This is a genomic window from Natronoarchaeum mannanilyticum (assembly GCF_039522665.1).
Taxonomy (GTDB): domain Archaea; phylum Halobacteriota; class Halobacteria; order Halobacteriales; family Natronoarchaeaceae; genus Natronoarchaeum; species Natronoarchaeum mannanilyticum.
Genome location: NZ_BAAADV010000008.1, coordinates 53,339 through 111,009, shown reverse-complemented (window position 1 = coordinate 111,009; position 57,671 = coordinate 53,339). Strand labels below are relative to the sequence as shown.

The following is a 57,671-nucleotide window of genomic DNA, read 5'->3' as shown; positions in this document are numbered from 1 at the left end:
ACAGCGGGCCAGCGAAATCCGCTCACAGGACGACTAACGGAACATTCGGGGATGTCTGTCGGAGCATTAGTAGATGAAAGATCGAATGATTGACCCACCGTATTAGGGATCAGAATATTATAGTTCAGACTATTATAGTCTAGTTTCTAACTTCGGAGCACATATGTATCTCCCGCCACGACCTAGAGGTATGGACCAGTTCGTCAATCGTATCGATGAACTCGATCGGTTGCAGACCCTCTATGAGAGTGGCACTGCAGAACTCGCAATCATCTATGGGCGCCGCCAGATCGGCAAGAGCGAACTCGTCCGCCAATCGATTGCCGACCGCGACGATGCCGTGTACTATCAGGCAGTCCAGGGGACAGCGACGACACAGCTCAGGCGATTCGTCGAGGCAGCAGCGTCGACCTATCCCGACATCACGGCCGTCAAAGAGGAGTGGGAACCGCTCTTAACGTACCTCACCGACAGAGACGCCGTCATCGTCATCGACGAATTTCCGTATCTCATCGAATCGAACGAGGGACTTCCCTCGGTCATTCAACATCTGTGGGATACAGCTATCGACGAGAGTCAGGCGACGCTCGTACTCACAGGCTCTGCAATCGGCATGATCCATACCCACGTCCTCGATGGCGGTGCGCCACTCTACGGACGGGTGTCCCAGACACCGAATGGCCGCCTCGAACTCACCCAGCTGCCGTTTCGCTCCATCCAAGAGTTCGTGCCAACGTATGATCCCGAAGAACGGGTGTTCGTCTATGGCGTCTTCGGCGGCACACCCCGCTATCTCAGCCCGCTCGATCCATCCCAGAGTCTCGGAGAGAACATCACGCGGCTGCTGTGCGACCCGGATGGCCCACTCCACGACGAGCCCGAGACCGTCCTCCAGATGGAGCTCAACGAGGTGAACACGTATTTTTCGGTTCTGGAGTCGATGGCCAGCGGGAATCGCAGTCGAAACGAGATCGCTCAGGGAGCCGGCATCGAGAGCACCAACACGTCGTACTACTTCGACCGGCTGGAAACCCTCCAGATCATCGAGAAACATCATCCGGCACTCGCCGATCCGGCGCGCAGCAAGCGGACTCGATACAAGATTCGAGATCCCGTATTCCGGTTTTACTTCCGCTATCTCTACGGCCGCGGGGGACAGTACGAACTCTACGGCGAGAACGCCTACGCGGATCTCATCGAACCGGAATTGCCCGACTTCGTCAGCGAAACGTTCGAATCGCTCTGTCACCAGGCGGTGCCGGCGCTCTATGCAGACTACCAGCTCACACAGGTGCCAAGCCAGTGGTGGTACAAGGGTCAGGAAGTAGATGTCGTCGCACCAACTGACGAGTCGACGCTGATCGCTGGCGAAGCGAAATTTACCAACACCCCCCTCGGTTATGATGTGCTCGCGGACCTCGAAGACGACGTGGAGCAAATCGATTGGACACCCACCGGAGGTGGTGAGCAGACGTATGAATTCGCCTTGTTCAGCCGCTCCGGGTTCAAACGCTCCGTCGAGGAAGCCGCAGACGAGCGTGATGATCTCCGGCTATTCGATCTCTCCGATATCGTTGCCATTCTCGAGGGTGGAACCATTAACGTCGGAGGGTAACAGCTGGGGACAGGAAGTCACAGTCCAAGAACTAGCTGATGAACTAGACATGAGCGAGGAGTCTCTCTCATCAACGTTCGGGGCCGTCGGATATCGGCAACATTGCAGGTGATGAGTGCTCGTGGTTACTGGACAGCAGTGACCCTTCCAACTGTTCTACGAGACAGACTCCTCCGCCAGCGCTAACTGCCTGTCCGTCCTTTGACCGCCATGGGCCTGATTGCGGAGTTCCGGATGACCTCCAAGGAGTTGCCGCTGGTCGACGTGGCGGAGGGCGTCCCCGACGCGACCGTCGAGTTCGAGTCGGTCCAGGGACGCCCGTCGGGGGCGCCAACGTTCATCGTGCGGATCGTGGACGCCGACGCCGACGCGATCGAGGCGGCGTTCGCCGACGCCGACTCGGTGACCGACCACTCGCTGATCGTCGCCGACGGGGCGACGCGGCGGTACCGCTGTCGCCCGACCGGCGGCCCGCCGACGGAGCTGGAACTGCTCGCGGACAACGGGTCGATCCCCGACCGGGTGCTCGCCACGCCGAGCGGCTGGGAGGAGCGGCGCTGGTTCGCCGACCGCGAGGAGTTCGACCAGTTCCGGACGTTCTGCCGGGCCAACGACTACGGATTCCGGCTGGACCGGCTCGTGGAGACCGACGAAGGATCGGACGGACGGGCGACCGGTCCGTTCGGGACCAGCGACCGCTCCTGGCCGCGCGAGATGACCGACGCCCAGCGGGAGGCGCTCGTCACCGCCCACGAGATGGGCTACTTCGACACGCCGCGAGCCGCTACGATGGCGGACGTCGCCGACGAACTCGGCGTCGCGTCCGCGTCGCTCTCCGAGCGCCTGCGCCGCGCGCAGAATCACCTCGTGACGGAGTTTCGACGGACATCTGGTATAAAACCCCGAACAAATTAGGGCACTGACTACTGGTCTGAGGTTACAAAGACCCCTGTGACCGACGACACGCTACGGACGGACGGGCGCGGTGCCGCCATCGACGCCGAGGGCGTGGAACTCACCTACGCCGACGGGACGGAGGCGGTGAAAGGGATCGATCTGACGATCCCGGAGGGCGAGTTCTTCGGCTTTCTCGGCGCGAACGGCGCGGGGAAAACGACGACGATCAAGACGTTCTCGACGCTGCTGTCGCCGACCGCGGGGTCGATCACCGTCAACGGCTTCGACGTACGGGACGAGCCCCGCAGGATCCGCGAGACGATCGGCTACATGGCCCAGGAGACCAGCGTCGACGAGGAGCTCACCGCCCGCGAGAACATCCGCTTCGCCGCGCGGGCCTACGGCGTCCCCAAGAGCGAACGGGTCGAGCGCATCGACGAACTGCTCGACCTGGTTGACCTGGCGGACGTGGGCGACAAGCAGGCCAGCGAGTTCTCAGGCGGGATGAAGAAGCGACTGGACGCCGCGACCGCGCTCGTCCACAACCCGCCGCTCGTCTTCCTCGACGAACCGACGACCGGGCTGGATCCGAAGGCGCGCAACCGCCTCTGGGAGTACTTCGAGCGCATCAACGAGCGCGGGACGACGCTGTTTCTCACCACGCAGTATCTCGAGGAGGCCGACCAGCTCTGCGACCGCATCGCCGTCATCATGGACGGCGAGATCGTCGCCACGGGCTCGCCCGCGGAGCTGAAACGGCGGGTCGGCGGGGAGATCCTCGACGTGGACGTCCCCGCCGGGGAGGACGCCCGCGAGCGCGCCGCCGAGATCGCCCGTGGAGGCGACGTCTTCGACGCCGACGCGGACGTGACCGTCACCGACGACGGGATCAGCGTCACCGCCGAGCGGGCGCGCGAGCACGGGACGGACCTGCTCGTCGCCCTGCGCGACGCCGGGATCACCGTCACCGGGTTCAACATCCGCGCGCCGACGCTCGACGACGTCTTCCTCGCGATCACCGGCGAGGAACTCGACTCCGAGGACCGGTCGGCCGACGCCGCCGACGTGACGGAATCGGAGGTGAGCGCCGAATGAGCGAGGCCGCGGGAGACACGGCCGCCGACGAAGCCCGCGCCGACGGCGGGCACGCCCGCACGACGCCGTCGCGCAACTCCTTTATCAGCGATTTCTGGGTGAACTTCGTCCGCTGGAACCTGAAGGCGATACGCAACCCGTTCGTCGTCGTCGGGTCGCTCATCCAGCCGATCATCTTCCTCGTCCTGTTCACGCAGGTGTTCGGCCAGATCGCGACGAGCGCGCTCGGCGGCGGTGGCGGGGCGGGGGGCATCACCTACGAGACGTTCCTGCTGCCCGCCATCGCGATGCAGGTGTCGCTGGCGGCCGCCGCGGGGTCGGGGATCGGTCTCGTCAACGACATGGAGGAAGGGATGTTCGAGAAGACGCTCGTGATGCCGATGAGCCGCTCGGCGATGTTCCTCGGCAAGACCGCCGCCGAGATCCTCCGGATCGTCGTCCAGATCGCCATCATCCTCGTGCTGGGCGCGGTGCTCGGCGCGAACGTCGCCACCGGGTTCCTCGGCGCCGTGGGGATCCTCGGCATTGGAATCCTCTTTTCGCTGTGGTTCATCGCGCTCTCGAACATCATGGCCATCGTAACCCGCGACCAGGAATCGACGATCATCGGCGCGAACCTCCTGCAGTTTCCCCTGCTGTTCGTTTCGACCGCCTTCCTCCCGCTGAACGCGATGCCCGACTGGATCCAGGTCGTCGCGACGTACAACCCGATCACCTACGGCGTGGACGCCGCACGCGCGCTCATGCTCGACCAGGACGTCATGACCGTCGTCGAGGTCACCCGCTTCGGCGGCATCTGGGACACGCTCGTCCCGGCGATCGCCGTGCTCCTCGCGCTCGACGTCGTGCTCGGCGGCGTCATGGTCTACCTGCTCAACCGCGCGTCGAGTTCCGCCGTGCAGTGAGCGCCGAGGCGGCGGCGTCTATCCCGCTGACGTAATACCACCAGTCAATTTGTAGCCCAAAGCACCAAGACTGATACTACCGCCGTCACAACGGCGAAGAAATGCCCTCCACCACACGCCGTACGGCCCTCGGTGCGGTAGCCGGATTCGTCGGCGGCATCGCCGGTTGTACTGGTCTCCGCGACGAGGAATCGTTCCCCATCCAGCAGTCGTGGCAGGCGGGGATTCGTGATCCGTCGTCCGTCGCCACGACAGCAGCCGGACAGCTGTTGGCCGGCTCGCACAGTCCATTCCGCGAGCGGCCAATCGTCGCTGGCCTGGACCCCCGGACCGGTGAGACCACCTGGTCCGTGACGGTCGCGAAGGGAGAGAAATCGCCGCTCGGCGTCGGTGAGGGGCGAGCCTACGCGATCTCGAAGGCCGAAACGATGGTCGCCGTCGACGCGGCCACGGGCGAGCCGGTCTGGCGGCGTCGGCTCGCACCGATCGATGCGGCCGACCCTGGGGTCGTCGAGTTCGCCCCCATCCCGCTCGGTGATCGCATCATGGTCCCGATCTCCGGCACCGAAGATGACGTGCCCGACCGACTGGTCGGCGTCGCCCGGTCGGACGGTGAGACGCTGTTCACCCACGACCTGCCCGCATCGCTGTCGGGCGCTCCCGGCGCGACATCCGACGGCGTGGTCGCGCCCCTGGTCGACGGCCGCGTGCTGTTCCTCGACCGGACCGGCGCAGTCGGATGGACGCGGGATATCGGCGCTCCGCTGTCGGCCGTCGGAACTGCTGACGGGACCGCATACCTCGGCGCCGCCACCGAGGAGCTACTGGCGCTGGAGACCGCGACCGGCAGCGTCGCCTGGGATAGCTCGCTGGCCAACACCGTGTTCGCACGGCCGCTGGTGACCGACGACCGGGTGTACGTCGGCGGCGCAGACTACACCCTCCGGGCGTTCGACCCCGACTCGGGCCGGCAGTTGTGGCGCGACGACCTCGGGAACGCCGTGACCCACGGGCCGATGCAGGTCGGCGACCGCCTGGTGACGCTGGTCGGCGGGACGCACCACATCCGCGGCTCGAGCGGTACCATCCCGTTCAGCCCGACGGCGCTCTACGTCCACGAACAGGACGGCACGCGCGTCCGGAAGATCCGGTTCGACGGGAAGCGGTTCGATGGCGGCAGCATCGAATGGGCACAGGCGACCGGTGAGACGGTGTATCTGGGGCAGACGTACGGTCTGACGCGGGTCGCTCCGGAGGCGATCACCGATGCGTGACGACGACGCCGCTGCCGACGATCCCGGTTTGCCACGGCGCACGACCGAGCGACGGGACAGCCGGGACTGGTCGCGCCGTGGGGCGCTCGCCTCGTTCGCGGCGGCGGGAACGGTCGCGCTGGCAGGATGTAGCCTGCGAGCATCGACGTCCGGCGTCGAACCCCTCTGGGAGCGCGAGTTTGCGACCGCGACGGCGGCGGGCCCACCGGCCGCGACCGACGAGCACGTCGTCGTCGGGGGCCAGGACAAACGCCTCCACGGGTTCACGGCCGATGGGGAGCGGATCCTCTCCGTCGAAACCGGAGGTCCCATCGAGGCGCGACCGGCCGTCCCGACGTCGGGCGGCCCGGTCCACGTCCACAGCACCGACGGTGACCTCTACACGGCCGGGCTGTCGGGGGAGCGACTGTGGCACGTGGAGGGCCAGGCCCGGAACGGATGGCTCGGTCGCCACGGATCGCTGCTGGTCAGCATCGATCCGTCCGACGAGGCGATCACCGGCTACGATGCGCGCGACGGGACCCGTCGTTTCCAGCGCTCCGGAAGCGAGTATCCGGCCCCCGTACTCAGTGACTCTACCAGTGTCTTCCACGTCACGAACTCGGATGGCGACAGGAAGCTGGTGACGCTCGCTCCGGCGACCGGCGAGGTGCTGTGGGAGTCGCAACCTCGCGCGGTCTTCCCCTACGTCGTGGCTGCCGGCGACCGGATCGTGACGGTCCGCCGTTCTACCGTCCGGATGCGCCGGGCCCGCGATGGACACGTCCTGTGGCGGACCGCGGTGGACGGCGAGGTGACGAGCTACTTCGAGCCGCCGGTCTGGCTCGGCGAGCACGTCTACGTACGTATCCACCGCGATGATCGCTCGGACGAGCTGGTTGCCATCGAGCGCGACGGGGGAGCCGTACGGTGGCGCCGAGCCGTCGGGGACGAACTCGAGACGGTGATAGCGACCTCAGAAGGTGTGTTCGTTGCGAGCTCGGTCGACGACCCCGACGGTGGCATCCTCATCCGGCTGGACGCCTTCGACCTCGATGGGACGCGGCGATGGCAGACGACGACCGACGTCGCGATCGGCGGGACGGTCGAGGCTCTGGGTCGGGCCGGCGAGCTTCTCTTTGCGGCCAGCGATACCGAACTCGCCGCCTACGACCCTGCGACCGGGAACCGCCGGTGGCGGTACGATCCGGCGTCCAGACGACTCGGTGTGACGACGGCTGATGGCGCACTGTACGTTTCTCAGCGCGATCGCGGCGGCATAGCACGGCTTCCGACGAGCTGATCCCGGACAGCGATGCCGTGCCGCGGCGTGGGAGACTCTTTCTCGCGGGCTCGAAGGCGTGAGTGTGGTTCACCACGAGTCCCCCGTGATCGAGGAGGGGTAGTCGAGGAACAACACACCGCTATCGATTTGTTGCCAACAGTAATCGTGGAGCCGGCCGTTACCGGTGGCGGTGGGCCGGTTCGCGTGCGAAGTCGTGGAATCAATCGAAGTCGACGTTGAAGTCGTAGCAATCGTCGTCCGTGCCGACGTGGTCACGGTCGCGTTGCCGCTTGAGGACGCGGTTGACCGTTTGCGGCAGTTGTTATTCTATGTAACTGATGACTCGTCACTACCATAATATATTTTATATTCTGGCCGTCGTTGAACTGCAGTTCGTCCACATTATATAAATAGGTTGATATCAGTGGCCCTTTCGAGTTTCTCAGAGAGAGAGATCCGCTTCAAACCCGCGGGGATTTGAGAACGGGCTAGTCGTCGCCTTAGTGCTTAGAAGGCGCGTTTAGCGCGATCCGATTCCCACGACGTTCGTATGGGGATCCGAGACCATGGCGATGAAGTACCGCTTGCAGCCACGGCACAGAATCGACGATAAAGAGCGAATCATCGACAGTATGTATCCCGCCGAGGTCTGAGAGCCAGTTCGGTCATTGCTCGGGTTCTCGTCGGAAAAAGCTCGATATGCAGAATCGGGTCGTTATAGGATGGAACGCGGGGTACAGCCGGGACCACTCGTTAGTGAGCCGGATGGCGGTTTCGTCAACCGTGACGTGACCCGGATCGGCGGCTTCGAGCGGCTGTAACGCCGCCGTCCGTACCCAGCTATGAACGGTCGTCAACAGCGTTTGACACCCAAACTATAGGTAATATGTGTTGTATTTTAAATTGATAGTATTACCTGGTGAAGCCGATGCCGAGCTTCGTCGCAAGTACGGGTGTCGCGTCTCGCCACACAGATCTAACTCGAAGCAGTCGGTGACTCAGTTGAGGTAACGATTTCGACCGGGATACATAGAAACCACGCCACTTCGGCCTGCAGACCGGCTCTGAACACCGCCGTTGTCCGAAAGAGCAGCAGTCAAGTAGTTACAGTGTACAGTTGCAAACGGATCTAGGTGAGCAATGGATGGAGTATCCGGTGAGGCGATCGTTGAGTCCGTCACGATGGTCTTCGTCCTCTCGACGATGGTCTCGATGGGGATGGACGTGTCAGTCAGTCAACTTTGTGCTGCACTCCGGAGACGGCAACTTCTGGCAAAATCCCTGGTGCTAAACCTCGTTGTTATCCCATTACTTTCTTATTCTTTAGTCCGTAATATTCCGATAGAGACGGGGTATGCGGCCGGGATTCTGCTACTCGCTGTCGCTCCAGGAGCGCCGTTCGGCCCGAAGTTTGCGGAAATATCGGACAGCGATACAGCATTCGCAAGCGGCCTCATGGCAATCCTCTGTATGCTTTCGGTTGTGACGATACCACTCTCACTGGTGGTTCTCGTCCCCGGCAATGTCGTCGTAGACCCGCTCGCGATCGGGCAGATGGTTCTGGGTATCCAACTCGTTCCATTATTGGCCGGTCTCGGACTGACAGTCTACCACTCGCCGTTTGCAGACCGCCTGTATCGCCCGATTCAGCGGCTCTCGGATTATTCGTTCGTCGGGTTGATCGTGCTACTACTGATCGTCTACAGCGACGATATGGTTTCACTGATCGGGACCGGGACACTGGGAATCTCAGTAGCCGTTGTGGGAGTATCGTTATCGCTCGGCTATCTCCTTGGCGGTCCCGCACGGACTACACGAGAGGTGCTGGCGACGACGACAGCCGCTCGAAATGCTGCGATCGCCCTGTTTATCGCTACGACCGGCTTTTCGGATCCGAAGGTCCTCACGGTGGTCCTCGTCTTTTCGTTCATCTGCGTCGTCGGATCCGGATTGATCGCAGGTCTGTGGCGGTAACGACTGATCTCACTCCGTATCTTGTCTGAACAGAGCCTGCACAGTCGGAACCCTCCAGTCGTACGAGACTGCGGCCAGTCGAGACAGCAACGTTACGCCCGCACACGCTGCAACCGCGGTGCTTCCGGCGACACCGACACCGGATGTGAGGCAGTAAGCAATCCCGCCAAGTACTGTGCAACTCGCGTAGAAGTCATCGAAAAGAACGAACGGAGAACGATTCAGGAGAATATCCGCGACCGCACCGCCGCCCACGGCGTTGATGGTCGCGATCGCGAGGACGCCAAATGTCGAAACGCTCGCCTCAGTTGCGACGATCGCACCGGTCGTAGTGAAGGCGGCAAGTCCGAGAGCATCCGAGACCAGAGTGACCGGATGAGTGTCCGGGGTCGAGAAGATCACGCTAAAAACGACCGCTAACCCGACTCCGAGAAGGCCTAAGTAGATCTCGATCGGTGACTGAAGAGCCAATGGAACGCGCGTTACGAGAAGATCCCGTGTCGCTCCACCTGCAAACGCCATCATCAGCCCGACGATAGTAATGCCAAATAAGTCGAACTCCTCGCGGATTGCTTTCGACGCCCCGACGAAGGCAAACGCAACTAGCCCGATTGCATTCATAACGGCAAACGGGTCCCCGAACAGTACTTCGATGACGCCCTCAACCATTAGCTACGTCTATAGCGCCTGGGATCTTGAGTACTACGACTCAAGTCAGTGACGAGCGCCTCGCGGACTTGGGAACCGAACGCGCGATCGGAGCCCGGGCGAGCGAGCGGGGCGACATTCCTCACTGCCCGACCCCGGTCTATCACTGGAACGCGATAACTGCCCGAGGTATCCGTTAGCCGACTTCTTCGGGATCGAGGTCCTCGAGCATGCGTCCGAGCCCGCTGGAAACGATATGAGTATCCGAACACATCTTACAGATCGATCGGTCTTCCGGTAGCTCGTACCTGTCGATTTCCTCCACGTACGCCGCGCTGTTCAACGTCGAGCAATCGATCGAGGTGTGATACGTGTCCCCGCCCCTCGTGATGAATACCACGTCGTCGATGGCCTCGTTTGACATCTCAGTTTTCATCCGGTAGTGACCCTCGGCGCTCGTCGCTACGGTCACGACGATCCGGCTCGGTTTCTATTCCGGCAACCATCGCATACAGACCGGTTCTCGTATCGACAGCGATTCACCGTTCGGCGATAGGTCGCCGGTCGCCGTATCCACGTCGAACGCGACGATGTTGTCCGTGTCGCGATTCTCGACGAACAGGAGCTCACCGTCGGGGGAGAGCGCGAAGTGGCGGGGCCACTCGCCGCCGGTAGCCGTCCGGTCGATTCTAGTGATCGTCCCGTCTCCGACGGAGAACGTGACGATCGTATCTTGTCCACGGTTCGAACCGTACACGTACTCACCAGCGGGATGCACGGCGACTTCGGCGGTCTTGTTATCAGCGTCGAAATCCTCCGGGAGCGTCGACACTGTAGCGCACTCGGACAACAGTCCGTCCGATTCCCGATCGAAGACGGTCACAGTCGAGTCGAGTTCGTTGATCAGGAACACCCGCTCGCCGTCCGCGGAGAAGTCGAGATGCCGCGGTCCCGAGCCCGGAGTACAGTCGACGGCGTCGACGCGGGCGAGCGAGCCGTCGTCGTACTGCACCTCGTAGACGACCACCTGATCGGTCCCGAGATCCGGGACGTACGCGAAGCGATTTTCGGGACCGAGCGTGATCGAGTGGGGGTGGGGTGCAGTCTGGCGGTCCGGGTCGACACTCGAGCCCCGATGTTCGATTACTTCGCTCGGCGTTTCGAGTCCGCCCTCGGAATCGATCGGGAGCATCGAGACGGCTCCGCCGGTGTAATGAGCGACGAACAGGAACTGCCCCGTTTCGTCGACCGAACAGTAACAGGGAGCCGTCGCGCCGCTCGGAGCGGCGTCCCGTTCCGTCAGTTCGCCGGTGCTACGGTCGACCTCGTAGGATCGGATGGCGCCTTCGCCGTCCTCGCGAACGGCCGCGTAGAGATAGCGTCCGGACGGGTGAAACGCAACGAACGTCGGGTCCGGCCCGGCCGCTACCGCGTCGAGGCGACGCATCGCGCCAGTCTCGGGATCGATCGCCACGGTGTAAACGCCCTCCTCGGTCGCCGCGCTGTACGTTCCGACAGCCGCTATGTGCTCTTCAGTTGCCATGGTGTTGTCTCGCGTGTAGCTTTCTTTCGGTCATCGGGGTTGCTCGCTCGAATTCGACGGCGGTTCGGTCCACGTCTCACCGTTGTCGACCGGATCGTAGCCGAGCCGCTCCCGAGCGTTTTGGATCGAGAACCAGCGACGATCGTTGTCGCTGACGCCGTTGAAGATATCGAACGTCACTTGCTCGTCCTCGAGGCAACGCTCGACCAACTGGGCGAAATCTCGCCGGGAATGCCACATCGCTTTTATTCGAGCCACCGAACGGCCGTATTCGGAGCTATCGCGCTCGTAGTCGCCGTTCGCGACGTGGCGCTCGGCTCGTCCGTACGGGTGATCGCACCCGTACGGAAGGACAGAGCAGATCCGCAGCGCGTAGAACTGCTTCGGGTATTCGTATCGTTCGACGTAGTACCGGCCGAGATCCTCCCCGAACGATTTCGTCGCGCCGTAGCACGAGTCCGGCCGGACCGGGTCGGTCGGCTCGAGCCGGAGATCGTACTCCGGCTCGTAGAGCTCCGGCGCGTGCTCTTCCTCGTACATCCCCATCACGTGGTTCGTCGACGCGAACACGAACGTCTCGACTTCGGCGGTGCGAGCCGCTTCGAGCGCGTTGTACATCCCGATGACGTTCGGTTCCAGAACGTCCTGCCACTCGCCGTCCGTGTAGGGGTACGCCGCCAGATGTACGACGGCGTCCTGCTCGTCGAACGCGGGACGGATCGCGTCGTACTCGGAGATGTTCGCGACGTGGGTGTCGAAGCCGCCGTATCGGTGATCGGACGGACGATCGGATCGATTCAGATAGGTGAACTCGTAGCTCGGCTCGCCGTCGAGGTGATCGATGATCGCGGTCCCGCACCTGCCGTAGGACCCGGTTACGAGGACGTTCATACCAACGTAGTCAGTGGACAACGGAAATAAACTTGCGATGTGATTCGTTATCGGGATGCGTCGTCCGTCCTCGCCAGGAGTCCGTTCAGATAGGCGACCGCGTGGGCTCGCGACCGGTGGCCCCACTCCGTGTCGCCGACCACGTCGGGGACGTGATCCGGGACGACGACGCCGTCGAACCCGACCTCTCGGAGTTTGTCGATCGCCACTTTCGGGTCGAAATTGCTTTGATCGTCGTCGAGGAACGTCTCGGTGAACCGCGGCCAGGTGCCCACCACGTCGCGGAAGTGGACGAACACGATGTCGTCGTTGCCGCCGAAGTGGACGATCACGTCCTTGACGTCGGCGTCCGGCATCTCCGAGAAGCACCCCAGGCAGAGCTTGAGCCCGTGGTTGTCGCTCGGGACGATCTCCATCGCTCGCTCGAAGGCCTCGCGATTCCGGAATAAGCGGGGGATCCCGCCCAGTTGCTCGACCGACGGCGGATCGGCGGGGTGGAGCGCCATCCGCACGCCGGCGTCCTCCGCGACGGGAAGTACCTCCTCGAGGAACTGCTCGTAGTTCTCCCAGAGCTCTTCCTCGGTGTACTCTCGTTCTAGCTCGTCGACGGGGTCGTACGGCGCGTCGAGGTCGTCGATGTCGAACTCGCGCCCGCGAGCCCCGCCGCGCAGCCGAACTGTCTGCGAGGTACGCATCGGGACGACGCCCCGGGGGTTCCACTGGTAGCCGAGGATCGGGATGTCCGCCTGTCCGAGGTTCCGGATCAGCTGTTTGATCGTCTCGAGTTGGCTCTCCTTGCCCTCCTTGTCGAGCATAATCTTCCCGTAGACGTTGTAGCTCAACGACTGGATCCCCATCAGTCGGAGCCCGGCGTCCTCCGCGCGCCGACGAGCCTGGACGAGGTCGGAGACGCTCGGCACGACGCCGTCGTCGATCGTGATCGTCTCGTCGTCGTTGCTTCCTTCGTCTTCGAACACGTCGCCGCGCGGGGAGCGGTGATCGAGGAAGATGTCCTCGACGCCGATCTGGCGGCAGAACGCGAGACGCTCGTCGGACAGCGTCCGGGTCCGAAGACCGGTGCGGAGCGGCAGTTCGTCTATGTCAGTCTCTGGTCGTTCTCGTTGCATGGTATTGTCTCTCTCTGAGCGGGGCTTAGGTGTTTTGGAATTCCCTTCGGATGGTCCGGCGGGGCGCTCGACACGGCTGGCCCTGTGCTGGGACAGACTACGCAGTATCAGGAGACGAGCCGATCAATGTCGTCGTCGAGCTTGTTGTAGATCTCCTCGGCGCGGGCAGCTTCGTCCTCGGTGAGCGGGCGAATCGGCTCTCTCACGTTCCCGCCGTGGAGGCCGGCGAGTTCGAGGCCCTTCTTGACGGCCGGCACGCTGATCGCTCCGCCGAGCGTGTTGTTCTGGCCGGTTTCGTCCCGAAAGCGCTGATACGGAAGGCAGACGTCCCTGATCGTACGTGCGCGCTCCCAGTTCTCCTCAGACAGTGCCTGAAACAGCTCCTGGCCGACTTCGGGACGGAAGTTGCTGACACCCGCGGTGAACCCTTCGACACCTTCCGCCCAGTAGGCGACCGCGTACGGTTCCGCAAGTCCGTTGACCCAGACGACGTCGTCGTCGCCAGCCTGAATCGCTTCCCCCAGCTTCACTGAGTCCTTCAGGGCGTACTTGATCCCGACGATGCCGTCGATCCTGGTCAGATCGGCGAGGTACTCGGCCGACGGATCGAAGCCGCGTACGTACGGCACCAGCGGCGCGTCGGTCGCCGACGACAGGCTGCGATAGTACTCCAGCAACCCCCGCTCGTGGAGGTACGTGTGATCCGGCGGCATGATCATCATCGCGTCGGCGCCGATCCGATCGTACGCCTCGATCAGCTCTCGGGCGCCGGCCGTGCTCCCCCCGACGCCGGCGAGAACGCACGCGTCCGACGGCAGCGCGTCGACGATCGTCTCGACGCTGTCGACGCGCTCTTGCTGGGAGAGAGAGTGGTACTCGCTGATGTTCGCGGCCGCAAGGAAAGTACGCATCCCGTCGTCGTAGAGCGACTGGGCGTTCTCCGCGATCTTCCGGTGCTCGATCTCCAGAGCCTCGTCGAACGGCGTGAGCAGTCCGACGGCGACGCCTCGCAACTGCTCTTTGACCTGCGCTGCTGGCAATGACATCACTTGTCACGTTACGGCCATAGGCAATAAACCCATCGCCACCGGATCCGGAGAGGGCCGCAGCGGAAACGATCACCGATGAGCCGGTAGTGCCCGAGATCGAACAGACGGGGGCACCCCCAAGATCCGTGTCAGGTAACCGACTTCGGTCAACGCGGTCAGTAGTTCCGGTATACCGTCTTCGTGGACGTGAAGAAGTCGAGTCCGGCGTCGCCCTGTTCGCGGTACGTGTTCGTCGACGAGTTCTTGTAGCCGCCGAAGGGGACGTGTAGTTCCAGTCCGGTCGTCTTCTCGTTGACCTTCGCGACGCCCGCCTCGATGCGGTCGACGAACTCGTCGGCCTCGGTGAGATCCTGCGTGACGATGCTCGCCGAGAGCCCGTACTCGACGTCGTTGGCCAGCGCCAGGGCGTCCTCGAAGTCGGTCGCCTCGATGACCGAGAGGACCGGCCCGAAGATTTCCTCCTGGGCGATCTGCATATCGTTGTCGACGTCCGAGAACACCGCCGGCTCGACGTAGTATCCCTCCTCGTACTCCGCACCGGAGGGCCGCTCACCGCCGGTTTCGAGCGTCGCACCCTCCTGCTGCCCGAGCTCGACGTATTCGAGCGTCGACTCGAGCTCGCTCTTCGAGACGTGCGGTCCCATGTCGGGATCGTCGAGTCCGGCCCCGATCTCGACGTCGGTCGCGTACTCGACCATCGCGTCGACGAACTCGTCGTAGATCTCCTCGTGGACGATCGCCCGGGACGCCGCCGTACAGGACTGGCCCGTCGTGCCGAAGGCGCCGACGCCGAGAATCTCGACCGCCTCCTCGATGTCGGCGCTCGGCATCACGACGGTCGGGTTCTTGCCGCCCATCTCGCACTGGACGCGCTTGAGATCGTCCGCAGCGGTCTGTGCGACGCTCGTCCCGACGGCGGTACTCCCGGTAAAGGAGACGCCGTCGACGTCGTCGTGTTCGGCCAGCGGCGTCCCGACGCTGCTGCCCGATCCGGTCACCATGTTCGCGACGCCGTCCGGCAGCCCCGCCTCGTCGAGACACTCGAAGAGGATCGCCGTCATGCCCGGGGCGGCGGACGCGGGCTTGACGACCGCCGTGTTCCCCGCGGCCAGCGCGGGGGCGAGTTTCCAGGCGGGAATCGCGACCGGGTAGTTCCAGGGCGTGATCAGCCCGACGGTTCCGAGCGGTTCGCGCTTGGTGTACAGATCCTTGTTCCGCCCGCTGGGTGACTTGCTGATCCCGCCGAGATCGAGGGACTTCTGGGCGTAGTACGCGAAGATGTCGATCGCGCGCTGGACCTCGCCGGCGGCTTCGGACCGCGTCTTCCCCTCTTCGCGTACGAGGGCTTCGGTCGCGGACTCCTTTCGCTCTTCGAGGAGTTCGCCGGTCCGCTTGAGAACGTCGCCGCGCTCAGGGCCGGGCGTGTTTGCCCACGTTTCCTGCGCGGCGACCGCAGCGTCGATCGCAGCGTCGACGTCCGCGGGCGACGAGGACTGGAACCGCCCGACGATCGACGACGGCTCCGCCGGGTTCTGTACGTCGAACGTGTCGCCCGATTCGGAGACGACCCACTCGCCGTCCACGTAGTTCTCGTAGACTGTTGGCATCCCGAGAAGCTTCCGCTGCCGTCTATACAAATGTTTTGATCAAGCGATCGTCGCGTGGAGTACCGAAGGGGAAACCGAGCGGCGGCGTTCCGCAGTGGTGCTCACTGATATCGCGAATTTACTTCGATGACGTTGGCCGCCTGGGCGATCGTCTCTTTCAGTTCGTTCTCGATCCGGTCGTCGGTCATCCGTTGTGACGGTCCCGAAATGCTCAGGGCGCCCAGAACGCCAGCCTCCGGTGCGGAGACCGAGATGCCGATGCAGCGAACGCCGGGAATGTTCTCCTGATTGTCGATCGAGTATCCGCGGTCCCTGATCGTATCCAGATCCTCGTAGAGGCGCTCCTCGTCGGTGATCGTGTGTTCCGTCTGTTCGGGGAGTCCGTGCTGATCGACGATCTGCTCGACCGCATCCTCCGAGAATTCCGCCAGGATAGCCTTGCCGAGCGAGGTCGAGTGCATCGGCATCCGCTTCCCGACCCTCGATGCGGTCTCGACCGCGGATTCCCCTTTCGACTTTGCGACGTAGACGACGCGACCGTTCTCTTCGGCGCCGAAGTGGACAACTTCGCCGGTGCCTTCCGCCAGTTCACGAACCTGATTTCGGACGATCTCGTGGTCCGCCACGCCGTTCTTGGCCGTTTCCGCGATATCGAGAAACTTGAGGCCGAGCGAGTACGTGTACCCGTCTTTGACGACGAGATTTTCCTCGTTGAGCGTCGCCAGGTGCGCGTGGACGACGCTCTTCGAGAATTCGAGTTCCTCGGCGATCTCCGTGACGCCTGCACCGCCGCTGTCCTGGAGGTATTCGAGTATGCGACAGGTCTTCTGGACTGCGTCGATCTGCCGCGGCGTGTTCGTGGGCATGTGCGAACGTTTGACACCAGCGCATAAAACGCTTGTTCTACAGTGTCGAATCATTCGGTAGAAGCTCTCACGAGCACAGTTCCCGACCGATATAGTTCGATGATTGCCAGTTGCCGGAGGAGAATAGACGAGTGAACAGCTCACAAGGACGTTTGTCGAATGGCGCGTTCCCGTCTGGTTTTCTGAGACTGACAGATGAGCAGACACCTGCAGCCAGTATTATTGCGCCGCCGATCGCCAATCCGTTCGACAGAATCGAATCTTGTGGTGTAGGGCGAATATAGGCTGATTTCGTCCTTTGGTCCGAGCCCGCCTACGAGACGCAGCAGGTCGGCACTCGCCCGTCGGTCGTCCCGCGGATTGTAAGGACCCCTTTGTATTACACACATAACTATGTAAGGACTATATCGTGGGGACGTTCCCAGAAATTTTGTGGTTGGTGGTTTACAGCGCTACTGTTGTAATATAACGGCGACCATTCGTTGAGACAGAGGCGGTGGGGCCGCTCCCTTCTACTGCCGATCCTCCACCGATGCGTTCGACTCTGGCGAATCATCGCGTATGAGTGATGGTTTCGACGTACAGAAGGAAACGAGCAACGAGCCGGTCGTCGTTCTATCAGGATTACCGCACACCGTCGGACAGACGGTATCAACCGGAGTTTCGCCTGGGATCTCGCCTCAGGAAACAACTTCAGGCCTTGATGCTTCTACCAGAGACTGGCGGTAGAAACCCCAACACGTCCTATTCGTCTCTAGAGAACGAAGATTGACGGCACTAACGGAACTACGAGCGCGATCACCCATCGTAGATTCGGAACTTATTGAAAAATAAGGCAGTATTGTTTCAGTGTCAGAGTCGCTAAGAAATCTTTTTACGCGTCTGCTCTCTCAGGTTGAGATAGATGGTTCCACCAGTTGCACGTCGCGAACCGGCGACCGGACCGAACACGACTGTCACGAGACGAATCGTCGAACGCGTCTCTGAAATCACGGACGAGGAAGCCACGGAGTTGCCGCCGCTGTACAACGCGGTCGATCCCGAGGCGCTCGGCGAACTCGTCGACTCCGCCTCGAACCACGCGCAATCGCTGAAAATCACGTTCACGTACGTCGGCCACAAAGTGACAGTCGACGAGACCGGTGCAGTTCGCGTTTCCCCGATTCACTGAACCGAGCCGTCCGAGAGCACCCTGCTCAACCGAACGCCGAGCAAGCGCTGGCTACTGGAGTAGTCCCTGCCCGGAGTCACTTGTGATCCTCTCAACGCCGGCGCAACCGGTTACTCGAAGGCAGTCAGTAGTTTTTTGTCCGACCGCGGGGCAGTAGTAGACATGGCCTTCGAAGCCGACGAGTATCTGCTCGAATCCGATGCAGCCAAAACGCTGTACGCGGAGATCGAATCCCTCCCCGTCGTGGATCCCCACAGCCACGCCGACCTCTCCGAAATCGTCGAGAACGACGGGTGGGACGACATCTGGGAAGTGGAGGGAGCGACGGACCACTACGTCTGGTCGATGATGCGAAAGCGGGGCGTGCCGGAACGCAAGATCACGGGTGACGCCTCGAACAAGGAAAAGTGGATGGCGCTCGCCGAGGTGTTCCCGGAGCTCGCCGGGAATCCCACCTACGAGTGGATCCAACTCGATCTCCGACGCCGATTCGGCATCGAGAAGCCGCTCTCCGCCGAGACGGGCGAAGAAATCTGGGAGGAGACCAAGGCCCGGCTCTCGGAGCAGTCCATGAAACCTCAGTCGCTGCTGGACGATCTGGACGTCGAAGTCCTCTGTACGACCGACGATCCGACGTCGGATCTCGCCGACCACAAGACGGCCGAGGACGCCGTCGACGGCATCGACACGCGCCCGACCTGGCGCGTCGATCGAGCGCTAAAGATCGATCAGCCGTCCTGGAGAGAGTTCGTCGACGAACTCGAAGCGGCGACCGGGACCGACACGGCCAGCCTTTCGGGGTATCTCTCCGCGCTCGAGGACACCCACGACCACTTCGCCGAGCACGGCTGCCGAGCGTGCGACCTGAGCCTCGAGGAGGTCGTGACCCGCCCGGTCGGCGAACAGCGGGCCGAAGAGGTGTACGACGCCGCGCTCGCCGGAGAAAACCTCTCGCGAGCGGAGATCGTCGACTTCCAGGCGTTCCTGCTCGAGGAGATCGGCCGGCTCAACCGGGAGAAAGACTGGGTCACGCAGCTTCACATCGGCGCGGTCCGCGATTACCGCGACGAGCTCTACGAGACGGTCGGCGCCGACGCCGGCGGCGACGTCTCCACGCAGTCGATCGAACTCGCCGACAATCTGCGATACTTCCTCAACGAGTTCGACGGCGACATGGAGATCATCCTCTACACCGTCGACCCGACGCACTACCCGACGCTCACGACGCTGTCGCGCGCGTTCCCCAGCGTGAGCGTCGGTCCAGCGTGGTGGTTCAACGACAGTCCCTACGGCATGGACGAGCAGCTGCGCCAGATGGGCTCGGTCGACCTGCTCGCGAACCATGCGGGGATGGTCAGCGACTCGCGGAAGCTGATCTCCTACGGCTCGCGCTTCGAGATGTTCCGGCGAGTGCTCGCGAACGTCCTCGGCGAGATGGTCGAGCAACGTCGGATGCCGATGGACCACGCGAAACAGCTCGCGACGCATCTGGCGTACGATCGTCCTCGTTCACTGTACGAGTTCTAGTCGTTTCGGGACGCGACTCGCTTCTTTTGCGCCCGTTCACGTCGTCTCGCCTCGTCGTTGAGCGGGGTGTTTCACTGACCGAACGGTTGGTCAGGTAATGAAAATGAATAAATATGGGGAACAGGAATGGGGGAAGTGAGGCATGACAAGCCACAACAGTGTGCGGAGACGCCAGATTTTGAAAGCGGCCGGTGGTGCAGGACTGACGACGTCGATCGCAGGCTGTCTGGGAGGCGGCGGTAGTGGCAGCGACGGACCGCTGCAGATGACGCTACACACCCAGACGCCCGAGTCGGTTCGCCAACAGCTCGAACCGACGCTCAAGGAGGCCGGTCTCTCAGAAGACATCGACATCGAGATCAACACCGCGACGCCGGGGCAACTCGAAACCCAGTACCGGCAGTGGCTCAACGCGGGGCGTAGCGAGCCCGACATCCTGCTGATGGACGTCGGGTGGTCGATTCCGTTCATCCGCCGCGGGCAGCTGCTCAACCTCAACGACCATCTCGACGAGAGCGAAATCGACACGCTGGAGAACGATTACAACGGCCCGAGCGTCAATTCGAGCCGCGGTCGGGACGGCAACATCTACGGCGTGCCGTTCATGTTCGACGTCCGCGGGCTCCTGTACCGGAAGGACCTGGCCGAGTCGGCCGGGTACGATCCCGAGGGCAGCAACTGGGGATCCGAGCCGATGTCGTGGGGGGAGGCGTCCCAGATAATCGCCGACGTGCGCGACTCGCAGGGCCTCGACTACGGGATGACGATGCCGTTCGAGCTCTCCCAGACGATCACCTGCTGTGCGTTCAACGGGATGATGTCCCAGTGGGGTGGCGCGTACTTCGGCGGTCGCGAAAACCTCTTCGGACCGATCGGCGACCGGCCCGTCACCGTCGACGAGGAGCCCGTGTTGAACGCGCTTCGGATGCTCCGGACGTTCTTCCACGGGCACGACGACGAGCACTCGCTCGACGAGTCGACGTACACGGGCGGAATCGTTCCGCCGGACTCGCTGGGATGGCGGTACACGTCCGACATGGAGTCGTTCCTGAACGGCGATGCCTTCGCGTATTCGGTCGGCAGTCCGGCCTTCGTTCGGCTCGGTGCGAGTGAACAAAACTTCGGCGATCAGGTCAACGAGAAGCTCGGCATCATGCCGTACCCCTACGGCGTGCCGGAATCGGAGTCCCAGTACGACAGCATCGGCGGGACGATGTCACCCCTGGCCGGGTACAACCTCTCGATCAATCCGAACTCGAACAAGATCGATACGGCGCTCGAAGTGCTTCGGACAGTGATGACCGACGAGTTCCACATGAACTGGTACGAGCTCTCGGGGACGCTACCGCCGAAACCGTCGCTCCTGTCGTCGGATCGCGCCGCGCAACACGAGATGTTCGGCCAGTACATGGACGCGATGTCCGTCGCCGCGGACAACGCGATCCCGCGGCCCGTCACGCCGATCTACTTCCAGCAGTCGGATATCATCGCCCAGGAAGTCCACAACGTCGTCTCCCAGAGCAAGACGCCCGAGAGCGGGATGAGCGATCTGAAAAGCCAGCTCCAGGAGATCGAAGACCAAAATGCCTAGCAACGAGACACGCGCTCCGCGCTCCGCAAGCAGGGTTCCGGCGCCGCTGCGGGCCGGCGGAGCGAGGTTCAACGACTGGATCGAGAACCTCTCCGACACCGGGTTCGCGTACTTCGTGCTACTGCCGGTGCTCCTGGTCTTCGGCGTACTGGCGGCGTGGCCAGTAGTGTTCACGTTGGAGACGTCGCTGTTCGCCGACAGCTTCTCGCAGTTCAGAGGGGAGTTCGTCGGCCTCCAGAACTACGTCGAGCTGCTGACCGGGCAGCGCGACGCGCTGTTGATTCGACCGTTCCTCGACCTGAGTAAGCCGTTCCAGAGCATTCTTCCGGTCACGATGATCTACACGGTCGTGACCGTCGTACTGGTCACCGCCCTGGGTCTGATCCAGGCGCTGATCCTCAACAAGGCGTTCCGAGGGCGGTCGATCGTCCGGGTGGCCGTCTTGCTCCCGTGGGCCGTCCCGATCGTCGTTCAGGGGATGATCTTCTACCTGCTGTTCATCCCCGATGCGGGGCTCGGAACGCAGATCTTCAACGACCTCGGGCTGATCGGAACGCGTCCGCTCAACAACAGCGCGCCGGCGATGGGCGTCGTCGCGCTTTCGGCGATCTGGAAGCGCTCGGCGTTCGTCGCGCTGATCGTGCTCTCGGGGCTACAGAGCATCGATCAGCGGCTCTACGACGTCGGCGACGTCGCCGGCGCGTCGCGCTGGGAGCAGTTCCGCCTCATCACGCTGCCGCAGGTGATGCCGCTGTTGCTCGTCGCGATGCTGCTGTCGTCGATCGGATCGATGCGAGTGTACGGTCAGATCGACGCCATCAGCAACTGCAGCACCGTCCCGTCGCTGACCTGTGCGGTCGTCGGGACGTTCAACGGCAGCCTGTACGGCACCGCATCCGCGCTGGCGGCGATTACGGCGGCGCTGATCGGGCTCGTCTCGATGCTCTACCTCGTCAAGTTCAGCCGGTCGAACGCGGGTGGTCTCTAACATGGCAACGAAATCCCAATCCTCCGACGACGGATCGCTCGCCCAGCGGTGGGTGTCCTACAGCCTCACCGAGTCCGAATCGTTCTACAGGAACCTGTTCCGGGTCGCGACGGCGATCGTTCTTTTGATCGCCCTGTTCCCGTTCTACTACATGATCGTCGTGGCGCTCACGCCGAACGGCAGGACGACTGAGGCCGGGCTGTTGCCGGCGGGGTTCGACCCGTCCTCGTTCGTCGAGATCTTCCAGGTGATCCCGCTCCATCGGTTCATCTTCAACAGCCTCTTTATCGCCAGCTCGGTCACGGTGTTCGTGCTCTTCGTGGGGAGCTTCGCCGGCTACGTGTTCGGCCGCATGGAGTTCCGCGGTCGACAGCCGCTGTTCCTCGCGATCGTCGCGATCTCGTACTTCCCCGGCGCGACGTTCCTCGTCGGGCTGTTCAAGCTACTCACGGGGAACGTGACGGTCATGGGCATCAGCAGTCCGAACCTGTTCAACACGCCCGCAGCCGCCGGACTCCCCATCACGTCGCTGGCGCTCCCCTTCGCAGTCCTACTGTTAACCACGTTCTACAGCCAGATTCCGGACGGGCTCGAGGATGCGGCGCGGGTCACGGGGTCGACGCGGATCGGCGCGCTGTATCGCGTCATCGCGCCACTCTCGGCACCGGGACTGGTCACGGCGGGGGTCCTGACTTTCATTACCGCGTACAACGAGTTCTTCTTCTCCCAGCTGATGACGACCGGCGCGGCCGAAGACTGGTCGCCGCTAGTCTGGGGGCTGACGAGCTATCAGTCACAGGTTGCGATCCGCTACGACCTGATGGCGGCGGCGAGCCTCGTCGGCGTCATCCCGGTCGCGCTGCTCGTGCTGTTCGCCCAGCGCCGGATCGTCAGCGGCCTCTCCTCGGGATCGCTCAAAGGATGACACGTACGAAACCAACTACTCACAGGATACAATGACTCACCTACAACTTGACGGTGTAACCAAGCGGTACAGCGACGTCGTCGCAGTCGACGACATGAACCTAGACATCGAGGACGGCGAGTTCATCTCGCTGATCGGTCCCTCCGGCTGTGGCAAATCGACGACGCTGGAGACGATCGCCGGCCTCACGAAACCCTCCGAAGGTACGATCGAGATCGCCGGCGACGACGTGACCGACGCCCCGCCGAAGGATCGGGACATCGCGATGGTGTTCCAGAACATCGCGCTGTTCCCGCACATGACCGTGCGCGAGAACATGGACTTCGGGCTCCGGTTGAAGAACTACGAGCAATCGGAGATCGACGAGCGCGTCGAGGAGGCCGCCGAGATCCTCCAGATTCAGGGGATGCTCGACCGGATGCCGGACGAGCTCTCGGGCGGCCAGCGCCAGCGCGTCGCGATCGGCCGCGCGATCGTCATGGATCCCGAAGTGTTCCTGATGGACGAGCCCCTGGCGAATCTCGACGCCAAACTCCGGATCCACATGCGGACCGAACTCCAGCGGCTCCAGCAAGATCTCGACGTGACGACCGTCTACGTCACCCACGATCAGGCCGAGGCGATGACGATGTCCGACCGCATCGCGATCCTCAACAACGGCGAACTCCAGCAGTTCGCGCCGCCCCTGGAGTGTTACAACTACCCCGCCAACAGGTTCGTCGCGGGCTTCATCGGATCGCCGAGCATGTGCTTCATCGAGGGGGACGTCTCGGCAGGGACGTTCGAAGCGTCCGAGATGGGGCTGTCTGTCGATGTTCCCGGCGGTCAGAACGGCGACCTGACGGTCGGCGTCCGACCCGAAGACGTCTACCTCGCGCGGGACGACGCCGTCGCGAATCCGACCGACCCCGTGACGCTGACCGTCGACGTCGTCCAGCCGATGGGCGACGAGCTCACCGTCTACCTGCGCGGTAACGACGGCGGTGCCGGCTTCGAGACGGACACCGACGACCCGGATGAAATTGCCCAGACCGATCAGCTGCTGATGAGCGCCAGTCCCGACGAGGACATCGAGGCCGGCGAGCGAGTCGACGTCGTGCTCGACCGAGAACGGGTCCACCTGTTCGACGCCGTGACCGGCGAGGCGATCACCCACGGCATCGAACAGCAGGCCGAAGCGATGTCGAGATAACGGAACGCGGGGCGTACTTCTTCCGCCGGTCGAACCGGCACGGGCTGTAAGCACACTCAACGCGTACGTTCCCGGTCATCACGCGTCGGGGTTCGATGCTATTGTTCAGTATCTTTTTATATAATGTCATTGTATACCAGTACGATGTAACTGTTAGAGCATCCGCGAGACAGCTACTCGCTCGACAGCACCTGGCAGGCGATTCCCGACCAGTACGAGAGGTTTCGAGACCCCCTCGAAGCCATCTCCGACGAAGACGACGATGGGGACGTGACAGGACTCCCCGACGAGGACGGGCAGCCAGCGATGAGCCTCGAGCCGATCTACGAGCCCAGCGCCTCGGCCAGCGACGACATGACCGACTTCAACATCTACGACGGCTACTCGGTCGATCTGCCCGCAAGCTGGGGCGAGGAGATCCCCGAGTTCCGCCACTTCGAGGGCTGGGTCTGGTTCGCCCGGACGTTCGACAGAGCCGAATTCGACGAGGACGACCGCACCTTCCTGCGCTTCGGCGCCGTCAACTACAAGGCCGAAGTCTGGCTCAACGGCGAGCACCTCGGCGACCACGAAGGCGGCTACACGCCTTTCAGCTTTGAGATCACCGACGAACTCGAAGACAGCGAGAACGTCATCGTCGTCCGGATGGACAACCAGCGCTACGAGGACGGCATCCCTGACGAGTTCACCGACTGGTACAACTTCGGCGGCATCAACCGCTCAGTCGATCTCGTCTCGGTCCCTGAGTCGTATCTCCGGAACTTCAAGATCGAGACCTCGATCGCGGGTGACGACGTCGACATCCGCGTCGACGCCTGGCTTGACGGGCCCGAGACGGGTGCCGACAGCTCGGTCGCGCTCCCGGAGTTCGGCGTCGACGAGCCGCTCGCGTCCGACGGCGACGGTCGCCTCAGCGCCGAGTTCACGATCGATCGAGACGACGTGACGCTGTGGAGCCCCGAAGATCCGAAGCTGTACGACGTCGAGGTTACGTACGGCGAGGACGCCGTCACCGACCGCGTCGGCCTCCGCGAGATCGACGTTCAGGGGAGCGACGTGCTGGTCAACGGCGAGGCGGTGGAGCTTCGCGGCATCGCACTCCACGAGGAAGCCGACGGCAAGGGGCGCGCGCTCGACGATTAGGACGTCGACACGCGCTTCCAGTGGATCGACGAGCTGGGCTGTAACTACGCGCGGTTCGCTCACTACCCTCACACCGAGAAGATGGCCCGGCGGGCGGACGAAGAGGGGATCCTCCTGTGGGAAGAGATCCCGCCGTACCACAACATCAACTTCGGTGACGAAGAGGTCCAGAAGTTGTACCGCCAGCAACTCCGAGAACTGATCCAGCGCGACTGGAACCGCGCGTCGGTCGTGCTGTGGTCGATCGCCAACGAGACCGATCACACGGACGAGACCCGAAACGAGGTCCTTCCCGAGATGGCCGACTACGTTCGCGACCTCGACGATACGCGCCTCGTGACCGCGGCCTGTTTCGTCGACGAAACCGACGACGGGATCGTCCTGCAGGACCCCCTCGAGGAGCACCTCGACGTGATCGGCATTAACGAGTACTTCGGATGGTACTACGGCGACGCCGACGACATGGAACACTTCCAGGACAATCCCGACGGAACGCCGGTGGTCGTCTCCGAGACAGGCGGCGGCGCCAAGTGGGGCAACCACGGGAGCGAGGAGGACCGCTGGACCGAGGAGTTCCAGGCCGAGATCTACCGCGGCCAGACCAAGGCCCTCAGCGAGATCGACCAGATCGCCGGCATGTCGCCGTGGATCCTCTTCGATTTCCGCGCGCCGCTACGCCAGAGCGAGTACCAGCGCGGGTACAACCGGAAGGGCGTCGTCGACCAGCGGGGTCGCAAGAAGCAGGCGTTCCACGTCCTCCGGGAGTTCTACGAGTCCGAAGAACTCTGACGCAGCCGGGATTGGAGTTCTCCTCGCCAGCCAGTCGGGCGACGGTTCGCCGTATCGCGACACCGCCGACCGAACCCCGATATGAATCGTTGTGCACCGATACCCGGCGCAGTAATTCAGTATATTTTTATGCCGTGTCACGGAATACCAGTAATGATGCAACTGTTAGAGTATCCGCGAGACAGCCACTCGCTCGACGGCACCTGGCAGGCGATTCCCGACCAGTACGAGATGTTTCGGGACTACTTCGACGACTTCGTCGAAGACGACGATGGCGAGTCGGCAGCGCTCCCCGACGATGGCAACGACGAGGAGGGGCAGCCGGCGCTGAGTTTCGAGTCGATCTACGAGCCCAGCGCCTCGGGCGACGACGACATCACCGACTTCAACATCTACGACGGCTACTCGGTCGATCTGCCCGCCAGCTGGGGCGAGGAGATTCCCGAGTTCCGCCACTTCGAGGGCTGGGTCTGGTTCGCCCGGACGTTCGACAGAGCCGAATTCGACGAGGACGACCGCACCTTCCTGCGCTTCGGCGCCGTCAACTACAAGGCCGAAGTCTGGCTCAACGGCGAGCGCCTCGGCGACCACGAAGGCGGCTACACGCCTTTCAGCTTTGAGATCACCGACGAACTCGAAGACGGCGAGAACGTCATCGTCGTCCGGATGGACAACAGCCGCTACGAGGACGGGATTCCGAACGAGAGCACCGACTGGTACAACTTCGGCGGCATCAACCGCTCGGTCGATCTCGTCTCGGTCCCCGAATCGCACCTCCGGAACTTCAAGGTCGAGACCTCGCTCGCTGACGACTCGGTCAACGTGCAGGTCGACGCCTGGATCGACGGCCCCGAGACGGGTGCCGACGGCTCGGTCGCGCTCCCGGAGCTCGGCGTCGACGAGCCGCTCGCGTCCGACGGCGACGGCCGCCTCAGCGCCGAGTTCACGATCGACCGAGACGACGTGACGCTGTGGAGCCCCGAGAGCCCGCGGCTGTACGACGTCGAGGTCACCTACGGCGAGGACGCCATCACCGATCGCGTCGGACTGCGCGAGATCGACGTTCAGGGGAGCGACGTGCTGGTCAACGGCGAGACGGTGTGGCTCCGCGGGATCGCGCTCCACGAAGAAGCTGCCGGCAAGGGACGCGCGCTCGACACCGAAGACGTGCAGACGCGCTTCCAGTGGATCAACGAGCTGGGCTGTAACTTCGCGCGGCTTGCACACTATCCCCACACCGAAGAGATGGCCCGAACGGCCGACGAGGAGGGGATCCTCCTGTGGGAAGAGGTCCCGGCCTACTGGGACATCAACTTCGGCGACGAGGAGATTCAGGAGCTGTACCGCCAGCAGCTCCGCGAGCTGATCCAGCGCGACTGGAACCGCGCCTCCGTTGCACTGTGGTCGATCGCCAACGAGACCGACCACAACGACGAGACGCGGAACGAAGTGCTTCCCGAAATGGCCGACTACGTCCGCGACCTCGACGACACGCGCCTCGTGACCGCGGCCTGTTTCGTCGACGAAACCGACGACGGGATCGTCCTGCAGGACCCCCTCGAGGAACACCTCGACGTCGTCGGCGTCAACGAGTACTACGGCTGGTACTACGGCGATGCGGACGACCTTCAGGGGCTCCAGGAAGAGTCCGACGGGACGCCGATCGTCATCTCCGAGACGGGCGGTGGCGCCAAGTGGGGCAACCACGGGAGCGAGGAGGACCGCTGGACCGAGGAGTTCCAGGCCGAGATCTACCGCGGCCAGATCGAAGGCGCCAGCACCAACGACCAAATCGCCGGCATGTCGCCGTGGATCCTCTTCGATTTCCGCGCGCCGATGCGACAGAACGAGTACCAGCGTGGGTACAACCGGAAGGGCGTCGTCGACCAGCACGGTCGCAAGAAGCAGGCGTTCCACGTCCTCCGGGAGTTCTACGAGTCCGAGGAACTCTAACGCGCTCGAACGCTATCTTCGCGCTCTGACGCGATCTCTCTGATCGACCGTCCACGGGGATTCCAGAAGGGTCATCGACGGGGGATTGGATTCCGGGAAACCGGCGACGGGGATACGGGGTTTCGGGAACGCCAGTACCTCTGAGGTCTTTTTCGTCGCGGTCGCTTTCGCGATCGACCGATTACTCGACCGATTCGAGGAGACCTCGCATGTACCCGATCGCGAACATCCGCCCCTTCGTGTGGTAGCCCGGGTTGGAGTTGTCCTCGCCGGCCATCGTCGGGACGTGGTCCGGCCGCATCACGACGTCGGGACCGACCGCCTCTTGATAGGCTGCCATCGCCGCGTGCATGTCGGTCGGACCGTTGTCGTGCCAGGTCTCCACGAACTCGTCGGCGTCGCCCTCGACGTCGCGGAAGTGGACGAAGTTGATCTTCTCGCCGAACCGGCGGATCGCGGCCGGGACGTCGGCGCCCATCGCCGCGAAGTTGCCCTGGCAGAACGTCACGCCGTTGTGCTCGCTGTCGACGACGTTCAGGATCCGCTCGTAGTTCTCGACGCTGTTGGCGATTCTGGGGACGCCACGGACGGATTCGCGGGGCGGGTCGTCGGGATGCAGTCCCAGCTTGACGCCCGCTTCTTCGGCGACGGGGACGACCTCCTCGAGGAAGTACGCCAGCGCCGAGAAGATGTCCTCCCGGGACTGTTCGGAGGCGGGGACGGTCGGCCCACCCTGCATCTTCGCGTTGTCGTAGCCGGTCACCAGCGAGCCGCCCCGAGCCTCGTTGTGCGCTTCGGTACGGGCCCACCGGACGCCGCCCATCCAGTCGTAGCAAATCGTCGAGATGCCGAGTTCACCGCAGTCCCGGACGAACTGCTTGAACTCCGCGATGTCCTCGTCGCGGCCCTCCAGTCCGAGCCGGACGCGGTCGGTCAACGGGACGCTGCCCTCGATAACGGAAAATTCGAGGCCGTCAGCTTCGAGCCAGTTCTTGAGCCCTCGAAGCTCGTCGAACGTCCAGTTGGTCTTGTCGTCGCCGATCTCCAGGGGGTGGATGACGGCGTCTCTAACTCCCATCTGCTTTGCCAGTTCCCACCGTTCGTCGGGCTCTGGCGGCAGCACTAGCGCTGGGCGAACCATACAGGATGGTGGCCGTCGTTCTGTATATAACTTTCCCTCCCAGCAGTCCGCAGAGGTGAGGAATCCGGAATCTGATGCCAGCTACGAGAAGCTCTCGGGTATCTGGGAACAGTGCAGAGCGACACTGACCGACACCGGTATCGTTTGCAGATACGTACACCCTTTTGCTTTCGGAAAGGTTAGTCCCTTCCATGGCAATCGAGACAGTCCTGCTTGCCGTTAACGACGAAGACGACGAACGCATAGAACGAATGATTGACGTAGTCCTCGATGTCGCAAAGCCGCTCGACGCGACGGTCGTCATCGCTCACGTCATCCCGGAGGACCACGAGGAGCTCTCGACGAGCTCCGTACCGCTCGCGGGATCGTCGGCCCCGTACATCCTTTCTGACGACGAGTACGCCGATCTGCTCGACGAGTACCCGCTCGAGGAGTACGACGTCGATGACGTCGTCGCTCACCAGAAGACGGTCCAGTCGGCCGTCGACAGGCTAGCCGACACCGGCGTCGACTACCAGATCCGCGGGGCAGTGGGCGAACCGGGCGACGGGATCGTCGCCTTGGCAGACGAAGTTGCCGCTGATCGAGTCGTCGTCAGCGGCCGACATCGCTCACCCACAGACAAGGTGATCTTCGGGAGCGTCGCCCAGTCCGTGCTGCTCAAGTCGCCCGCCCCGGTCACGTTCGTCCGCGATAACTGACTCGCGTTGCACGTAGTGGCTAACGAGTACTCTGCGGCGGAGATGGCAGATCAGAGTTCCTTTTTTCAGTACCGCGGGATCTGCGAGGCGTGTCCGTGACGACGTAAGTTCCGGTACCGTAGCAGATTGGCGGTGCGAAGAAAGAGTGAATCGCCGCGATTAATCGGCCTTGGAGGCGTGAGTCGACGAATCCGAGTCCCAGTCGGTCAGTCCGAGCACACCGAGACCGACCGTGACGACGAGGAGGAACCCGGCCCAGATGAGCAGCATCGTACTCCGGCCGAACGTGTCGATTAGGGGGGTGGGAACGAACGGCGAGATCGCGAAGCCGAGGTACATCATCATCGTGACGCCACTAAGCGCACGCCCACGATACTCTTCTTGAACGATCGCAGCCACCCAGTCGTTGGCCGTCGGCAGGAGAAATCCGATCCCGCCGGACGCGACGAGGATACCGACGAGGACGATCGCGAAGACGTTCGTCACGCTGATGATCGCGTAGCCGATCGCCGCGATCCCGAATGCACCCATCAGGATCGTCGCGTGCTGTAGCTTCTTCCGGAGTCGTCCGTACATTGAGGCGGAGACGACCATAGCGACCATAGCGGCCGATAGCGCGATGCCGGTCATCCCGCTGCTGACCCCGATCGACTCTCGCAGGTAGTACGGCACCTCGATCTGGATGAGGTTCATCGTCAGCATGCCGAACGTGACCAGGAAGTACACGACGAGCAAGATCAGCAGGGGCGACTCGCGCGCGATGTTGATCGCGGCCTCGACCCGGCCGACCTCGTCGTCGTTGACGGTCGTCGTCACGTTCGGTTCGGGCAGGTACCGGATGACCGGCGGGAGCAACAGAAGCGCCAGCGCGTAGATCGGGAAGATGAAGCGCCAGTTGACGGAGGCGATCGCACCCCCGATGAGCGCGGCGACCGCGCCGCCGCCCGACTGAATCGCGCCGTACCAACCCATGACGGACTCGCGGCGCCTTCCGGAGTAGTAGTCCGAAATGAGCGTCGGCACGGTCACCATGAGCGTCGCCACCGCGATCCCGTCGAAGACCCTCGTGAGGAGGATCAGGTAGATCGAGTCCAGAAAGAACGCGATGCTGGTCCCGAATCCGTAGATCAGGATCGAGGCGATCAGCACCGGCTTTCGCCTGTAGCGATCGAGCAGGTAGCCGACGATCGGTGCGACGATCACCACGATCGGCGCCGACATCGTGCTGACCATCTGTGCGAGCGTCTCCGAGTTCGGCAGGTGCGAGAACGTCTCCTGGATCGCCGGGATGGTCGGATTGATCAGTGCCCCCGAGAACGCGGCCATCACGGGGATGAGCAGAAGCGTGATGAGCTGCGGATAGTTGAACGAGTGTGAATCTTTTGTAGACATCGTTAGTTAGCTAGACTGGCACATGAACCGATTTTTCGATCGGTTGCCGAACTGGCAGTTACTGTCCGTCTCGTCGTTGTCGCCCCGACCAATCGACGCCTCGCTGACGAAAGCAACTACTCTCGATCCCCCGGCCACGGGAGCATTTGGAACCGACTGTCCGGTTGGTTGGATATACCGGTGTCTCGGAACACCGTCATCTTCGTTCATGGTACAGCGGGTCGTTCATCACTCATCATAATAAAACTACGGAAAGGCTTCGAAGCCGCTTGGATAAGTTTGAATAGCAGAGTTGATAATGAATCCTTCGACGGCCGTACTGACAATTGTACGCTCGAAATTGACCGTTTAGAACCGCCTCGGAGAGCAGATGCAGTGACCGCTGCCTGTCTAGTTTTAACCCCCGCGTATCCGACGTTGCACCCTAACTGCGACCTCGTTCAATACTATTGGACGAAATGTGCCAACAAAAATAAGATATCGTTAACTGGTGATGGGCGTATTAATTATCATGGGCAAGGATGAGAACGGTACGGAAACGGGGAACCGGATTAACGCGGTGGAAAACGCGTTCACGATTATTGAACGAATGCAGGAACTAGAACAGTGCGGAGTCTCCGAGCTGGCGGACACCCTCGACATCCCAAAGAGCACCGCTCACGTCTACCTCAAGACGCTCGAAGAACTCGGGTACGTGGTCAAGGAAAACGGCCGGTACCGGCTCAGTATGCGATTTCTTGAGCTCGGTGGACTCGTTCGTCACAATCGCAGTATCTACCAAGCGGCGCGATCGGAAGTCGATACGCTCTCACAGACGACGGGCGAAGTGGGGACCATCGGCTACGAGGAAGACGGGATGCGCGTACTCGTCTATCGGTCTGAGCCCGTCGAAGGCGTCTCGGACAACGCGCCGACCGGCGAATTCACCGAGATGCACTGGACCGCTGTGGGGAAAGTCCTCCTTGCACAGCACACCGACGAGGAGGTCCAGACTATCGTCAAGCGGCACGGACTTCCTACCGCGACGGAAAACACCATCACCGAGCTCGACGAACTGCTCGAGGAAGTTGCCGAGATACGGACGCGGGGATACGCTATCGAAGACGAGGAACGGGTTACTGGGATCAAGTCCGTCGCCGTCCCCATCGCTGGCAACGGATCGGGGTCGGGAAACTCCGCGATCTCGATCGCTGGCCCGAAACACCGATTCGGCGCAGAACGGATCGAGGAAGAGCTGCTTCCCGAACTTCGGAACACCGCGAACGTGATCGAACTCCAGTCCAGACATTACTGAATCGCAAAGTAGTTTACGCCAGTAACTCCGTAAAGGACAGCTCCCCCCCCGAAATTCAACAATATTGAACACAGCGACAACGCGATCCCCGTCGACACACGTCTGGTGGATCGAACGGCTATCGCCGACCTAGAGAGTGGTGATCGTTTGGTGGGAGTAGGATCAATCCGGGTCGTCCCGAGGCATTGGCTTTACCGCTGTTCGATCGGCCTACTTGCGATAACCGCGTACGGCCATTACGAAAAGATTCATGCCACTGTGTGCAGATACTATTACCACAGCGATTACAATGAGTGTGCCCAACGACTTCGATATCGACGGGAAGGTATGCGTGTTGACAGGCGGATCGGGTGTCCTTGGCACGGAGATGGCGAAAGCGATCGGTGAAAACGGCGGGAAAGTCGTCATTCTGGCGCGGGGCGAGGAGGGCTTACAGGAAACCAGCGACGAGCTTGCGGAGCTAGATATCGAGCACATGACGATCTCGGCATCGGTACTCGACCGCGTCGAACTGGACGCAGCCGCAGAGACGGTCGTCGAGAAGTACGGTCGGATCGACGTCCTGATCAACGCTGCAGGCGGCAACAGTCCCGACGCGACCACGGGGTCTGAGACGTCCTTTTTCGACCTTCCGAAGGAGGGTCTCGAAACGGTCATGAACGTGAACTTCGTCGGGACGGTGTTAGCGTCACAGGCGTTCGGCCAATACATGGTCGAGCAGGGCGAGGGCGCCATCCTGAACGTCTCGTCGATGAACGCGTTCACGCCGCTGACGAAGATCCCGGGGTACTCTGGCGCGAAGGCGGCAGTCTCGAACTTCACGGAATGGCTGGCGGTCCACATGGCACACGAGTACTCGCCGGACATTCGCGTCAACGCGATCGCACCGGGATTCTTCCTCACCGAGCAGAATCGCTATCTACTGATCGACGAGGAGACGGGCGAGTATACGGATCGGGGGCAAGCGATTATCGATCACACGCCACAGGACAGATTCGGAGACCCGGAGGACCTGTCGACGACCGTCCTGTGGCTAATCTCTCCCGGTGCGGAGTTCGTCGACGGGGCAGTCATACCCATCGACGGAGGGTTCTCCGCATATAGCGGAGTGTGAACCGCCTCGAGGAGATCCTTCCCTCCGATCAGTCTCGAACGAGAGGGTGCGAGCTCGTTGGAATCGGCCAAGCAGGACGGTCGCCCAGATCGGTGATGACTGGCCGACACAACTTGGATTTTAGTCATATTTTCAAGTTATCTCGACTAGGGCCCCTACACGGCCCTCGGATTCGATCCGTGCACTGTAGTATAAATTTCCAATCATTATATTTTAGTTGTCTCGTATAGTCTAGCCCCAGTAGAACATCATATCTGGCAGTGTCAATCAGCGATAGTACTGGGCTGCTCCCGAAAAGGACCGTAGCTGTACTCCACTAACACCGTGTAGGTTCTGAGACTACGTAAATAGAGGGCTATAACTATACTGTTAACAGCACGACCGGTCGTAACTATACAGTCTAATCGCTTCCCAGTGATCGGGACATACAAGTCATTTCTAACTAGTCCTATGCATAATACTCAATTTATCTTCTGTAATATAGTAGTCCCTCATACATATACCAAGAATATATGACGAGATTATTAATAACCAGTCGATCGTTGGTTTTGGCCCTTAGACGAACACTGTATGAAAACTATAAGAATATATTTTATTGCTACAATTCTATATTAATTGCTACCTGAGATATTGATGAGTCTCTTGATAGTCCGTGATTCGCTGGTCGAGCAGGACTCTACCAGGCGCGATGATATCTAATCTACGATACTTAAGCGTCGTGTCCGATGTGTTCAATGATGGATAGGGAACAGTGACGCACATTTGTCGAGTTACCGTAGCCCACTATCTTTACAGCCATACAAGTGTAATTCACTCTCGTACAGTATGTTGTCAGGGAAACCCCCGATCGAGCGGTTTGATCGTCGGCTGCTCGTCCTCGACGTCGGCGATGTACTCGAGGAGTCGTTCTCTGAGCTCGTCGGCGGCATCCCTGTAATCCGGCCGTCCGGCGAGGTTAACCGTCTCACCCGGATCTTTCCAGAGGTCGTAGAGATAGCGTTCGACGTAGGTATCGCTCGACTGGTCGGCGTTTCCGCCGCGCCAACCGGTCATCGACGGCGCAGCGACAGCGTACTTCCAGCGGTCGGTCCGAAGCGCGCGGCCGACTTGCGATTCGCTGACCTGGACGAACGCCTCCCCGCCGTCGTCGGCCGTCCCGCCTCGGGCGACGGGGACCAGACTGTCGCCGCGCATGTAATCAGGGATGTCGATTCCGGCGACGTCGAGCAGCGTCGGCGGAAGGTCGAGCAGGCTCCGGACGCTCTGGACGTCGTGGCCGTCGGTAAAGCCCGGGCCCGAGAGGACGAGCGGTACCCGGACCGCGGATTCGTGCGGTGTGCGTTTGTGTTCGCCCGGCCGCGTTCGGAAGTGACAGCCGTGATCGGACGTATACGCGAGCAGCGTCCGGTCGCGCAGTCCCCGTTCGGAGAGCTCTCCGAGAAGGTAGTCGATCTGCTCGTCGATGCGCTCGACGATGCCGTAGTAGTCCGGCAGCTCCTGGTGCCACTCGCCGGGTCGGTCCGTCAGGTCGTCGGGAACGTACGGGTTTTTCGAGCGGCGATCGGCGTATCCGTCCGGCGCCACGAACGTCCACATGTCGTTCTGGTCGTGGGGTTCGACGTAGCCGACGACGAGGAAGAACGGCTCCGAGAGCTCTTCGATCCCCTCGATCGCGAAGTCGGTGAACGCGTCGACGCGGTAGTCCTCGTAGCTCACCACGTTCCCGTTCGCGTCGAACAGCTGTCCCTCGTGCGGGCGCGTCGTGAACTCGGGCACGTCGGCCGCGAGCCAGAAGTCGTCGTACCCGCCGCGCTGTTCCGGCGGGACCGGATCGTCGAACGTGCTCGCGAGGTGCCAGTTCCCGACGTAGCCGACGTCGTAGCCCGCGGACGAGAACAGGTCGGCGAGCGTCTCTTCGTCCTCACCGAGCGGGATCGCGCTCTGCCAGACGCCGGTTTCGGTCGCATATTTCCCCGTCTGTAGCGCCGCGCGGAAGGGACCACACAGCGGCTGGGGCGAGATGGCCTGCTCGACGAGGGTGCCCTCTCGTGCGAGCTCGTCGAGCGTCGGCGTCAGATCCATCGGGTTCCGGTAGGCTCCGAGCGTGTCCCACCGCTGTTGATCGGTCAGAACCACGATAACGTTCGGGGGAGTTCGGCCGCCGTTCATACTCGTACCTGTAGACGGACTTGTATGTAGCCTTCGGTCCGGCGCATTATCGGTAGAGCCGGCTCTGGATCGAGTCGGCGGTGCTGCCGACGAGACTGGGGAAATCGGCGTCGGCGAGTTTCTCGCTCATCCGGTCCGACGGCCCCGATACGGTGACGGCGGCCAGCGGGTTCCCCTCCTCGTCCGTGATCGGCGTGGCGACGCACCGCTGGTTGGGCTGGTACTCGCCGCGGTCGATCGCCTGTCGTTTGTTCCGAACTCGCCGGAGTTCGTCGCGGAGTTCGTCCGGATCGGTGATGGTGTGTTCGGTCAGGTCGGGGAGTCCGTGGCGCTCGATGATCCGGTCGCGCTCCTCCGGCGCCATGTACGAGAGAATCGCCTTCCCGCCGGCGGTCGCCGTCAGCGGGACGCTTTCGCCCTCTCGGATGTCGATGTCCGGACGGCCCGACGCGCTCACCCGGACGACGTACACGCCGTATCCGTGCTCGGGGATCATGATGCTCGCGACTTCCCCGGTCGCCTCGGCGAGCTTCTCGACGGATTCGTACGCTATCCTGTAGACGTCCTGGTTCGTCCGGACGCTCGTTCCCAGTCCGATGAAGCGGAGGCTCAGTCGGTACTGCTCGCCCTCCTGGACGACGTAGTTCACCTTTCGGAGCGTCGAGAGGTGCTTGTGAACGGTCCCTTTCGCCAGGTCGAGTTCGGCCGCGAGATCGCTGACCCCCGCCGGCGACTGCCGCTTGAGGGCCTCGATGATCCGAAACGTCGTCACGGTCGTCTTCGCGGTCTGGCGATCGAACGTCGACGCCTCCGGGATCTCGGTCATATCTCACCTAGATGGTTCGGACGCCATAACTGTTCATGTTCCATGAACGCTTTCGGCGGTCGGTCGCGAACACTCGGACCGAAACGGGTCGCTCGACCGGTTTCGGAGGGTGCCGACAGGAGCCGCCTCTGATACTGTTCATACTATACAAACGATCTGGCGAAGAGACTCATCGCTCTGGACGGATTCCTCGACACGAGAAGAACGACGGGGTGCACTCGGAACGGAAACTCCGATCAATCGTCAGCGGTGGTCGGAATCGCGGTGCGCTCGCTCTCGGGGAATTCCAAGGCAGGGAGGTACTCCCGATTTGCCTCGATCAGTTCCTCGGTCATCTCGTGGAGCTCCTCGAGGGTACAGGCCGCCGAGGAGAGCGGATCGAGCTTGATCGCCTTGTGGACTTTCGAGCGATCCCCTTCGAGCGCCCCCTCGACGGCGAGCTCGTAGACCGCGGTGTGTTGCTGATCGAGCGCCGCGACCGCCGTGGGTAGCTCGCCGACTGAACACCGGTGGAGCCCGGAGCCGTCGGCGAAGACGGGGACCTCGACGCACGCGTCGTTCGGCAGGTTGGTGATCGCGCCGTCGTCGTTGCGGACGTTGAGGTTGAACCGTCGGGGGGTGCCGGTTTCCAGCGAGTGGATCAACCGCGCCGCGTACTCCTCGGAGCGATCGACTCCGACCTCGTCGAGGTCCACGTCGAGTTCGGAGCTGTCCCGTTCGGCGGATCGTTCCTTCCAACCCTCGAGGTACGTCGCCGTCGCCATCCGCTCTGCGTAATCGGTGCCCGTCAGCTCCTCGACGACGTCCTCGTCGGTGCGGAAGTACGGCACGTACTCGCTCATGTGGTGGCTGGATTCGGTCGGGAACAGGCCGAAGTGGCGCAGCATCTCGAACCGAACCGTATCCTTTCGATACGTTTCCTCGTCGTGGTACGCCTCCCGGAGCTGGGGATACACCGACTCCCCGTCGTGTTCCGCTTCGAGGAAAAACGCCATGTGGTTGATGCCCGCCACCCAGTAGTCGAGTTCGTCCGTCGGAACGTCGACGTACTCGGCGATCGCCTCGACGGTGTGGGGAACCGAATGGCACAGCCCGACAACTTCGATGTCGGTCGCCTCGTAGACGGCCTTGCAGACGATCGCCATCGGATTCGTGTAGTTCATCAGCAGCGCGTCGGGGCAGAGCTCCTCCATGTCGCGAGCGATATCGAGCATCTCGGGGATCGTCCGCAGCCCGCGGAAGACGCCGCCCGGTCCCGTCGTGTCGCCGATAGCCTGTTCGATCCCGTACTTTTCGGGGATCCGGATCTCGTTTTCGAACGGCTCCGTCCCGCCGACGTTGATCATGTTGAGGACGTAATCGGCGCCGTCGAGCGCCTCCCGGCGATCGGTCGTGGATTCGATGGCGGCGTCGAGATCCTCGTTGTCGACCATCGCCTCCGCGACCTCGGTGGTCTGTTCGAGCCTGTGTTCGTCGATGTCCATCAGCCGTATCTCGCTGTCGGCCAGCGCCTCGTACGAGAGAATGTCACCGATCAGGTTCGTCGCGAACACCATACTACCGGCTCCGATAAACGCGATCGTTGGCATGCAAAAGAGTCGTGAACAGATAGTAATAAATCTTCCTCACCTGTCAGCGGGCGCGGAGCTTGACCGGTTTACCTCCCGATTAGACCCCGGTCGAGAATGTTGAGGATAATAAAGACATAAGTGGTGGTGCCAAGAGTACCCTTGCATGGGAGAGCTAGAGATAAAGAACCTGACCAAGGTGTTCAACGACGACGGCGGCGACATCGTCGCCGTCGACGACCTCGACATCGGCATCGAAGACGGAGAACTGATCGTTCTCGTCGGCCCGTCGGGCTGTGGCAAGTCGACGACGCTCCGGTGCGTCGCGGGGCTGGAGTCCCCCACCAGCGGCGAGATCGTCCTCGACGGGACGGCCGTGACCGACCAGAAGCCCAAAGAGCGGGACATGGCCATGGTGTTCCAGTCCTACGCGCTGTACCCGCACATGACCACTCGCGAGAACATGGAGTTCGGGCTGAAGATGGCGACCGACCTGCCGAAAGACGAAATCCGGTCGCGGGTCGAGGAGACGGCGGAAATGCTGGGCATCTCCGATCTGCTGGGGAAGAAACCGGGCGATCTCTCCGGCGGTCAGCAACAGCGCGTCGCGCTCGGGCGGGCAATCGTTCGGGAGCCAGAGGTGTTCCTGATGGACGAACCGCTCTCGAATCTCGACGCCAAGCTCCGGACGCAGATGCGGACCGAACTTCAGGCGCTTCAGCAGGATCTCGGCGTAACGACGCTGTACGTCACCCACGATCAGACCGAGGCGATGACGATGTCCGATCGGATCGCGATCCTCAACAACGGCGAACTCCAGCAGATCGGGACGCCCCTGGAGTGCTACCACGAGCCGAAAAACGAGTTCGTCGCCGGCTTCATCGGTTCGCCGAGCATGAACTTCTTCGACGTCGAACTGGACGCCGCGGACGGGACGCCCGCGTTCGTCCACGAGGGGTTCACCTACGAACTCGACGAGGACGTCTACGCGGACATCGAAGGGCGCGGCGACCGGTTCACGCTCGGGATCCGTCCGGAAGATATCGAGCTGGCCGAGGCCGACGATCGCAACTCGATCAGCACCTCCGTCGAGGTCACCGAACCGCTCGGGGAGGTGACGTACGTCTACCTGGACATCGGCGGCCAACAGTACACGACGACCCTCGAAGGCGACCTCGTCATCGATCCCGGCCGGCCGTTGCGGATTCAGTTCCCCCAGGATCGCATCCACGTCTTCGACGAACAGACGGGCGAGGCGCTCCGCAACCGCTCTCGTCCGGCCGACGACGACGTCGACTCGCTTCCCGGGTTCCAGAGCGCGAACGACGTCGAGGCGGAATGATCGCCGCGTTCGTCCCCGGATATCCGGGACGCCCTGGGAAAGATATAAATAGTATCGGAGTAAATCCAGAAATCGAGGATTAAATATGAACGAACCCACTGGTAGCGGTCGTAGCAGACGGTCGATCATGAAGGCACTCGGCGTCGGCGCGACGGCCGGGCTCGCCGGTTGTAACGGACTCCGCGGCGGCGGAAACAGTAATCAGGCGCTCATGTGGGAGTACGGCTTCCCGAACACGGAGGGCGCCGAGCCGGTGTGGCGAAACAAGTTCGAGTCGATGTACGAGGAGCTGGCTGACGGAGAGCTCCAGATCAGTCGCTACGCCTACGAGGATCTCCGCCAGAAGTTCCTCACGGGGGCGAGTACCGGCGACCCCGACGCGATCGAGGGGACGCTGAACCATCTGACCGAGTACATCGCGGGGAATCACCTCGAGCCCCTCGACGATCTCGCCGAGGATCTCGATTACTTCGACGGGTACATCGACAGCGCCGTCGAGGCTGTGACTTACCAGGACACGCTGTACGGACTGCCCTACGAGGGCAACGCGAGAGCGCTGTTCGTCCGTCAGGACATCCTCGACGAGCTCGGGCAGGACGTGCCGGAGACGGCCGCGGAACTCCACGAAATCGGTCGGATGGTCAACGAGGAGTACGACGACGTGGTCGGATTCCACAACTGCACGCAGGACGGCGGCACCCGCTCGTTCCAGGAGTGGATGACCCACATTTACCAGCACACGGACCAGCTGTACGTGCCGGACGGCGAGGGCTGGCAGCTCAACATCGGCGCCGACGCGCTTGGGCAGGTCTTCGACAACTGGTACTACCAAATCTACGCGGCGGACAATCCCGTCGGCGATCCGGACGATCTGGGGACCGGTTGGCAGACGAACGATCCGGGGTACATCAACGGGAACTACGCGTTCGTCGAGAGCGGTACCTGGATGCGGAACTGGACGACCGGTGAGAACATCCAGAGCGGCGATACGGCAGAAGACATCCTGAACAACAGGACCCAGATCGCTCATCCGGCGCATGCGGAGAGCGCCTCGAGGGGAACGTTCCTCGAAATCAAGCCGGTCATGGTCAACACCCACTCCGACCAACTGGAGAAGGGCAAGGCCGCCGCCCAGGCGTACGCGCATCCGGAGACACTCAGCGAAGGGATGGCGCAGGATCCCGAGGCGGCGGGGAAGGCAATGACACCGGTTCACGAGGACGTCGAATCGACGATCGAAAACGAGAACTGGCAACCGCTCACCGAAATCTTCACGACCGGTCGAGCGCTCGCGAAAGTGACCTGGGGACCGGTTCGCGAGGAGTTCTACACCTACATGCAGGAGGTCGCGTACGGACGGACCGATCCCTACGACGCCGGCGAACAGTTCCACGAAGCGCTGCAGGATCTGGAGAGCGAAATCTAATCCTTACATGGCAACGCAGACAGAATCGCGATTCAGCCGGTACAAAGAGGAGTTTTCGTCGTTTCTCACGGAGACGTGGATCGGGTACGCCTTCGCGATTCCCGCGACGGTGCTCCTCGCGGTCATCATCGGGTACCCCACGCTCCGCGGGATCTACCTGGCGTTTTTCGAGGCGTCGTTGCTGAACCCGGGGCAGATGGAGTTCGTCGGTCTTCAGAACTTCGCCGCGCTCGCCGGCGATCCGGTGTTCAAGGAAGCTCTGTGGCACTCCGTCCTGTTGACCGGACTGGTCGTCTCGCTCCAGTACCTCCTCGGACTCGGGCTGGCGCTGGCTCTCCGAGAGAAGGTTCCGGGCGCGGGAGTGTTCCGTAGCCTGTCGATGGTGACCTGGGTGATGCCCGTCATCGTGATGGTCATCATCTTCCAGTTCATGATGCAGAACGGGTTCGGCCCGGTCAACATCATCCTCGACAGCCTCGGAATGCGAACGACCTACTGGTTCGGCGAGCCGGGCGTGGCGTTTCCGCTGATCGTGGTCATGCACGTGTGGCGGAACATCCCGTTCTACGCGATCGCGCTCCTGGCTGCGATGAACTCAATCCCCGAAGAACAGTACGAGGCCGCGCGCTTGGACGGGGCAGGACCGCTCGAACGGTTCCGGTACATCACGCTGCCCCAGATATCGTACGTGTCGATGATCATGATCGTGCTCCACGTCACGTTCACGTTCAAGAACTTCGACGTCGTGTACCTCTCGACCGGCGGGGGGCCGCTGGGCAACACCGAGGTGTTGGCCACGTACGTCTACAAGCAGGCCTTCGAGCAGTACGCGCTCGGATACGGCGCCAGCATCGGGGTCGTCATGCTGATTCTGATGCTCGCGTTCACGGTCGTGTACGTCAAACTGGAGGAGACCGACTAACATGGCAACCAGCACTGATTCGGACGACCGAAATCTCGTCCAGCGGATCGACGCGTGGCTCAACGAAGACGTATCTCCGCGCCGCGCGCTCGGCGCCTACCTCGTGTTGGGGCTGTACTTCTCGTTCCTGCTGTTGCCGGTGATCTACATGGTCATCGTCACCTTCACCACCCAAGAGTTCCTCTTCTCGCCGGAACTCGTGCCGTCGCCGAGCGACTTCACCCTCCGGAACTACGAGATCGTCCTCTCCCGGGGCGACTTCCGGACGTACTTCGTCAACTCGATGATCGTGGCGACGTCGACGACGCTGTTGGTGTTGACCGTCGGGGTCCTGGCGGGCTACTCGATGAGCCGGTTCGACTACCCGGGACGGAACGGACTGCTGTACGCGTTCCTCTCGACGCAGATGCTTCCGATCGTGCTCATTCTGATCCCGTTTTACCTCCTGATGTTCTCGCTGAACCTCGTCGATTCGCTACTCGGGCTCGTGATCGCCCACTCCGTGATCGGGATCCCGCTCGGCACGTGGCTGCTGAAGGGATACATCGACGACATCCCGGAGTCGCTCGACGAAGCGGCCAAAATGGACGGCTGTTCGCACCTGAGCATCCTGCGGCGGGTCATCGTCCCGCTGTCGATGCCGGGGATCGCGGTCGCCGGCTTCTACACGTTCATTCTCTCCTGGAATGACTACCTGCTGGTGTCCGTCCTCTCGCAGACGGCGATGACCAGGACGCTGCCGTTCGGCCTGCAACTGTTCCAGGCGCAGAACACCGTCGCGTGGAATCTGCTGCTCACCGCGGCGGTGATCACGATGGCGCCGGTCATCCTGCTGTTCGCGGTCGCCCAGCGGTGGGTCGTCGAGGGGCTCGCCAGCGGCGGCCTGAAGGGCAGCTGATCGGCCCTCTCCACCCCTCCGGCGGGACGATGGAAACCTTTAAATTCTGGCCCGCCTCGTAGCTGGTATGACGATCGGAGTCTGCTATTTCCCCGAGCACTGGCCCCGCGAGCGCTGGGAGCGGGACGTCGACCAGATGGCGTCGGCGGGACTGGAGTACGTCCGCATGGGGGAGTTCTCGTGGGGACGCATCGAGCCCGAACGCGGGCAGTTCGGCTTCGAGTGGCTCGACGAGGCGATCGAACTGATTGGCGACCGCGGGATGGAGGTCGTCCTCTGTACGCCCACTGCGACGCCGCCGAAGTGGCTCGTCGACGAACGCCCCGAGATCCTGCAGGAGGATCTCGACGGGACGATGCGGGAGTTCGGCAGTCGTCGTCACTACTGTTTCAACTCCGCGGCCTATCGCGAGGAGACCGACCGGATCGTCACCCGGATGGCCGAACGCTACGCCGACAACCCCCACGTCGCAGGATGGCAACTCGACAACGAGTACGGCTGTCACGGCACCGTTCGATGCTACTGTGACGACTGCGCGAACGCATTTCGCGAGTGGCTCGGCGATCGCTACGACGACATCGGAGCGCTCAACGAAAAGTGGGGAACGACCTTCTGGAGCCAGCAGTACGGCGACTTCGAAGCGATCGACCCTCCCGGTCCGACGCCCGACGAACACCATCCCTCGCGACTGCTCGAGTACTATCGGTTCGCCAGCGACAGCGTCGTCGAGTACAACCGCCTACAGGCCGAGATACTCCGTGATATCGACGACGACTGGTTCCTGACGCACAACTTCATGGGGCACTTCCCGACGCTGGACGCCTACGATGTGGCCGACGATCTCGATCTGGTGTCGTGGGACTCCTACCCGACCGGATTCGTTCAGGATCGCCGTTCCGACGACCCGACCGTCGCGGAACTGCGCGCCGGCGACCCCGATCAGATAGGTCTCGACCACGACATCTACCGCGGCGCGCTGGACCGGCCGTTCTGGGTGATGGAACAGCAACCGGGCGACATCAACTGGCCGCCCCACGCCCCACAGCCCGCCGACGGCGCGATGCGCCTGTGGGCCCATCACGCGGTCGCGCACGGGGGCGACGCCGTGATGTATTTCAGGTGGCGACGCTGTCAGGAGGGCCAGGAACAGTACCACGCGGGGCTGCGTAAGCAGGGCGGCTCGCCCGATCGCGGGTACGCGGACGCGAGCGCCGCCGCCGAAGAACTGTTCGATCTCGACCCGGTCGACGCGCCGGTCGCGCTGCTCCACAGCTACGAGAACCTCTGGGCGACGAACATCCAGCCCCATTCGCCCGACTTCGACTACTGGAACCACTCGGGCACCTACTACCGGGCGCTCCGTCGCCGCGGCGTGCAGGTCGACGCCGTTCCCCCGGAGCGCTCCCTCGACCAGTACGCGGCGGTCGTCGCGCCGGCGCTGTACCTCCTCGACGACGCGCTGGCGGCCCGGCTGGAGGAGTACGTCGAGAGCGGCGGGCAGCTCCTGGTCGGCGCCCGGAGCGGCGAGAAGGATCCCCACAACAAGCTGGTCGACGCCCAACCCGGCCCGCTCGCCGATCTCGTCGGCGCCACCGTCGACCAGCACGAGAGCCTCCCGGAGCAGGTGCCGACGCGGGTCACCTTCGACGGGGAGGAGTACGACTTCCGAACTTGGGCCGAGTGGCTCGACGCCGACGACGCCACGATCCGTGGCCGGTACGCGAGCGGCCCGGGCGATCAGCAGCCTGCGATCGTCGACGCCGAGCGCGGTGAGGGGCGCGTGGCGTACTGCGGCGTCTGGCCGGAGCGGGAGCTGGCCGACGCCGTCGTCGGGGAGGTCCTCGATCGGGCCGGCGTCGCGAGCCATCCGCCGCTACCCGACGGCGTCCGGATCGCCGAGCGGGACGGCCACGTCTGGGTGACGAACTTCTCGGACTCACCGGTGTCGGTCGACGCGCCGACCGACGCGACCTGGGTTATCGGCGATGCGAACGTCGAAGCGTTCGACGTCGGAGTCGTCACGGGATCGGTCGGCGACGTCACCGTAACACAGCGCTGAGGGGAGAGAAAAGCAGCCCGTCACGCGCTGAACGGACTCGTCCCGTCAGATCCGGGGGTCGCGAGGCCCCGGCTGTCGACCGGTAAATGATACCGAACAAAATTAAACCCGTCACTCAAAAGTGAACAATAGACACGCCATGCACGTAACCGACTACGAGCTGTTCGAGGTGCCGCCGCGCTGGTTGTTTCTGAAAGTGACGACGAGCGACGGCACGGTCGGCTGGGGCGAGCCGGTCGTCGAAGGCCGCGCGAAGACCGTCAAGACGGCGGTCGAGGAACTGATGGACAACTACCTGCTGGGCGAAGATCCCCAGCGGATCGAGGACCACTGGCAGGCGATGTATCGGGGTGGCTTCTACCGCGGGGGCCCCGTCCTCATGTCCGCCATCGCGGGCATCGATCAGGCGCTCTGGGACATCAAGGGCAAGCACTACGGCGCGCCGGTCCACGACCTGCTGGGCGGCGCGGCCCGCGACCGGATTCGGGTCTATCAGTGGATCGGCGGCGACGACCCCGCCGACGTCGCCGACCAGGCCCGCGAGAAAGTCGAGGCCGGCTTCACCGCCCTGAAAATGAACGGAACGGGCGAACTCGAGCGTATCGACTCGCCCGCGGCCGTCTCCGCTGCGGCTGATCGGATGCGCGAGGTGCGTGAGGAAGTCGGCGACGAGGTTGACGTCGGCGTCGACTTCCACGGGCGAGTCTCGAAGCCGATGGCGAAACGGCTTGTTGAAGCGCTCGAGCCCTACGATCCGTTCTTCGTGGAGGAGCCCGTCCTACCCGAACATCTCGACGACCTCGGAGAGATCGCCCAGCACACGACGACCTCGATCGCAACGGGCGAGCGGCTGTTCTCCCGGTTCGACTTCAAGCAGCTGTTCGAGGACGGTCACGTCGACCTGATTCAGCCTGATCTCTCCCACGCCGGCGGGATCACCGAGGTCAAGAAGATCGCGAGTATGGCGGAAGCCTACGACGTCGCGATGGCGCCTCACTGTCCGCTCGGGCCGGTCGCGCTCGCCTCGTGCATCCAGGTCGACGCCTGCTCACCGAACGCGCTGATCCAGGAGCAGAGCCTCGACATCCACTATAACGAAACCAGCGACGTGCTGGACTATCTGGCTGATCCCTCCGTGTTCGACTACGAGGACGGGTTCGTCGAGATTCCCGACGGGCCCGGCCTCGGCGTCGAGGTCGACGAAGCACACGTTCGCGAGCAGGCCCAGCAGGACGTCGACTGGCACAACCCAGTCTGGCGCCACGACGACGGCAGCGTCGCCGAGTGGTGATCGAGTCGGACGCGCTCGTCCGGGTTCGGAGTTCGATCGCCGACGAAACGGCCTCGGTACCGATCGAACGCGGTGACGTTCGAAGCGAGCCGTGGGCGCTTTAACATTCGATAAATTATAATAATGTAGAACAGAGAAGACCGGCCGCACTAACTGACGATGGTAGACGAGCACCCTAAACCGACTGCGATATTTCTGTCACACCTGATCTTCCGGAATCATGGGTTTGTGCCCGTAAAACCGGGTATCGGAGCGGATCACTCTGATCGTTACGCGGCGATACAGTACCCGCGCCACGATCGTGATTTTCTACCAGAATGTCCTGTATTTTCAGCAAATCACGGACGTACGACCAACTTCGATCAAATTGAGATCCATAATATGGGAGAACAACCGAACCGGTGGTCCGGGTTCGCACCGACATCGGTTCCCACTCGGAATACTATCCGATACTGACTGTTTTCCCTAAATATAGATTATCCGTAAGTTACATCGGTCGAACCGCGTCGGCAACGGCGCTCGTTCTGTGAACCGCCTCGGGGTCAAGCCCCGAGGCACTCGCCTTGTTCATCTGTAGACCCGTATCGACGGAGTCACTCGCGACCTCGCCTCGGTGTCACGACTGTGAGGGTCGACGCCGAACCCCTCGTCCGGCAGCGGCATCGAGGCCGCTCAGGGCCAGAGGCCTCTGGCGTCGTGGGCCTCCGCGATCCGCGAGAGCGCGACCACGTACGCCGCCTCGCGCCACGTGACGTCCCGTCGTTCGTACTCGTCGCGAACGGCGCGCCACGCGGCGCGCATCTCGGTCTCGAGTTCGTCGTTGACCCGCTCGAGCGACCACGCGCGCCGGTTGATGTCCTGAAGCCACTCGAAGTAGCTCACCGTGACGCCGCCGGCGTTCGCCAGGATGTCGGGGACGACGTGGACGCCCCGCTCGGCCAGGATCGCGTCGCCGGTCGACGTCGTCGGGCCGTTCGCCCCTTCGACGACGATATCCGCGGCGATCGCGTCGGCGTTCGCCTCGGTGATGACGTTGCCCAGCGCCGCCGGGATCAGCACGTCGACGTCGAGCGTCAGGAGCTCGTCGTTGCCGATCACCGTATCGGCGTGGTCGGTGACGGCTTCCGGCTCCTCGTCGTGTGAGGGCACCGCCTGCGTATCGATGCCGTCGGGATCGTACATCGCGCCGTTGACGTCGCTCACGGCGACGATCGTGGCGCCCCACTCGTCGAGCAGACGGGCGGCGTTGGCGCCGACGCTCCCGTACCCCTGGACTGCGACCGTGGTGTCTTCGAGCGGGCGGTCGTAGTGGTCGCAGACCCGCTCGGTGACGATCGCGACGCTGCGGCCCGGCGCTTCCTGGCGCCCCTCGCTGCCGCCGATCACGGGCGGCTTGCCCGTCACGACGCCGGGGATCGTCTCGCCTTGCTGCATCGAGTAGGCGTCCATCAGCCACGCCATCGTCTGCGGGTCGGTTCCCATGTCCGGCGCAGGAATATCGACCGTGGGGCCGATCACCTCCCGGATTTCCTCGGCGAACCGGCGGGTGAGCCGCTCCTTCTCCTCGGCGCTGAGCGACTTCGGGTCGACGGCGATGCCGCCTTTCGCGCCACCGAACGGCAGGTCCATCACCGCGCACTTCCAGGTCATCCACATCCCGAGGCCGACGCACTCGTCGCGGGTGACGTCGGGGTGGTAGCGGAGGCCGCCCTTGTAGGGTCCGCGGACGCTGTCGTGCTGAGCCCGATAGCCGGTGAACACCTCGACGGTCCCGTCGTCGCGCTCGATCGGCACCGTGACCTCAGTGACCGTCGTCGGGTGTCTCAACCGTTCGACGACGTTCGGGTCGATGTCGAGCCGGTCGGCGGCCCGTTTGAGCTGTCGGCGGGCCGTCTCGACGGCGGATTCCGGTTCGGACGACGTCGACGATGCTGCCGGCGCCGACTGGCCGTCGCGACTACCCTCCGAGTCGGAAGCCACGATTACTCGATCGGCGTGCGGCGATTGCGCATCTCGCCGCCGCAGTCGGGACAGTAGTCGGGGTTGTCCGCCGACCGGACGATGTTACCGCACTCGAAGCATTCGTAGGGGCTCTTCTCGCCGGGGTCCACTTTGACATCTTTCATTGTTGGTCGCGAGCGCCGGCGTTCGTGCCCGGTCGCTCTACCAAAGGATAATAAGTGTATAAGGGAATATTCGGCTGTTCGTTACCGAACCGGTTCCCAATATGAAGGTTTGTTATTGAACCTACTCGGGGAGCGCGGCGACGGGATGGTGGCTTCCATCGAACAGTGCGGCGAACAGCTTCCGCTGAGCGGCCCGGACGTGCTGGTAGAACGCGGGCGGCGAGATGTCGAGCGTCGCCGCGACGTCCTCGCCGGTGCTGTCGCGAGGCGACTCGAAGTAACCGCTGTAGTAGGCCGTCTGGACGACCTCGAGCTGGCGGTCGGTCAGCTCGTCGAGGACCTGAGCGTACAGCGTCCGTTCCGACGCCTGGTCGATCGACTGTTTGGAGCGTAGTTCGACGTCCGAGAACGCCCCGCCGACGAGCTGGGTGACGGTCCGGACGTCGATGCTCCCCGGGACGTCGACGACGAGCGTCGTCGCGGACGGATCCGCCGTCGCCTCGCGGAAGACGGCGCCGTGGTCGGCCAGTTCCAGCGCGAGAAACGGTTCGGCGAGTTTCAAGCGAAGAACGCCGCCCGATCCGTCGGCGCTGATCGGCCGGGCGTCGTCGACGGCAATCAGTTCGGCGGCGACGTCCGCGACGGATTCGACCGACGCGTCGTCCACGGTGACGAACACGTAACTGCCCTCCGCGGTCTGCTGGACGCCGCCGTGATACGACAGCGTACACTCGGCGTCCCGCGCGAGCCGCGACAGGACGAACGACGGATCGTCGACCGCCAGTTCGACGCGCGTCATCGACGTCGTCAGGAGCGCGTTCTTGCGCTCGATGGCGCTGAGCGCGGAGGCGATCGTCTCGCCGAGTTCGACCAGTACCGCTTGGGCCGTGTCGTCGAACGCGTCGCGGGTCTCGGCGTACACCGTCAGGACGCCGTGGGTGATCTCGTTGTAGCGCAGCGGGATGCTCAGCGCCGAGAGGTAGTCCCGGACGAGCGCTTCCTTGCGCCACGGCTCATCGCGCAGCCCCTCGGCGACGTTGGAGATCATGGTGGCCTCGCCGGTCGCAGCGGTTCGGGCCGCGGGCTCGGTCGCGGATTCCGTGACGTCGAACGACTGGCTGTCCAGATACCCCCGTCCGTCGCCGGCCCACGCGCGGGGGTCGACCGTCTCGGTCGCCTGGTCGACGGTGCCGATCCACGCGAAGCTGAACCGATCGTCGTCGGCCAGAAGTTCACAGACCGTGTGATCGATCTCCTCGCGGGTCTCGGCCTGCACGAGCGCGTGGTCGATCTCGCGGATCGTCTCGTTGGTGCGATTGAGCGCGGTGAGCTGGTCGTTTTGCTCCTGAAGCGTGCGCTCCTGCTCGCGGAGCCGGGACTCCCGCGAGACCCGATCGAGCGCCGCCTCGGCGGTCGCGGCGAGCAGATCGGCGAGCTCCCGCGTCACCTGACTGAACGCGTCGACCTGCTCGGAGCCCGCGACGAACACGCCGTGATCGCCCAGCGGGATGTACGCGGTGCTGCGCAGGTCCGTCGCTCGGTTTTCGAGCCGATCGGCCTCGTGGACGTCCGCGAAGAACAGCGGTTCGTCCTCGACGAAGCTGTGGCTCGGCAGGGCGGTCCCGTCGACGTGGACCGTCGGGAGCGGCCCGTTCAGTTCGGTCATCGCCGGCGAGTACGCAGCGGGTTGGAGGTCGTTCGCGTCGGCGTCGAACAGGTAGACCGCGCTCGCGTCGACGTCGAGCACGTCCGGCGTGCTGTCGACGACGTGCTGGGCGATCTCCTGGTGGGTCCCGGCGTAGAGGAACTCGCGGGCGGTCTCCTGCAGCGTCGCCAGCGCGTCCTCGCGCTGCTTGCGCGTCGTGATGTCACGACAGCTGTAGAGGAGTCGACCGTCCTGAATCGACACCTCCCGGACGTTGACGAGCAGCGTGTGCTCGCGGCCAGCCTTGTCCGTCGCGGTGCACTCGATGTTCTTGAGCACGCCCTCCTCGGCGAGCTCCTCGCGGTCGAACAGATCCTCGCCGAGCAGTTCGTCGATCGTCCCGAGCTCGCGGATCTCCTCGGCGGTGTATCCGAAGATGAAATGCACGTTCGGACAGACGTACGTGTACTCGCCGCCCTCGTCGGTGATGAGGACGGTGTCGGTCATGTTGTTGAGCGTGACGCGGTGGAGCTCCTCGGAGCGCCGCAGCTCGCGTTCGAGGCCCACGCGGTCACTGATGTCGACGCCCCTGACGACGATCGAGACCAGTTCGCCCGCTTCGTTCTCGACCGGCCGAACCGAGAGATCGATCACCCGCGGGTCGGCGGCGTCGCGGGGCTGCGAGACGACCGCGTTGCCGAACGTTCCCCGGAGGGCCGTTTCGACGAGCCGCCGGACGTCCTGTCGGATCCCGTCGTCCCCGTCCCACCACGGCAGCGTCCAGAACGGTTCGCCGACGAGGCTCGTGATCTCCTCGTGGACTAGCTCGCGCGCTCGCCGGTTCGCGCGAGCGAGCGCCCCGTCGGCGTCGAGCACCCACGTCGCCGTCCGCACGTCCTGGAACATCGCTTCGAACTGCCTGGCCCGGTCGCGCCGGGTCGCGGTTCGCCGCGCGGACCTGACGGCGCGCTCGGTTCGGCGGAGCAGTTCCGTCACCGTGTCGTCGAGCGCCTCGTCGCTCGCGTCGTCGACGGCGACGTAATCGGTGACGCCGGCGTCCATCGCCTCGCTGGCGACGGCATCGCTGCCCGACGCCGCGCCCAGCACGACGGGCAGCGTCTCGGTTTCTGCCCGGATCGTCCGGAGTACCTCGACGCCCGTCGTCTCGTCGAGCGCGTAGGCGGTGACGACACAGTCGACCGTTCCGCGACGAACGGCGTCGAGCGCTTCCGGTGTCGTCCGAACCGTCCGGACGGTGGCGTCGACGCTCGACGAGAGACGGTCCGCGAACTGGTCGAGCCACGCCGCCTGACCGACGAGCAAGAGGCGCGACGATTGCAGCACGGACCCCGACCAGGTCATCGTCCGAATCCGCTCCTGGCGGGACGGTCGTCGGTCGCACCGTATCGGTAGCCTCGGCATCGCCTGTGCGTCGTTGCTGTCGAGCGAACGGGCGGGCCACGATCGATCGCGTTCATTGATGGTTCACTATCAAACCCACCGTGGTAAATCTACCCGTGATGCTGTCGGGCCTCAGCGATCGGATTGCGCAAATTGCTACTCGAGCCGCGTTCGCCGATGCCGACACGACAGCCGGGAGTGCTTACGGGCCATTCGGGGTGAGTGGCCGGCTCTCGACGTCGAGCGGAAACGAACACCCGACGGCACTAACCGCAGCCGACGTCACGGTGACACCCAAGCGAGTTTCTCACGGCGAAAGCCGCGGGTAGCTCAACGATCGACGTCGTTCAGCAGTGTCTCCTTGGCGGATTGTGAGAACAGGCGCCGGAACAGCTTCGCCGGCCCTCGCTTCGGGACGCTCTCGATCGTCCGGAGTGTGCTCGGTGGGGTCCCACCGTCGAGATCGAGCGACCACCCGGAGTCCTCCTGAAATCGAGCGACGGCGTTCGTCGTCCGCTCGAGTACGCCGTCCCGATCCATCGTCTCCACCACGCCGTCTCGAACGACGACGGAGCCGTCGACGATGACCGTCTCGACGTCCGCTGCGGTCGCATTGTTCACCACCTGTGCCGGGAGGTTCGTCGTGGGTACAAACTTGGGATCCGTCGTGTCTACGACGATAAGATCCGCCTTCTTCCCGGACTCGATACTCCCGATCTCCTCGGAGCGTCCCATCGCTCTCGCCGCGTCGATCGTGAGCATCCGAACTAGCTCCATCGACGCGAACTGTCCCCACGAGTACTCGAGATTCGCCGCGAGGCGGGTCTGGCGCGCTTCCCTGAATAGATCGTACGAGTCGTGCCAGTAGTGATCGTCGAGGCCGATGCCGACGGGGACGTCGGCCTCGCGTAGCGCCGGCACCGGTGTCCACTGGGCGTCCGCGTCGTGGTTCCAGTAAATGAGCGTCGACGGACAGTGCGCGACGGAGACGCCGGCTTGCGCCGCTCGCTGGACGTCTTGTGCGGTGGCGGCCCTGAAATGGCCGGCGAGGAGACGGTCGTCGAGGAGTCCGATCTCCTCGAGCAGCCCGAGGGAGTCGGAGGCGCCGTTTGCCCGGGCCATCGTATTGCTCTGGTCGAGTTCGAGGAGGTGCGTGTGTACGAGGAGGTTGGGGTGCTCGTCAGCGAGTCCAGCAGCGCGTTCCCACAGGGAACGCGTACACGCCCAGTCGACGTGCGGACAGATGGTCGCGTGGATCCGACCGCCGTAGGCTCCGTGGTAGTCGTCGATGAACGAGCGAGCGCGGGCGAACTGCTCGTCCGTGGGCGTATCCCAAAACATGTCAGAGATAGCGGAACCGAGAGATGCACGGAGGCCGGCGTCGCCGAGAACGTCGACACCGAGGCTCGGCACCGCATCGATCGAATTGATCGTGGTGACGCCGCTCCGGAGGAAGTTTAACGCGGCAAGTTCGTAGCCCGCTCTTGCGAGGTACTCGAACGATCCCGTCTGGAGGTCCGAGTAGATAGCCGCTGCCGTGGCCCACAGCTGCCAGAACCCGAGATCGCTGAAAGCCCCGAGTAGCGGCGTAAGCTCGAGGTGAGTGTGAGCATTGACGAGCCCGGGCATGACGAGTTTGCCGCTGCAGTCTATCGTTTGCTCCGCTGAGCCGCGTCCGTCCTCGGGATCCGTACTCCGAACCTCGACGATGCGTCCGTCATCGACGACGACAGTTCCGCGTTCGAAGAGGCGGTTCTCCGAATCGACCGTCAGTACGTGCGCTTCGTGGAGTAGCAGGTCCGGCCGGTGACGTGTCATCACTCAATTCGCATACGATCCGAAGATGATAAAATAAGTTATTATATAGGCATCAACAAGGAGTTGTTCCAGAGGATCTCCAGGGTCACCGGATCGATCTCCCGTTCGCTCCCGCTCGGTGCGTCACCACCGGTGGCTATTCCCCTCTCGCGACCCACGACTACAACATGACCATGGAGATGACCGCGTACGTGATCGAATCGTACGGCGACCCCGACGTCTTCGAACGAACGACCCGCGAGGTCCCCGAGCCGGCTGCCGACGAGATCCGGGTCGACGTTGCCGCCTCCAGCCTCAATCCCGTCGACTACAAGATCCGCCAGGGCGAAATCCCCGACTTCGCGCCCGAGTTCCCCGCGACGCTCCACTGTGACGTCTCCGGCGTCGTCGACGCCGTCGGCGAGGACGTCGAACGGTTCGAACCGGGCGACGAAGTGTACGGGATGCCCGGCGGCGCGGGCCGACAGGGCGCGCTCGCCGACTACGTCGTCGGGCACGCCGGCACGTTCGCTCGCGCGCCGGAGTCGATTCCGCTCGAGGACGCCGCGGCGCTCCCAGTCGTCGCGCTCACCGCGTGGGAACTGCTCACAGACAAGGCGACGGTCGGCATCGACGACGACCTGCTCGTCTACGGCGCCAGCGGCGGCGTCGGCCACATCGGCGTCCAACTGGGCAGATGGTTCGGCGCGGACGTGACGGCGACGGGATCGACCGAGGAGAAGCGCAACTTCGCCGAAGAGCTCGGCGCGGACCACACCGTCGACTACACCACGACCGACGTCGAGACGTACGTCGAAGAGTACGCCGACGGCGACGGCTTCGACGTGGTGTTCGACCCGGTCGGCGACGACCACATCCAGACGGCGTTCGAGGCGGTCCGGCCGTTCGGCGCGGTCGTCACGACGGAGTCGAGTTCGACCCAGGACGTCTCGGCGCTGCACGCCAACTCGCTCGAACTCGGCGTCGTGCTCGTCATCCTGCCGGTGCTGCTCGGGGATCGACAGGCGCGCATCGGCGAGGAACTCTCGGACATCGCGTCGCTCGTCGACGACGGCGTCGTCGAACCACACATCGACGAGCGGTTCGCCTTCGAAGACGTCGCGGACGCACACCGACTCGGCGAAGCGGGCGACTTCCGCGGGAAGATCCTGCTCGTCAACGAGTAAGCGTCGGCGACGTCGGCGCGTTTATCGTGCTCACAGGTGACGGATCCCAACTTCCGTCGGCGTAGTCCTTCGGTTTGGACAGTTGGAACGAAAAGAACGGTGAATCAGGCATCACTATCGAACGGGTTGTCTGCAGTATCTAGTCGAGTTAGACCATTGATAGCGTCAAAATCGGTGTCGAAGGAGTACAGATACCCGATATCTTCACGTTCCATGTACGCTACAATAGTCGCATCGACAAATGAAAGCTCATCATACTGGCGGAACAGCGCTTGGGCGGCGTTGAAATCCGCCTTTGGAGCGTGTACAACTTCGAAGTGTGATCCCTCAAGAAGGCGGTCAAGGAGGCCGTTCGCAGCGTCGGGACCGAGTTTCTCTCTGGTAAGGTTGAGTGTTTCGGCGAGTGCATAATTCGTGATAAGAGCTTCCGGGAGTTCTCCGTGATCGATATCTCGAATGATCGCCGTTGAGCGATCGTGATACGTATCTCGGGCACTCGCACTGGCAAAGATGACGTTCGTATCGAGAAGTGCGACTGCCATTACTCTCGCCCGAACTCGCTTTCGGCCTCGACTGCATCAGTTTCACCAGCGTCTACCGGTTCAAAATCGTCAAAAACGCCCTCGCGTTGATGGACGATTTCGACGGAGAGATCGCCCTCGTCATCAGTTTGCCAGCGGAGTTTATCGCCCGCTTCGATATCGAGCCGTCGCCGGAGTGCCGCTGGGATGGTGACCATTCCACGGTCGCTGACTTTCGTTTCCTCGGGGCCCTCTTCTGCAGCCATACACGCGCATACGACCTCGTACGCTATACATGTTACTCTACATGTGTGCGTCAGTAGATGCGCTCGGTCGCGATTTCGGCGCCCTCGACGAGCGCCTCTAGTTTCGCCCACGCGATCTCGGGATCGACCATCCCGATGCCGGCCTGCGTGCCGAAGCCGCAGTCCGGCGCGGCGACCAGCGGCGTCGACTCGTCGACCGCGTCGGCGACCCGCTCCAAGCGGTCCGCGATGGTCTCGGGGTGGTCGATGACGTTCGTCTTCACGTCGACGACGCCCGGGATCAGCGTCCAGCCGTCGGGCACCGGGTGCTCGGCGAACGCCCGGTACTCGTGTTGATGCCGCGGGTTCGCCTGCTCGACGCTGAGTCCGGTGATGTCAGCCTCGTAAATCTCGGGGAGCATCTCGGCCAGGTCCGTGTCGAGGTGGTGAGGGCCCTCGTAGCTCCCCCAGCAAGTGTGGAGCCGAACCTGATCTGCCGGGACGTTCGACAGCGCCTCGTTGAGCGCCTCGACGTGGAGACGCGTCGCCGCCTTGACCTCCTCGATTGGTTCGTCCGCGTACGCCGCCGTGTGACCGACGGTGAGGAGTTCGGGAGCGTCGATCTGGAGGGTCATCCCGGTGTCGGCGACGAGTTCGTACTCCTCGGCCATCGCGTCCGCGACGGCGAAGAGGAACTCCTCGTAGTCGTCGTAGTACTCGTCGACGTGCGTGGCGGTGACGACGCTGGGCGACGCCGCGGTCACGAACGTGTCCTCGAAATCGGCGTCGACGGCCGCGAGCGCGTCGCGGAACTCCGCGAGCTCGGCCTCGGCCTCGTCGTGGCCGGTGTACTCGACGGGCCCGGTGACGACGGGCTGCATCGAGAGATCGATGACGTCCGTCTTGAACGACTCCTCGGCGTAGTCGGGGAACTCCTGGAGGTCGGCCCAGAGCTCCTGTTCGCGCTTGCCCTCGATGCCGCTGAGCCGGTCCGCGACGTACCAGTTGAACGAGACGCGAGACTGCTCGCCGTTGTTGACGGCATCGAGCCCGGCCTCGGCCTGGCGTTCGACGACGGCGCGCGTGGCGTCCGCGACGGTCGCGTCCCACTCGTCGGCGTCGACGTCCTCGCCGTTCTGGCGCTTCTCGAGGAGGTCGAGCAGTTCCGGCGGGCGGGGGAGGCTGCCGATGTGCGTCGTGCGAATGCGATCGTCGTTCGCGGTCATGGATACTCGTGTGAGTAATAGAGTGCGGATGCAATATAACCAGTGGTACTTGCAATCGAGACAGATTACCGCCCGCCGGTTATCGGTAGAAGACTCCTCTCTTCGGACATCCATCGATATCGGTGCATAGGCGCACCTCTATCGATTTGTTTTTCCTGTTCGCCTTGAGGGACACACCATTATCGATTTGTTCGAAACCGGATCTGAATCGGAGTGTCGGTGCACCATCCGGACGGAGACACACCTCTATCGATTTGTTTCGTGCGATATCGAGTGGCGGAGATCAATCCCGAGCCCGCAGGGCGTCCGGGAGATCACGCACGGAGTTGCGCGTTCACGACCGTCCGGAGGTCGCCGGCGTCGATGTCACTGATCCGGGAGTCCTCGCGGAGCGTCTCGATGATCGTCCCGGGGTCTTCGCCGAACGTGAACTCCAGGTAACTCCCGGAGTGAGGGCCCTGACTCTTGCGCTCGCACTCGACCAGCGAGTACGTCGTCAGTTCCTTCATCTTGTTGACGTACGTCTCCTGGTGGTACTGGTCGGCGTCCAGCGTATCGGTGAGGTACTGGTAGATCGTGTAGCCGTGTGGGCTCTTCGCGGCGCCGTCGCCGGTTTCCTGCGCGACGGCGGCCGTGGCGAACAGGCAGAGTTTCTTCTGGGTGCTGATTCCGCGAGTGACTTCGAGAACCCGGTTCTTCTCGACCTTGTCCTGGGCTCGCCGAACGTGTGCTTCTTCGACCTCCTCGGCGCCGGCGCGTTCCGCGATCGAGCCGGCCGTTCGCATCAGGTCGATCGCCTTACGGGCGTCGCCGTGTGTTTGGGCGGCGAAGGCCGCCGCGAGCGGGATGACGTCATTCGAGAGCGCATCCTCGTAGAACGCGTCCTCCCGGTGCCGGAGAATCTCCCGGAGCTGGTTCGCATCGTAATCGTCGAAGTGGACGTCTTCCGGCGTGAACGAACTCAGGGCGCGACTGCCGACGTCTTCCATCATCTTCGTGTCGTTCGTGATCGCCGTGACCGACACGTTCGCGGTGACCTCGTTGGTGCTGCCGGCGCGCGAGAGCTGGTAGAGTAGTCGAGAGAAGGCGGGTTCGTCCTTGTCGCGACGTCCGACCAGCATGTCGAGCTCGTCGAGCACGAACACGATCGTGTCGTAGTGCTCGTTGATCAGCCGATACAGTTCGCGCCACTTCTTTTTCGTCGGGATGCCGTGCTCCGGCACCTGTACCTCGGTGCCGGCGTCGTCGGCGACGCGGCGCGCAAGTTCGTACACCGCCGAGCCGAGCGTCCCGACGTTCTGGCAGTTCATCTCGACGACGCCAAACTGGATGTCCCGACTCTCGCA

Annotated in this window: 47 protein-coding genes and 1 pseudogene (2 of these 48 running past the window's edge); 27 read left to right on the top strand and 21 right to left on the bottom strand. The window is 63.0% G+C overall.

What is annotated here, in order from left to right:
- The 8 genes and pseudogenes from ABDZ81_RS17250 to ABDZ81_RS17215 form a co-directional block, all read left to right on the top strand.
- Window positions 1–37, top strand: a pseudogene (locus ABDZ81_RS17250) (DUF8129 domain-containing protein) (its annotated part extends 158 nt beyond the left edge of the window); the annotation flags it as partial.
- Window positions 38–190: 153 nt separating this feature from the next.
- On the top strand, window positions 191–1,615 hold the full coding sequence (locus ABDZ81_RS17245; RefSeq protein ID WP_343775608.1) for an ATP-binding protein: 1,425 nt from the start codon (window positions 191–193) through the stop codon (window positions 1,613–1,615).
- A gap of 210 nt (window positions 1,616–1,825) precedes the next feature.
- Window positions 1,826–2,530, top strand: a complete 705-nt coding sequence (locus ABDZ81_RS17240; protein WP_343775605.1) for a helix-turn-helix domain-containing protein — start codon at window positions 1,826–1,828, stop codon at window positions 2,528–2,530.
- Between the two features lie 36 nt (window positions 2,531–2,566).
- A complete protein-coding gene (locus ABDZ81_RS17235; RefSeq protein ID WP_343775602.1) occupies window positions 2,567–3,607 on the top strand; it encodes an ABC transporter ATP-binding protein in 1,041 nt (346 codons plus the stop codon).
- Window positions 3,604–4,512: an ABC transporter permease gene (locus ABDZ81_RS17230; protein ID WP_343775599.1), complete on the top strand. Its 909-nt coding sequence runs from the start codon at window positions 3,604–3,606 to the stop codon at window positions 4,510–4,512. The genes ABDZ81_RS17235 and ABDZ81_RS17230 overlap by 4 nt, the downstream gene beginning before the upstream one ends.
- Window positions 4,513–4,613: 101 nt before the next feature.
- Entirely contained in the window at window positions 4,614–5,786 is a 1,173-nt protein-coding gene (locus ABDZ81_RS17225) for an outer membrane protein assembly factor BamB family protein (RefSeq protein WP_343775596.1), read from the top strand.
- Window positions 5,779–7,068, top strand: a complete 1,290-nt coding sequence (locus ABDZ81_RS17220; RefSeq protein WP_343775593.1) for an outer membrane protein assembly factor BamB family protein — start codon at window positions 5,779–5,781, stop codon at window positions 7,066–7,068. The genes ABDZ81_RS17225 and ABDZ81_RS17220 overlap by 8 nt, the downstream gene beginning before the upstream one ends.
- A 1,122-nt stretch (window positions 7,069–8,190) precedes the next feature.
- Window positions 8,191–9,024, top strand: a complete 834-nt coding sequence (locus ABDZ81_RS17215; protein ID WP_343775590.1) for a bile acid:sodium symporter family protein — start codon at window positions 8,191–8,193, stop codon at window positions 9,022–9,024.
- Window positions 9,025–9,033: 9 nt separating this feature from the next.
- Here ABDZ81_RS17215 and ABDZ81_RS17210 read toward each other — a convergent pair whose 3' ends face one another.
- The 8 genes from ABDZ81_RS17210 to ABDZ81_RS17175 all read right to left on the bottom strand — a co-directional run bounded on the left by ABDZ81_RS17210 (window position 9,034) and on the right by ABDZ81_RS17175 (window position 16,755).
- Window positions 9,034–9,693: a trimeric intracellular cation channel family protein gene (locus ABDZ81_RS17210; protein ID WP_343775588.1), complete on the bottom strand. Its 660-nt coding sequence runs from the start codon at window positions 9,691–9,693 to the stop codon at window positions 9,034–9,036.
- 175 nt (window positions 9,694–9,868) lie between these two features.
- Window positions 9,869–10,144 carry a hypothetical protein gene (locus tag ABDZ81_RS17205; protein WP_343775585.1) on the bottom strand — a complete coding sequence of 92 codons (276 nt, stop codon included), beginning with the start codon at window positions 10,142–10,144 and terminating at the stop codon, window positions 9,869–9,871.
- Window positions 10,145–10,162: 18 nt separating this feature from the next.
- Complete coding sequence (locus tag ABDZ81_RS17200) at window positions 10,163–11,215, bottom strand: lactonase family protein (protein WP_343775583.1); 1,053 nt, start codon at window positions 11,213–11,215, stop codon at window positions 10,163–10,165.
- 30 nt (window positions 11,216–11,245) lie between these two features.
- Entirely contained in the window at window positions 11,246–12,106 is an 861-nt protein-coding gene (locus tag ABDZ81_RS17195; protein ID WP_343775580.1) for an NAD-dependent epimerase/dehydratase family protein, read from the bottom strand.
- A 47-nt stretch (window positions 12,107–12,153) separates the two neighbouring features.
- Window positions 12,154–13,233, bottom strand: a complete 1,080-nt coding sequence (locus ABDZ81_RS17190; protein WP_343775578.1) for a mannonate dehydratase — start codon at window positions 13,231–13,233, stop codon at window positions 12,154–12,156.
- A 107-nt stretch (window positions 13,234–13,340) separates the two neighbouring features.
- Window positions 13,341–14,279: a dihydrodipicolinate synthase family protein gene (locus ABDZ81_RS17185; protein ID WP_343775575.1), complete on the bottom strand. Its 939-nt coding sequence runs from the start codon at window positions 14,277–14,279 to the stop codon at window positions 13,341–13,343.
- Between the two features lie 158 nt (window positions 14,280–14,437).
- On the bottom strand, window positions 14,438–15,889 hold the full coding sequence (xacF, locus tag ABDZ81_RS17180) for a 2,5-dioxovalerate dehydrogenase (RefSeq protein WP_343775573.1): 1,452 nt from the start codon (window positions 15,887–15,889) through the stop codon (window positions 14,438–14,440).
- Between the two features lie 101 nt (window positions 15,890–15,990).
- Complete coding sequence (locus ABDZ81_RS17175; protein WP_343775571.1) at window positions 15,991–16,755, bottom strand: IclR family transcriptional regulator; 765 nt, start codon at window positions 16,753–16,755, stop codon at window positions 15,991–15,993.
- Window positions 16,756–17,659: 904 nt separating this feature from the next.
- Between ABDZ81_RS17175 and ABDZ81_RS17170 the strand changes: the two genes are divergently transcribed.
- The 9 genes from ABDZ81_RS17170 (at window position 17,660) to ABDZ81_RS17130 (ending at window position 28,034) form a co-directional block, all read left to right on the top strand.
- Complete coding sequence (locus ABDZ81_RS17170; RefSeq protein ID WP_343775567.1) at window positions 17,660–17,926, top strand: HalOD1 output domain-containing protein; 267 nt, start codon at window positions 17,660–17,662, stop codon at window positions 17,924–17,926.
- 162 nt (window positions 17,927–18,088) lie between these two features.
- The gene (gene uxaC / locus ABDZ81_RS17165; RefSeq protein ID WP_343775564.1) at window positions 18,089–19,453 is read left to right on the top strand and encodes a glucuronate isomerase; all 1,365 of its coding nucleotides are present in this window, start codon (window positions 18,089–18,091) and stop codon (window positions 19,451–19,453) included.
- A 265-nt stretch (window positions 19,454–19,718) separates the two neighbouring features.
- Window positions 19,719–21,044, top strand: coding sequence for an extracellular solute-binding protein (locus ABDZ81_RS17160; RefSeq protein ID WP_343775562.1), 1,326 nt, complete (start codon window positions 19,719–19,721; stop codon window positions 21,042–21,044).
- Entirely contained in the window at window positions 21,037–22,032 is a 996-nt protein-coding gene (locus ABDZ81_RS17155; protein ID WP_343775560.1) for a carbohydrate ABC transporter permease, read from the top strand. The genes ABDZ81_RS17160 and ABDZ81_RS17155 overlap by 8 nt, the downstream gene beginning before the upstream one ends.
- 1 nt (window position 22,033) lies before the next feature.
- A complete protein-coding gene (locus tag ABDZ81_RS17150; protein ID WP_343775557.1) occupies window positions 22,034–22,957 on the top strand; it encodes a carbohydrate ABC transporter permease in 924 nt (307 codons plus the stop codon).
- A gap of 31 nt (window positions 22,958–22,988) precedes the next feature.
- Complete coding sequence (locus ABDZ81_RS17145) at window positions 22,989–24,149, top strand: ABC transporter ATP-binding protein (RefSeq protein WP_343775554.1); 1,161 nt, start codon at window positions 22,989–22,991, stop codon at window positions 24,147–24,149.
- A 270-nt stretch (window positions 24,150–24,419) separates the two neighbouring features.
- Window positions 24,420–25,292 (top strand): sugar-binding domain-containing protein, encoded by an 873-nt coding sequence (locus tag ABDZ81_RS17140; RefSeq protein WP_343775551.1) that lies wholly within the window; start codon window positions 24,420–24,422, stop codon window positions 25,290–25,292.
- Between the two features lie 24 nt (window positions 25,293–25,316).
- Window positions 25,317–26,081, top strand: a complete 765-nt coding sequence (locus tag ABDZ81_RS17135; RefSeq protein WP_343776031.1) for a glycoside hydrolase family 2 TIM barrel-domain containing protein — start codon at window positions 25,317–25,319, stop codon at window positions 26,079–26,081.
- Between the two features lie 156 nt (window positions 26,082–26,237).
- Window positions 26,238–28,034 carry a glycoside hydrolase family 2 protein gene (locus ABDZ81_RS17130; RefSeq protein WP_343775549.1) on the top strand — a complete coding sequence of 599 codons (1,797 nt, stop codon included), beginning with the start codon at window positions 26,238–26,240 and terminating at the stop codon, window positions 28,032–28,034.
- A gap of 181 nt (window positions 28,035–28,215) precedes the next feature.
- On the opposite strand, the gene ABDZ81_RS17125 is transcribed toward ABDZ81_RS17130, so the two are convergent.
- On the bottom strand, window positions 28,216–29,175 hold the full coding sequence (locus ABDZ81_RS17125; protein ID WP_343775547.1) for a mannonate dehydratase: 960 nt from the start codon (window positions 29,173–29,175) through the stop codon (window positions 28,216–28,218).
- Between the two features lie 191 nt (window positions 29,176–29,366).
- On the opposite strand from ABDZ81_RS17125, the gene ABDZ81_RS17120 reads away from it, so the two are divergent.
- On the top strand, window positions 29,367–29,876 hold the full coding sequence (locus ABDZ81_RS17120) for a universal stress protein (RefSeq protein WP_343775546.1): 510 nt from the start codon (window positions 29,367–29,369) through the stop codon (window positions 29,874–29,876).
- A 159-nt stretch (window positions 29,877–30,035) separates the two neighbouring features.
- Here ABDZ81_RS17120 and ABDZ81_RS17115 read toward each other — a convergent pair whose 3' ends face one another.
- On the bottom strand, window positions 30,036–31,268 hold the full coding sequence (locus ABDZ81_RS17115) for an MFS transporter (RefSeq protein ID WP_343775543.1): 1,233 nt from the start codon (window positions 31,266–31,268) through the stop codon (window positions 30,036–30,038).
- Between the two features lie 511 nt (window positions 31,269–31,779).
- Here ABDZ81_RS17115 and ABDZ81_RS17110 point away from each other — a divergent pair.
- Both ABDZ81_RS17110 and ABDZ81_RS17105 read left to right on the top strand, forming a co-directional pair.
- Window positions 31,780–32,562 carry an IclR family transcriptional regulator gene (locus tag ABDZ81_RS17110; protein ID WP_343775540.1) on the top strand — a complete coding sequence of 261 codons (783 nt, stop codon included), beginning with the start codon at window positions 31,780–31,782 and terminating at the stop codon, window positions 32,560–32,562.
- A 289-nt stretch (window positions 32,563–32,851) separates the two neighbouring features.
- A complete protein-coding gene (locus ABDZ81_RS17105; protein WP_343775537.1) occupies window positions 32,852–33,676 on the top strand; it encodes an SDR family oxidoreductase in 825 nt (274 codons plus the stop codon).
- A gap of 831 nt (window positions 33,677–34,507) precedes the next feature.
- Here ABDZ81_RS17105 and ABDZ81_RS17100 read toward each other — a convergent pair.
- The 3 genes from ABDZ81_RS17100 to melA form a co-directional block, all read right to left on the bottom strand.
- Window positions 34,508–35,812 carry a sulfatase-like hydrolase/transferase gene (locus tag ABDZ81_RS17100; RefSeq protein ID WP_343775534.1) on the bottom strand — a complete coding sequence of 435 codons (1,305 nt, stop codon included), beginning with the start codon at window positions 35,810–35,812 and terminating at the stop codon, window positions 34,508–34,510.
- A gap of 79 nt (window positions 35,813–35,891) precedes the next feature.
- Window positions 35,892–36,671: an IclR family transcriptional regulator gene (locus ABDZ81_RS17095; protein ID WP_343775532.1), complete on the bottom strand. Its 780-nt coding sequence runs from the start codon at window positions 36,669–36,671 to the stop codon at window positions 35,892–35,894.
- Window positions 36,672–36,907: 236 nt separating this feature from the next.
- A complete protein-coding gene (gene melA, locus ABDZ81_RS17090; RefSeq protein WP_343775529.1) occupies window positions 36,908–38,260 on the bottom strand; it encodes an alpha-galactosidase in 1,353 nt (450 codons plus the stop codon).
- Between the two features lie 145 nt (window positions 38,261–38,405).
- Between melA and ABDZ81_RS17085 the strand changes: the two genes are divergently transcribed.
- The 6 genes from ABDZ81_RS17085 to dgoD all read left to right on the top strand — a co-directional run bounded on the left by ABDZ81_RS17085 (window position 38,406) and on the right by dgoD (window position 46,177).
- Window positions 38,406–39,581 (top strand): ABC transporter ATP-binding protein, encoded by a 1,176-nt coding sequence (locus tag ABDZ81_RS17085; RefSeq protein ID WP_343775526.1) that lies wholly within the window; start codon window positions 38,406–38,408, stop codon window positions 39,579–39,581.
- A gap of 85 nt (window positions 39,582–39,666) precedes the next feature.
- Complete coding sequence (locus ABDZ81_RS17080; RefSeq protein WP_343775524.1) at window positions 39,667–41,007, top strand: ABC transporter substrate-binding protein; 1,341 nt, start codon at window positions 39,667–39,669, stop codon at window positions 41,005–41,007.
- 7 nt (window positions 41,008–41,014) lie between these two features.
- Window positions 41,015–41,929 carry a carbohydrate ABC transporter permease gene (locus ABDZ81_RS17075; RefSeq protein ID WP_343775522.1) on the top strand — a complete coding sequence of 305 codons (915 nt, stop codon included), beginning with the start codon at window positions 41,015–41,017 and terminating at the stop codon, window positions 41,927–41,929.
- 1 nt (window position 41,930) lies between these two features.
- The gene (locus ABDZ81_RS17070) at window positions 41,931–42,827 is read left to right on the top strand and encodes a carbohydrate ABC transporter permease (RefSeq protein WP_343775520.1); all 897 of its coding nucleotides are present in this window, start codon (window positions 41,931–41,933) and stop codon (window positions 42,825–42,827) included.
- A gap of 67 nt (window positions 42,828–42,894) precedes the next feature.
- Window positions 42,895–44,886: a beta-galactosidase gene (locus ABDZ81_RS17065; RefSeq protein ID WP_343775517.1), complete on the top strand. Its 1,992-nt coding sequence runs from the start codon at window positions 42,895–42,897 to the stop codon at window positions 44,884–44,886.
- A gap of 139 nt (window positions 44,887–45,025) precedes the next feature.
- Window positions 45,026–46,177, top strand: coding sequence for a galactonate dehydratase (gene dgoD / locus ABDZ81_RS17060; RefSeq protein ID WP_343775515.1), 1,152 nt, complete (start codon window positions 45,026–45,028; stop codon window positions 46,175–46,177).
- 672 nt (window positions 46,178–46,849) lie between these two features.
- Here dgoD and gdhB read toward each other — a convergent pair.
- From gdhB to ABDZ81_RS17040, 4 genes are all read right to left on the bottom strand, one after another.
- Window positions 46,850–48,157: a glutamate dehydrogenase GdhB gene (gdhB, locus tag ABDZ81_RS17055; protein WP_343775513.1), complete on the bottom strand. Its 1,308-nt coding sequence runs from the start codon at window positions 48,155–48,157 to the stop codon at window positions 46,850–46,852.
- A 2-nt stretch (window positions 48,158–48,159) separates the two neighbouring features.
- Window positions 48,160–48,303, bottom strand: coding sequence for a rubrerythrin-like domain-containing protein (locus tag ABDZ81_RS17050; protein WP_343775511.1), 144 nt, complete (start codon window positions 48,301–48,303; stop codon window positions 48,160–48,162).
- Between the two features lie 121 nt (window positions 48,304–48,424).
- Window positions 48,425–51,310: a bacterio-opsin activator domain-containing protein gene (locus tag ABDZ81_RS17045; RefSeq protein ID WP_343775509.1), complete on the bottom strand. Its 2,886-nt coding sequence runs from the start codon at window positions 51,308–51,310 to the stop codon at window positions 48,425–48,427.
- A 369-nt stretch (window positions 51,311–51,679) separates the two neighbouring features.
- The gene (locus ABDZ81_RS17040) at window positions 51,680–53,167 is read right to left on the bottom strand and encodes an amidohydrolase family protein (protein WP_343775507.1); all 1,488 of its coding nucleotides are present in this window, start codon (window positions 53,165–53,167) and stop codon (window positions 51,680–51,682) included.
- Between the two features lie 167 nt (window positions 53,168–53,334).
- Between ABDZ81_RS17040 and ABDZ81_RS17035 the strand changes: the two genes are divergently transcribed.
- Window positions 53,335–54,333: a zinc-binding dehydrogenase gene (locus ABDZ81_RS17035; protein WP_343775505.1), complete on the top strand. Its 999-nt coding sequence runs from the start codon at window positions 53,335–53,337 to the stop codon at window positions 54,331–54,333.
- Window positions 54,334–54,437: 104 nt separating this feature from the next.
- Here ABDZ81_RS17035 and ABDZ81_RS17030 read toward each other — a convergent pair whose 3' ends face one another.
- The 4 genes from ABDZ81_RS17030 to ABDZ81_RS17015 form a co-directional block, all read right to left on the bottom strand.
- A complete protein-coding gene (locus ABDZ81_RS17030; RefSeq protein ID WP_343775503.1) occupies window positions 54,438–54,875 on the bottom strand; it encodes a type II toxin-antitoxin system VapC family toxin in 438 nt (145 codons plus the stop codon).
- Window positions 54,875–55,120, bottom strand: coding sequence for an AbrB/MazE/SpoVT family DNA-binding domain-containing protein (locus tag ABDZ81_RS17025; RefSeq protein ID WP_343775500.1), 246 nt, complete (start codon window positions 55,118–55,120; stop codon window positions 54,875–54,877). The genes ABDZ81_RS17030 and ABDZ81_RS17025 overlap by 1 nt, the downstream gene beginning before the upstream one ends.
- A gap of 50 nt (window positions 55,121–55,170) precedes the next feature.
- Window positions 55,171–56,325, bottom strand: coding sequence for a cobalamin-independent methionine synthase II family protein (locus ABDZ81_RS17020; protein WP_343775498.1), 1,155 nt, complete (start codon window positions 56,323–56,325; stop codon window positions 55,171–55,173).
- 314 nt (window positions 56,326–56,639) lie between these two features.
- Window positions 56,640–57,671 carry the 3' portion of an orc1/cdc6 family replication initiation protein gene (locus ABDZ81_RS17015; RefSeq protein ID WP_343775496.1) on the bottom strand. Its footprint extends 288 nt past the window's final position, so only the last 1,032 of its 1,320 coding nucleotides appear in the window; its start codon lies off the right edge, out of view; its stop codon occupies window positions 56,640–56,642.

What these genes read in the sequence shown, in the direction of transcription:
- ABDZ81_RS17245 (WP_343775608.1), top strand. Translation starts at nt 191, where the DNA reads ATGGACCAGTTCGTCAATCGTATCGATGAACTCGATCGGTTGCAGACC.
- ABDZ81_RS17240 (WP_343775605.1), top strand. Translation starts at nt 1,826, where the DNA reads ATGGGCCTGATTGCGGAGTTCCGGATGACCTCCAAGGAGTTGCCGCTG.
- ABDZ81_RS17230 (WP_343775599.1), top strand. Translation starts at nt 3,604, where the DNA reads ATGAGCGAGGCCGCGGGAGACACGGCCGCCGACGAAGCCCGCGCCGAC.
- ABDZ81_RS17225 (WP_343775596.1), top strand. Translation starts at nt 4,614, where the DNA reads ATGCCCTCCACCACACGCCGTACGGCCCTCGGTGCGGTAGCCGGATTC.
- ABDZ81_RS17220 (WP_343775593.1), top strand. Translation starts at nt 5,779, where the DNA reads ATGCGTGACGACGACGCCGCTGCCGACGATCCCGGTTTGCCACGGCGC.
- ABDZ81_RS17215 (WP_343775590.1), top strand. Translation starts at nt 8,191, where the DNA reads ATGGATGGAGTATCCGGTGAGGCGATCGTTGAGTCCGTCACGATGGTC.
- ABDZ81_RS17210 (WP_343775588.1), bottom strand. Translation starts at nt 9,693, where the DNA reads ATGGTTGAGGGCGTCATCGAAGTACTGTTCGGGGACCCGTTTGCCGTT.
- ABDZ81_RS17200 (WP_343775583.1), bottom strand. Translation starts at nt 11,215, where the DNA reads ATGGCAACTGAAGAGCACATAGCGGCTGTCGGAACGTACAGCGCGGCG.
- ABDZ81_RS17195 (WP_343775580.1), bottom strand. Translation starts at nt 12,106, where the DNA reads ATGAACGTCCTCGTAACCGGGTCCTACGGCAGGTGCGGGACCGCGATC.
- ABDZ81_RS17190 (WP_343775578.1), bottom strand. Translation starts at nt 13,233, where the DNA reads ATGCAACGAGAACGACCAGAGACTGACATAGACGAACTGCCGCTCCGC.
- ABDZ81_RS17185 (WP_343775575.1), bottom strand. Translation starts at nt 14,279, where the DNA reads ATGTCATTGCCAGCAGCGCAGGTCAAAGAGCAGTTGCGAGGCGTCGCC.
- xacF (WP_343775573.1), bottom strand. Translation starts at nt 15,889, where the DNA reads ATGCCAACAGTCTACGAGAACTACGTGGACGGCGAGTGGGTCGTCTCC.
- ABDZ81_RS17175 (WP_343775571.1), bottom strand. Translation starts at nt 16,755, where the DNA reads ATGCCCACGAACACGCCGCGGCAGATCGACGCAGTCCAGAAGACCTGT.
- ABDZ81_RS17170 (WP_343775567.1), top strand. Translation starts at nt 17,660, where the DNA reads ATGGTTCCACCAGTTGCACGTCGCGAACCGGCGACCGGACCGAACACG.
- uxaC (WP_343775564.1), top strand. Translation starts at nt 18,089, where the DNA reads ATGGCCTTCGAAGCCGACGAGTATCTGCTCGAATCCGATGCAGCCAAA.
- ABDZ81_RS17160 (WP_343775562.1), top strand. Translation starts at nt 19,719, where the DNA reads ATGACGCTACACACCCAGACGCCCGAGTCGGTTCGCCAACAGCTCGAA.
- ABDZ81_RS17155 (WP_343775560.1), top strand. Translation starts at nt 21,037, where the DNA reads ATGCCTAGCAACGAGACACGCGCTCCGCGCTCCGCAAGCAGGGTTCCG.
- ABDZ81_RS17150 (WP_343775557.1), top strand. Translation starts at nt 22,034, where the DNA reads ATGGCAACGAAATCCCAATCCTCCGACGACGGATCGCTCGCCCAGCGG.
- ABDZ81_RS17145 (WP_343775554.1), top strand. Translation starts at nt 22,989, where the DNA reads ATGACTCACCTACAACTTGACGGTGTAACCAAGCGGTACAGCGACGTC.
- ABDZ81_RS17130 (WP_343775549.1), top strand. Translation starts at nt 26,238, where the DNA reads ATGCAACTGTTAGAGTATCCGCGAGACAGCCACTCGCTCGACGGCACC.
- ABDZ81_RS17125 (WP_343775547.1), bottom strand. Translation starts at nt 29,175, where the DNA reads ATGGTTCGCCCAGCGCTAGTGCTGCCGCCAGAGCCCGACGAACGGTGG.
- ABDZ81_RS17120 (WP_343775546.1), top strand. Translation starts at nt 29,367, where the DNA reads ATGGCAATCGAGACAGTCCTGCTTGCCGTTAACGACGAAGACGACGAA.
- ABDZ81_RS17115 (WP_343775543.1), bottom strand. Translation starts at nt 31,268, where the DNA reads ATGTCTACAAAAGATTCACACTCGTTCAACTATCCGCAGCTCATCACG.
- ABDZ81_RS17110 (WP_343775540.1), top strand. Translation starts at nt 31,780, where the DNA reads ATGGGCAAGGATGAGAACGGTACGGAAACGGGGAACCGGATTAACGCG.
- ABDZ81_RS17105 (WP_343775537.1), top strand. Translation starts at nt 32,852, where the DNA reads ATGAGTGTGCCCAACGACTTCGATATCGACGGGAAGGTATGCGTGTTG.
- ABDZ81_RS17095 (WP_343775532.1), bottom strand. Translation starts at nt 36,671, where the DNA reads ATGACCGAGATCCCGGAGGCGTCGACGTTCGATCGCCAGACCGCGAAG.
- melA (WP_343775529.1), bottom strand. Translation starts at nt 38,260, where the DNA reads ATGCCAACGATCGCGTTTATCGGAGCCGGTAGTATGGTGTTCGCGACG.
- ABDZ81_RS17085 (WP_343775526.1), top strand. Translation starts at nt 38,406, where the DNA reads ATGGGAGAGCTAGAGATAAAGAACCTGACCAAGGTGTTCAACGACGAC.
- ABDZ81_RS17080 (WP_343775524.1), top strand. Translation starts at nt 39,667, where the DNA reads ATGAACGAACCCACTGGTAGCGGTCGTAGCAGACGGTCGATCATGAAG.
- ABDZ81_RS17075 (WP_343775522.1), top strand. Translation starts at nt 41,015, where the DNA reads ATGGCAACGCAGACAGAATCGCGATTCAGCCGGTACAAAGAGGAGTTT.
- ABDZ81_RS17070 (WP_343775520.1), top strand. Translation starts at nt 41,931, where the DNA reads ATGGCAACCAGCACTGATTCGGACGACCGAAATCTCGTCCAGCGGATC.
- ABDZ81_RS17065 (WP_343775517.1), top strand. Translation starts at nt 42,895, where the DNA reads ATGACGATCGGAGTCTGCTATTTCCCCGAGCACTGGCCCCGCGAGCGC.
- dgoD (WP_343775515.1), top strand. Translation starts at nt 45,026, where the DNA reads ATGCACGTAACCGACTACGAGCTGTTCGAGGTGCCGCCGCGCTGGTTG.
- ABDZ81_RS17050 (WP_343775511.1), bottom strand. Translation starts at nt 48,303, where the DNA reads ATGAAAGATGTCAAAGTGGACCCCGGCGAGAAGAGCCCCTACGAATGC.
- ABDZ81_RS17045 (WP_343775509.1), bottom strand. Translation starts at nt 51,310, where the DNA reads ATGACCTGGTCGGGGTCCGTGCTGCAATCGTCGCGCCTCTTGCTCGTC.
- ABDZ81_RS17040 (WP_343775507.1), bottom strand. Translation starts at nt 53,167, where the DNA reads ATGACACGTCACCGGCCGGACCTGCTACTCCACGAAGCGCACGTACTG.
- ABDZ81_RS17035 (WP_343775505.1), top strand. Translation starts at nt 53,335, where the DNA reads ATGACCATGGAGATGACCGCGTACGTGATCGAATCGTACGGCGACCCC.
- ABDZ81_RS17030 (WP_343775503.1), bottom strand. Translation starts at nt 54,875, where the DNA reads ATGGCAGTCGCACTTCTCGATACGAACGTCATCTTTGCCAGTGCGAGT.
- ABDZ81_RS17025 (WP_343775500.1), bottom strand. Translation starts at nt 55,120, where the DNA reads ATGGCTGCAGAAGAGGGCCCCGAGGAAACGAAAGTCAGCGACCGTGGA.
- ABDZ81_RS17020 (WP_343775498.1), bottom strand. Translation starts at nt 56,325, where the DNA reads ATGACCGCGAACGACGATCGCATTCGCACGACGCACATCGGCAGCCTC.